Source organism: Paraburkholderia sp. DHOC27, assembly GCF_003429005.1.
Classification (GTDB): Bacteria; Pseudomonadota; Gammaproteobacteria; order Burkholderiales; family Burkholderiaceae; genus Paraburkholderia.
This window is the reverse complement of the sequence record NZ_QVQV01000005.1, coordinates 113-57,783: the sequence shown is the minus strand read 5'-3', so window position 1 is coordinate 57,783 and position 57,671 is coordinate 113. Positions and strand designations below refer to the sequence as shown.

Below are 57,671 nucleotides of genomic sequence, written 5' to 3'. Positions count from 1 at the left end.
GTGCAATGCGACCGAACCATCCGGCAAGGTCGTGCCAGGAGAAGAAAAGTGAAAAAGATCGTTCCGTTTATTGTTGCCGCTGCGCTTGGGGTAGGCGTGACCACTGCTGCCGAGGCGCACGTCTCTGTTGGTATCGGCATCGGCGTGCCGGTCGCGCCTGCGTACCCGGTGTACGCTGCGCCGCCGCCGGTGTATTACGCACCGCCGCCGGTCTACGCGCCGCCGCCGGTCGTGGTGGTGGGCGGTGGCTATGGCTACTACGGTCATCCGTACTATCACCGTGGCTATTATGGCCACGGCTACTACGGCCATGGTGGTTACTATCGCCGCTAAGCCGGGTCATGCAGCGGGCCAGACTTTCCTGGCGCCGCTGCTGCCCTGAATGTGCGTGCTTTAGTGGATTTCAGCGGTATTTTGTTCGCACTGATTTCGCACCAACGGCGCAACGATGGCTTCATTGCCACGTTGCGCCGTTTGCATTTATCGCGTGCCAAAGCGTATGGGAAGCTGGGAGAATGCGTGCTCATTGCCACTGCTTGAGGTCTCACGCCTATGCAAGTGCTTCCCGCTCCAACCTTTGTGGATATCGTCGACGCCGCCGCGCGTCTTGAAGGCGTAGCGCATCGCACGCCGGTACTGACATCGAGCATCGCCAACGAACGCACAGGTGCTTCGATCTTCTTCAAGTGTGAGAATTTTCAACGCATGGGCGCGTTCAAATTTCGCGGCGCCTATAACGCGGTCTCGCACTTCGACTACGTGCAGCGCAATGCTGGCGTGCTGACCTACTCATCCGGCAATCATGCTCAAGCCATTGCGTTGTCGGCGCGGCTTGCGGGCATTCATGCGACGGTTATCATGCCGCACGATGCGCCAGCGGCGAAAATCGCAGGCGCGCAGAGTTGCGGCGCGGAAGTGATCATCTACGACCGCTACAAGGAAGTCCGCGAAGAGATTGGCCTGCGTCTCGCAGAGGAGCGCGGCATGACCTTGATCCCGCCATACGATCACCCGCATGTGATAGCAGGGCAGGGTACGGCCGTCCGCGAACTGATCGAGGAGTCGGGGCCGCTGGATGTGTTGTTCGTGTGTCTGGGCGGTGGCGGGCTGCTCGCAGGCTGCGCGCTGGCGGCAGCGGAATTGAGTCCCGGTTGCAAGGTGATCGGCGTCGAGCCGGAAGCGGGAAACGACGGGCAGCAGTCAATGGCGAGAGGCGAGATAGTGCACATCGAAGTCCCGCACACCATCGCCGATGGCGCGGCCGCGACGCATCTCGGCCTCTACACGTTCCCAATCATGCAACGGCTGGTCGAGACGGTGGTGACCGTGACGGACGCGCAACTCATCGAAACCATGCGCTTTTTCGCGCAGCGCATGAAGATGGTGGTGGAGCCCACGGGTTGCCTCGCAGCGGCGGCGTTGATGAGCGGCGTCGTGCCCGTGGAAGGCAAGCGCGTAGGTGTGATCGTGAGCGGTGGCAATGTCGATCTCTCACGCTACGCGCAATTTCTTGCCTGAGCGCGAGAACGCTGTAGAGCGGACCAGGGAGCATTGTGGTCCGCTCGTTTTTGCAGCGGAGAATGCGATGGCTCGACGCGGCTCGACGTGCTTCGGTGCCGTCTAACGGCACTCAGTGCGTTGCAATTCAGCTCGCCGCATCCACGCTTTGCGCTGCCTCCGCGGGTTGCGCTGGCTTGACGATCAGATCGTGATAGCCGTTGACGATAACGCTGTACGAGAAGTATGCGAACAGCAGCGCCGACAGCACGTGGCACACCCGCAGCAGGCTCGTGCCCGCACGTTTGCGGCCATGACTCGCGAGTCCGCAGACAAACAACGTCCACGCCAGTCCACCGAGAAAGAAGCCGCTCAGGAACACGGGCGCCGTGGTGAGCGTAGTGGCGCCGGCTTTGGCAATCAGCGCACCGCCAACTGCGGCAAACCACAGAATGCCTGACGGCGACGACACTGCCAGCAGCACGCCGCGCAGAAAGCCGCGCCAAGTACTCAATTGCGGTGAACTCGCATCGGCTTCTCCTTCAACCGGCGGCGCGGATGCCGGAAAGAGCGCCTCACGCGCCATCTTCCAGGTCAGGAACAGCAGGATCGCGGCGCCGCCAATCCACACAATCCAGCGCACCGCTTCGAACTGCAACAGGGCCGCCATGCCGGCGAGTGCGAGCGCGGCATAGATCAGGTCGCCGAAACACGAACCGAGGCCCAGCCAGAACCCCGGCTTGAACCCGTGCGATAGCGTGAGCGAGATGATCGCCACGTTGACGAGTCCGATATCCAGGCACAACGAAAGCGACAAAAAGAAGCCGTCCGACAACATCGATAAAGCGTGCATTACCGCAACTGTTCCAATGAGTTTTAATGATTCGAGCGTGGACAGACGCGAACGACGGTGTGCGTCGCCGCGCGCCAACCATTGCGACAAAAGCCCTGCTTTTAAGGGGTAAAACTAGAATCCAAGCTCGGACCACAGCGCATTGACGCGCTGCTTTACCGCCGCATCCATTTCAATGGGGCGTCCCCATTCGCGGTCGGTTTCGCCGGGCCACTTATTGGTGGCGTCGAGGCCCATCTTCGAACCGAGTCCCGCCACGGGCGACGCGAAATCCAGATAGTCGATGGGCGTGCGATCCACCAGCACCGTGTCGCGAACCGGATCGATACGCGTGGTAATGGCCCAGATCACTTCCTTCCAGTCGCGGATATTCACGTCCTCATCCACCACGACGATGAACTTCGTATACATGAATTGTCGCAGGAAGCTCCATACGCCGAACATCACCCGTTTGGCATGGCCCGGATAACTCTTCTTCATCTGCACGATCGCCATGCGGTAGCTGCAGCCTTCTGGCGGGAGATAGAAGTCGGTGATTTCGGTGAACTGCTTCTGTAACAGCGGCACGAACACTTCGTTGAGCGCCACGCCGAGTACGGCGGGTTCGTCAGGTGGTTTGCCGGTGTAGGTGGAGTGATAGATCGCGTCGCGCCGCATGGTGATGCGCTCGACGGTGAACACGGGGAACCACTCCTGCTCGTTGTAGTAGCCGGTATGGTCGCCGTACGGTCCTTCCAGGGCGTGTTCATAACTGGCACTGGCGCCTTTCGACGGCCGCGGCGGTGCGCCCGCCGGAGCGGTTGCCGGTTCACCTTGCTGGGGGTAGATGAAGCCTTCGAGCACGATCTCCGCGCGCGCCGGCACCTGCAGGGTGTCGACGCCCGGCGTGATGCACTTCGCGAGTTCGGTACGCCCACCGCGCAGCAGCCCGGCGAACTGGTATTCGGAGAGCGTATCCGGCACCGGCGTAACCGCACCGAGGATGGTGGCCGGGTCGGCGCCCAGCACTACCGCGACCGGGTAGGGCTTGCCCGGATTCTGCAAGGCGAACTCGCGAAAATCGAGCGCGCCACCCCGATGTGCGAGCCAGCGCATGATCAGTTTGTTGCGGCCAATGAGCTGCTGGCGATAAATGCCTAGATTTTGGCGGCTCTTGTTTGGGCCCCGCGTGACGGTCAGGCCCCACGTAATCAGTGGCATCGCATCGCCCGGCCAGCAGGTCTGGATGGGCAGCTTTGCGAGGTCCACGTCGGCGCCTTCCCAGACGATTTCCTGGCAGGGTGGCGCGCTCACCGTCTTCGGTGCCATGTCCCAGACGGCCTTGGCGAGCGTGAGGAGCTTGCCGGCGTCCCTGAGGCCCTTGGGCGGCTCCGGCTCCTTCAGGGCCGACAACAGGCGGCCGACGTCGCGCAGCGACTCCAGCGCGGCGCTATCGCCGTCCTGTGCGCCCGCGTCGATGCCCATGCCGAGCGCGACCCGGCGCGGTGTGCCGAACAGATTGCCGAGCACCGGGAACGCACGGTCCGGCTGGGCCTCAAACAGCAACGCCGGGCCGCCGGCGCGCAGCACGCGGTCGCACAGCTCGGTCATTTCCAGGACGGGCGAGACCTTTTGCGGGATACGACGCAGCTCGTTGAGCGTTTCGAGGCGACCGACGAAGTCGCGCAGATCTTTGTATTTCATCGAGTCCGGATCAGGGCCGCACAGCGCGGCGATAAGGGAGATACGGGGCACGGCGAGCTGCGTTATGCAAAACGCAATCGCTGCGCCAGATTGATTGTCGATTTTACCTGCGTTGCTTGACGCACGTTACGCAAGTAATTGTGTAACTAGCCCGAGAGGCGCATGCCGAGGGGGTTTGGACTCGCTGAACACTGTTCGTTATTACAAATAGTTATACTTTTGCTCATCTATAGTGTTGACGAACTATTTGAGGCTGCTAGAATCCGGTCACATTGGTTGCAGGGCGTGAACCTTTTTACCATCGCCCCCCGGTCCTTAGACGCCTCGCGTCACCGCTTACCGACTTTTGTCCGACATTTGTCGACTTTTTGCCGACGCAATACCGGCTTTCTACCGATCCCTGCTCGGTGTCTGACGGTCTTTTTTGCAGTCCTCGCCAGCGCAATCTGACGCTGGTTTTTCGCGTGGGAGCCATCGCGAACATGCTTTTTTTGGGCATGACGCGAATTGTTTTCGAGACGGCTCCCCACCGACGGTTTATGCCGTATTCCCGACGCCGCAGCTGCCCTAACCAGAGCACGCGACGTCTTGATTCTGCGAATGTGTCGTGATGCCGGCCTGCCGGCGGAGTTCGCAGATCATGCAAGATGGGAGATCTGAATGAACGCCTGGTTAACGTGGCGTCCCGACGAACGACTCGCGCAAGTTATGCGTGTCGTCCTGCGTCGCGGGACGCGTGTGAGTCATCACCTGTTCAGCATTGTTGGCGGCTTCGCCTTCGTGCTCGCAGTTGCGCTGTGGCTGATGCCGGCCTGGCGCGGTACCCTGGCAGCCAAGCTGATGCCGGTCATTTCGGCCGCTGTGCAGGCTGGCCCGGCCCGCCTGCTGCAGGGCAACCCTCTGCCGTCTTTCGTACCGTCCACCGTGACGCCGCCGTCTGACGATTCGCTGGCCTCGAATACACCGGTCAACACCGAGGGTGCTGACGGCTCCGACAACAGCAGTGCGCTTGCCAGCAATACAGGCAATAGCGGTAGCACGAGCAACACGAGTTTCGATGGTGCCTTCGACGGCACCGGCACCAGTGGCCTCGGCGTCACGGCATTCAATGCCCTCGATCCGCATTCGGTGCAAAGCATCAGCGCGCTCGCGCGTCTGATTCCTGCGCAGCGCGTGGCCCCCGAAGCGCGCGACGACCGCGCACTCGTTTCCACCCGCGAACAGGACCTCGTTGCCAACTATCTGGCGCGACGTTATCGCGTGGCTCAGGAGCCGGTGAGCGAACTGGTCAAAGCCGCGTTCGATACCGGTCGCGAAGTGGGTCTCGACCCGCTGCTGCTGCTCTCCGTGATGGCGATCGAATCGGGCTTCAATCCGTACGCCGAAAGCGGCGTGGGGGCGCAAGGCCTGATGCAGGTGATGTCGAAAGTGCACTCGGACAAGTTCCAGTACTTCGGCGGTCAGAGCGCAGCGCTCGATCCGCTTGCCAACATCAAGGTAGGCGCGCTGGTCCTGAAGGATTGCATCGCACGCGGCGGTTCGCTGCCGGGCGGCCTGCGCCTCTACGTCGGCTCGACGAGCCCGGACGATGGCGGCTACGGCGCGAAGGTCGTTGCGGAACGTGGCCGTCTGCGTGATGTAGCGCGTGGCCGCAAGGTGCCGATCAACGCACCGCAGGCACCGGTCACGACCACGGCGTCGACCAGCACGGCGGCCGCAACAACGGCTGCGCCGGGCAAGCGGGTGCAGGTGACGCTCGACGGCGCGCATCCGCTGACAGCGGAGCCGACCTCGGTGAAGTCGTCGGCACAGGATGACGCCAACACCACCAAGCACGCTTCGGGTCCGGAGATGGGCGCTTGAACTGACTTCGAGCGCTACACGCTGAGCCGTGAAGTCGAAGAGCACAAGCTGCAAAACAAAAAAGCACCCTCGGGTGCTTTTTTTCATTCTGGCGCTGGCATTCCACACATCGCCTTCAGCCCGTTCAGCGGTTGAAGAATCCGCGCAAGCGCGCCACCGCATCTTCGAGCTTCGGATAAGCCGTCGCGTACGACAGCCGGATATACGAGCGCGGCGCGTAATGGCCGAAGTCCATCCCAGGCACCAGCACCACACCGGCGTCATGCAGCATGGCCTTGGTGAGCGCGGCGCTGTCGCCGGCCGCTGCATGGTTGACCTGGCTGCAATCCGCGTACACGTAGAAGGCGCCATCCGGCATCACGGGCACCGAGAAGCCCAGTGATTCGAGCGCCGGCGCAATGAAGTCGCGGCGGCGCTTGAACTCGAGCCGGCGCGCTTCGTAGATGGCGAGCGTATCCGGTTCGAAGCAGGCGAGTGCTGCGTGTTGCGCGAGCGCCGAGGCGCAGATGAACAGATTCTGCGCGAGCTTTTCGAACGCGCCCACGAGCGTCGGCGGCACGACCAGCCAGCCAAGCCGCCAGCCGGTCATGTTGAAGTACTTCGAGAAGCTGTTGACCGTGATGACGTCCTCGCCGTACGAAAGGGCGGAGACGGGGTGCGCGTCGTAACTCAGGCCTTGATAGATTTCGTCGACGATCGTGAAGCCGCCGCGTGCCCGCACGGCTTTGACAATGCGTTCCAGTTCGGCGGGTTCGATGGAGGTGCCGGTGGGATTCGACGGCGAGGCGAGCAGCACGCCACGCGTATGCGGGTTCCACAGGCGCTCTACGTCAGCGGCGGTGAGCTGGAAGCGCTCGGCCGGACCGCTCGGCACCAGCACGGGTTTGCCTTCGGAGGCCGCCACGAAGTGACGGTTGCACGGATAGCTCGGATCCGGCATCAGCACTTCGTCGTCGCGATCCACGAGCGCGGCGCACGCGAGCAGCAACGCCGCCGAGGCGCCGGCCGTGACCACGATGCGCGCCGGATCCACGTCGATGCCGTAGAACCGCGCGTAGTGCCCGGCAATCGCCTCGCGCAGCGCGTGCAGCCCCACCGCGCTGGTGTACTGCGTGACGCCGCGGCGCAACGCGCTCGCGGCTGCTTCGATGACCGGCTCGGGCGCGGTGAAATCGGGCTCGCCGATTCCCATGTGGATGATGTCGCGCCCCGCACGTTCCAGCAATGCGGCCTCTTTGGCCAGCTCCATCACATAGAACGGCTGGATGGCGTCGACCCGCGCAGCAAGCCGTACCAGTGGTTCGGTCACGGTGTTCATACGATCAGTACGGTAAGTGCGGATTCACGTCTCGTGCAGAGCGCCGACAACAGCGCCTCCACTACAGCACAGCAACGGCCTCAGTGCTTGCGGGCCGCCTGCGTTTCGTCGACGCGCAGCTTCGCCGACAGCTTGTCCAGCACGCCGTTGACGTACTTGTAGCCGTCCGCGCCACCGAAGGTCTTGGCCAGTTCCACTGCTTCGTTGATCACCACGCGGTACGGAATGTCGACGTGATTCTTCAACTCATACGCGGCCACCAGCAGCACCGCGCGTTCGACCGGCGAGAGCTGGTCGATGGGGCGGTCGAGGCACGGCGTGAGGTCGGCGGAAAGCGCTTCCGAATCGCGGATCACGCCATGCAGCAGCGCGTCCAGGTGTTCGTGGTCGGCCTTGTCGAAGCCCTGTGCGCCGCGCAACTGCGCGTCGATCTCACCGCCGGGGGAACCCGACAGCAGCCACTGATACAGCCCCTGCGTGGCCAGTTCGCGGGAACGTCGGCGAGCGCTCTTCATGCTTGTTCCTCTTCGTCCTCGTCTTCCTCTTCGTCGTCATCGTCGCCGCCGAGTTGTTCGAGAGCAACCGCCAGGTTCGCCATTTCGACTGCCACGCGTGCAGCATCGCGACCCTTCTCCGTCATGCGTGCGACGGCCTGTTCGTCGGTCTCGGTCGTGAGCACGGCGTTGGCGACCGGAATGCCGAAATCGAGCGCGATACGCGAGATGCCGGCACCGCTTTCGTTAGACACCAGTTCGAAGTGGTACGTCTCGCCGCGAATCACCGCGCCGAGTGCGATCAGCGCGTCGAACTGTGCGCTTTCGGCGAGCTTTTGCAGCGCCAGCGGAATTTCCAGCGCGCCCGGTACGGTGACCAGCAGCACGTCTTCGCCAGTCACGCCGAGGCGTTCGAGTTCTTCGATGCACGAATCCGCGAGGCCGTTGCACACGGGTTCGTTAAAGCGCGCCTGCACGATGCCGATGCGCAGGCCGTCGCCGTCGAGGTTCGGTTGATATTGTCCGATTTCCATAGTGAGTCCGTAGTGTTGTCTGGTTAGGCGCTATTGCGCTTGATTGATCGGATCAGCTAAGTGCTGGCCGGCGCGATGCCGGCGCCGGCGGTGGTCTAAAGGGCCTCGAGTTTAAGGCTTTTGCGCGTCGCAACCCGGCATGGGCACGAAACCGGTCACTTCGAGGCCGTAGCCCGACATGCTGCCCAGCTTGCGCGGGTTCGACAGCACCTGCATCTTGCCGACGCCCAGCTGACGCAGAATCTGCGCGCCGATGCCGTAGGTCTTGAAGTCGACCGGACGACGCTTGAGGGCTTCGGCCCGGTCCTTCGAATCGAATGCCTTGAAGACGTCGATCAGGTGTTCTTTCGAATCGCCGCAATTGAGCAGCACCACCACGCCCAGATCGCGCTCCGCGATTTCTTTCATGGCGGCGTCCAGCGTCCACGAGTGGGTGGACGTGCTGACCTCCAGCAGGTCCAGCACCGACAGCGGTTCGTGCACCCGCACCGGCGTTTCGCGTTCCGGCGTGGGCGTGCCGCGCACCAGCGCGATATGCGGCTGGCCGCTCGGCTGGTCGAGATACATCACCGCGCGGAACGGGCCGTGTGCGGTCTGCATGGTGCGCTCGCAGATGCGCTCGACGATCGACTCGGTACGGCTGCGATAGTGAATCAGATCGGCAATGGTGCCGATCTTCAACTGATGCTCGTCCGCGAACTCGATCAGGTCCGGCAGGCGTGCCATCGTGCCGTCGTCCTTGATGATCTCGCAGATCACCGCGGCCGGCGTGAGCCCGGCGAGCGCCGTGAAATCGCAGCCCGCTTCGGTGTGACCCGCGCGCACCAGCACGCCGCCGGGTTGCGCCATGATCGGGAACACGTGGCCCGGCTGCACGATCTGCTCGGGACGCGCGTCGTGCGCCACTGCGGCAAGGATCGTGCGGGCGCGGTCGGCGGCCGAAATGCCCGTGGTGACGCCTTCCGCGGCCTCAATGCTGACCGTGAAGGCCGTGCCGTACTGCGTGCCGTTACGGTAGGTCATGAGCGGCAGGTTGAGCTGCTTGCAGCGCTCCTGCGTCAGCGTCAGACAGACCAGTCCACGGCCGTAGCGCGCCATGAAATTGATCGCCTCCGGCGTGACGAATTCGGCGGCGATCACGAGGTCGCCCTCGTTTTCGCGGTCTTCTTCGTCGACAAGGATCACCATCCGGCCGGCTTTCAGTTCGGCAATGATCTCAAGAGTGGAGGCGAGCGTCATGGTGGCGAGAATTTCGGGAAAGCGCGTATTTTACGCCACGCGCGCCTCCGCGTCGTTCCGGCGAATGGCATAGGCCGTTTGGCGGCTCGAAGGCGGCCTGAATCTGCAACGGATCTGCCGTCTACCGCCCCTTGTCGATAAGCGCCTGTTTGGGGGCGCGTCGGCAGACCCATCGAATCGACCACCAACCGCCCAGCAAGGCCGCTAATTCACGGGCTGATTGCTACTTGATTCCAGTGCCATCTAATCTATTTATTGGCATTGATCAGGTAAATTCGCCCGAAAAATCTCTACGCATATCTCGTCGATCCGCGCTTTGCCTTGCCGGACGGGCCTTCTGGCGCCATGTTGACCCATTGGCGTGCCATCTAAAACATCAAAAACCATGAACTTTTGTCAATGCATTGGGTTAACCCGGACTGTCGGCGCTCGCGCCAGTTCGCTACGGTCTTTCCAGCAGGCGACGGTTTGAGTTTCGTTTATCGGCAACGCAATGCGCTGGATGCCGCGATCCGCCCGCCGCCCACGTAACGAATCGCAGCGCACAAGAGAAACGCGAAACACGGGCGTTTCTGGAGGAATTCAGGCATGGCACGGATCATCGGCGGCATTGCTGCCTCGCACACTCCCACCATCGGTTTCGCGTTCGACAAGAACAAGCGCGACGATCCGGTGTGGGCACCGATCTTCGAGAATTTCGCACCGCTCGCGGACTGGCTGGCCGAAAAGCAACCCGATGTGCTCGTCACCATCTACAACGACCACGTCACCTCGTTCTTCTTCGACCACTATTCGGCCTTCACGCTGGGCGTCGGTCCGGAATGGCATGTCGCGGACGAGGGCGGCGGCGCGCGCGATCTGCCACCCATCAAGGGACATCCGGCACTGGCCGCACACATCGGCAATTCGCTGATGACCGACGAGTTCGACATGTCCTTCTTCCAGAACAAGGCGCTCGATCACGGATGCTTTTCGCCGCTGTCGATGCTGTGTCCGCACAAGCCGGAATGGCCGGTGAAGCTCGTGCCGTTGCAGATGGGCGTGCTGCAGCTGCCCATGCCGAGTGCGCGCCGCTTCTACAAGCTGGGCCAGGCGCTGCGGCGCGCCATTGAAAGCTATCCCGAGGATCTCAAGGTGGCCATCGTCGCGACCGGCGGCCTGTCGCATCAAGTGCATGGCGAGCGTGCGGGCTTCAACAACACCGCATGGGACCAGCGTTTTCTCGACCTGTTCGAGCGCGACCCGGAGCAACTGGCCAGCATGACCCTCGCGGAATACGCGGAACTGGGTGGCTTCGAAGGCGCCGAGGTCGTGATGTGGCTCACCATGCGCGGCGCGCTGCCCGCAGGCGTGGTCTGCAAGCATCGCAGCTACTACCTGCCGTCGATGGCAGGCATCGCCACCGCCATCTACGAAGGCGTAGACGGTGAATCGTTGCCCTCCGTCGCCGAGCGTCACCGACAACGAATGGCCGAGGCACTCGCGGGCGTCGAGAAGCTGGAAGGCACCTATCCGTTCTCGATCGAAGTCGCGGTGCGCGCCTACCGCATCAACGATTTCCTGCACCGCATGGTCGAGCCCGAGCATCGTGCGGCTTTCCTGCACGATCCGGAAGCGAGCTTCGCGGCCGCGGAACTCAGTGATCAGGAGCGCGAACTGATTCGGCAACGCGACTGGCGCGGCCTGCTGCATTACGGCGTGATCTTTTTCATGCTCGAAAAACTGGGTGCGGTACTCGGCGTATCGAACCTGCACATCTATGCGGCCATGCGTGGCGAAACGCTGGAGGATTTTCAACGCACCCGTAATGCGCCGGGCGCGCTGTATTCGGTCGCGGGAAAAGCGGCGGGCAAGCTGGCGTGGGACAGCACGGAACAGCAAAAAGCTTGATCAGCGGGTCGCCGTTAGAGGTGGGTTCTTCATGGTGCTCAAGACGCGAAACGCGCATTGCCTCATGCACGAACCCAGGCATGTATGGATGCCTCGACCGGTGACCGGAAACGCGAGACAGAGGAGACAGGAGACATTTGATGAGCTATGGACAGACAGGCGGCGTAAGAAGCGGATTTACCGGCGCGGGAATCGGCGGCAGGGTCATCGACATCAAGGCCTTCATCGACGAGCGGGCCATTTCTCCTTACCAGTGGCTACTCGTGGCGCTGTGCTTTCTGATCGTGACGGCCGACGGCATGGACGTCGCCATCATGGGCTTTATCGCGCCGTCCATCATCCACGACTGGGGCATCTCGCGGCCCGCATTCGGTCTCGTGATGAGCGCGGCGCCCATCGGGCTCGTGATCGGCGCATTGACTGCCGGACCGGCATCGGATCGCGTCGGCCGCAAGTGGGTGTTGCTCACGTCCATTTTCCTGTTCGGCGTTTTCACGATCAGCACGGCGTTCACGCAATCTGCGCCGGTCATGGCCTTGCTGCGTTTGCTGACCGGCATCGGCCTGGGCGCGGCCATGCCTAACACCACGACGCTGCTGTCCGAGTACGCGCCGCAGCGCAAGCGCGCCTTGCTCATCACCATCATGTTTTGCGGCTTCAATCTGGGTTCGGCGTTGATTGGCTTCGCGGCGGGCTGGCTGATTCCCGAGCACGGCTGGCGTGCGGTGCTGATCTTCGGCGGTGCGTTGCCGCTGGCGCTGTTGCCGATCCAGCTTTGGCTGCTGCCTGAATCGGCCCGTTTGATGGCAGTGCGCGGCGCGCCTGCCGCGCGGATCGGCAAGGTGCTGGGCCGGGTGTGCGGCGCGCGCTTCAACGGCGACGAGGTGTTTATCTCCAACGAGCCGCCGCTACCCACGCGCAAGCCGATCGGCGTGCTGTTTTCGCAGGGCTACGGTTTCATGACCGGGGCGCTGTGGGTCACGTACTTCATGGGCCTGCTGGTGATCTATCTGCTGACCGGCTGGCTGCCGAGCTTGATGAGGGATGCCGGTCTGACCGTCACTACCGCGGCCAACGTCACGGCCATGTTCCAGATAGGCGGCACGGTGGGCTCGATTCTGGTGGGCTGGATGATGGACAAGGTGCGCCCGGCGCCAGTCATCAGTGCCGCGTACGTGGGCGGTGCGCTGTGTGTGCTCGGACTCGGCTGGATCGGCGCGTTGTCGTCCTCGCTCACCGTGCTGGTGTTCGCCGCGGGCTTCTGCATGAGCGGCGCGCAGACGGGGCTGAACGCGTTCGCGCCGAGCCGTTACCCGACCGTCGCGCGGGCCACCGGCGTGAGCTGGATGCTCGGCATGGGCCGCTTCGGCAGCATCTTCGGTTCCGCGATTGGCGGTGCGTTACTCGGCCTCGGCTGGCAGTTCGGCGCGATTCTCGCGATGCTCGCGATTCCCGCCACGCTGGCGGCCATCGCCATTCTGCTGGCGCAACGCACGAAGGTCAGTGAGGAAGCGACGCCGCATCCGACTGCGGCGCATTAACGAAGCCGGTGCGGTGGCCATGTGTGGCCGCGCCAGCGATTTGATCAGTTTTCTGGAGAAGCGATGATCATCGATATTCACGGGCACTACACCACGGCGCCCAAAGCGCTGGAGGCCTGGCGCAACCGCCAGGTGGCAGGCATCAAGCAGCCGTCGGAGATGCCGAAGGTGTCCGAATTGCAGATCAGCGACGACGAGCTGCGCGAGTCGATCGAAAGCAATCAGTTGCGGCTGATGCGCGAGCGCGGCCTCGACCTGACCATCTTCAGCCCGCGCGCGAGTTTCATGGCGCATCACATCGGCGACCTCGAAGTGTCGAGCACGTGGGCGGCGATCTGCAATGAACTGTGCTACCGCGTGAGCCAGTTGTTTCCCGAGCATTTCATTCCCGCCGCGATGCTGCCGCAAAGTCCCGGCGTGGATGTGGCCACCTGCATCCCCGAACTGGTGAAGTGCGTGGAGCAATACGGCAACGTGGCGATCAATCTGAATCCGGACCCTTCAGGGGGGCACTGGACCAGCCCGCCGTTGTCGGACCGTTACTGGTATCCGATCTACGAGAAGATGGTGGAGTACGACATCCCCGCCATGATCCACGTGAGTACGAGCTGCAATGCGTGTTTCCACACCACCGGCGCGCATTATCTGAACGCGGACACCACCGCCTTCATGCAATGTCTCACGTCGGACCTGTTCCGCGATTTCCCCACGCTGCGCTTCGTGATTCCACATGGCGGCGGCGCGGTGCCGTATCACTGGGGACGCTTCCGCGGACTCGCGCAGGAAATGAAAAAGCCGTTGCTGCAGGATCATCTGCTCAACAACATTTTCTTCGACACCTGTGTCTACCATCAGCCGGGCATCGATCTGCTGACGCGCGTGATTCCCGTCGACAACATTCTGTTTGCCAGCGAAATGATTGGCGCAGTACGCGGCATCGATCCGGAAACGGGCCACTATTTCGACGATACGAAGCGCTATGTCGAGGCCGCGCACATCGACACCGCCGATCGCTACAAGATCTATGAAGGTAACGCGCGCCGTGTTTATCCGCGGCTGGATGCGGCGCTGAAGCTGGCGCGCTAAAAATAAGGGAAACTGATCATGTATGAACTAGGTGTGGTGTATCGCAACGTTCGACGCGCGGACGCCGACGTAGCCACGAAGCTCGGCGAGTTCGGCAGTGCCACGGTGCACGAGGCAATGGGCCGCACGGGTCTGCTGAAGCCGTATATGCGGCCGATTTACGTCGGCGCTCGGGCGAGCGGCACGGCGGTGACGGTGCTGCTGCAACCGGGCGACAACTGGATGATGCACGTGGCCGCCGAGCAGATTCAGCCGGGCGATATCGTCATTGCGGCGGTGACGGCGGATTGCACCGATGGTTACTTCGGCGATCTGCTGGCAACGAGCTTCAAGGCGCGCGGCGCGCGTGGACTTATCATCGACGCTGGCGTGCGCGACGTGCGCGAGTTGACGTCGATGCAGTTCCCGGTCTGGAGCAAGGCGATCTCCGCGAAAGGCACCATCAAGGCGACACTCGGCTCGGTGAACATCCCCGTAGTGTGCGCAGGCGCGCTGGCGAGTCCCGGTGATGTGATCGTGGCGGACGACGACGGCGTGGTGGTCGTGCCGTCCGCCTGGGCGCCGCAGGTGCTGGACAAGGCAATGGCGCGCGAGGCCAACGAAGCGACGAAGCGCGCGAAGCTCGCCAGCGGCGTACTCGGCCTCGACATGTACAGCATGCGCGAACCGTTGCAGCAAGCGGGGTTGCGCTACATCGACTGACAGCACACCGACATGGACATGAAAATGGACACTGCGCAAACCCGAGGTGGGTCGATTACCGGAATCGCTTCAATGGCGACCCGTGCACTGCTCGAAGAATTGAGCGAGGCATACGAGCAGCGGTCGAAACGGCGTGTGATCATCGAGTCGGTGGGCGGCGTCACCGCGGCCCGGCGGGTGGAAGAGGGCGAGGCATTCGATGTGGTCGTGCTGGCCACGGACGCGATCGAGCGGCTCGCTGCCGCGGGGCACGTGGTGCGGGGCAGCCAGGTCGAGCTGGTTCGGTCGGGTGTGGCCATTGCCGTGCCGGGCAACGCGCCGCAGCCGGATATCAGCACGGCAGCGGCGGTTCGCGAGGCCGTACTGGCCGCGCGCACGATCGGCTACTCCACGGGTCCGAGCGGGGCCTATCTGATGCGGCTGTTCGCACATTGGGGCATCGCTGAGATCATCGCGCCGCGCATCATGCAGGCGCGGCCCGGTGTCCCGGTGGGCAGCTTGATCGCACGCGGTGAAGTGGAACTCGGCTTTCAGCAGTTCAGCGAGCTCATGCACGTACCGGGTATTGAGGTCGTCGGTCCGCTGCCGGATGAGATTCAGCTCATCACCGTATTCTCGGCGGCCATTTGCATGGCATCGAAAAAGCGTGCGGCGGCTGAGGCGCTGCTGGATTTTCTGGTGTCGTTCGAGGCGGACGCGGCGAAGCGCAGTCAGGGCATGGAGCCCGCATGACGGATGGCGAAGACGATGCGGGTGCAGGTGCAGGTGGATAACGAACGTAAACAACGAGCGTGAATAAAGCGTGAGCCTGGCGTGAGCAATAGCGAACTTCTCAACCTCGCGCATCTGCGGGCCTTCAAACTGGTCGCCGACACCGGCAGCGCCACGCGTGCTGCCGCCGAACTCTTTCGCGCCCAGTCCGCCGTCACGCGCTCCGTGCAGGAGCTCGAAGCGGCGCTGGGCGAACCGCTCTTCGAGCGCAAACCGTCCGGCATGTTGCCGACTCCAACCGGGCGCGCGGTACTCAAGCGCTGCGACCGGATCTTCGCCGAGCTGGGTGAACTCACGATATGGAGCGTGGCGCAGCAAACGCGTCGCCGCACGCTGGTAGAAGGCGCACTGCCGGCCTACCTGCTGAACACGCGCCGGCTGCAGATATTCGTGGCGCTGGCCCGTCATCGTCACATGCCGACTGCGGCAAGCGCGTTCGGCATCAGTCAACCCGCGGTGAGCAGCGCGATCCGGGTGCTCGAAAGCGGCTCGGGTCTGCGCCTGTTCGATCGCAGCCCACGTGGAATCGTGCTGACGCCGGAAGGCGAGACCTTTCTGCTGCACGTGCGCCGTGCGCTGAACGAGCTACGTCATGTACCGGATGACATCGCGGCGCTGCACGGCAATATTCAGGGCGCGGTGACGGTGGGTGCGCTGCCGCTCGGGCGTACGTTGATCCTGCCCAATGCCATCGCTCGCCTGATCGAATGGCACCCCGGCGTGCGGGTCGCGACGGACGAAAGCGCGTACGAGACGCTGGTGGCGAGCTTGCGCGCGGGCGACGTCGATTTCATTCTTGGGGCCTTGCGTTCCGACGAGCCAGGCAGCGGCTTGCACAACGAACGCTTGATGACTGAAGAAATGGCCGTGCTGGCGCGCCGCGATCATCCGCTCGCACAGTCACGCGGACTGAGCATCGAAGACTTGCGGTACGCCCAATGGATTTTGCCGCGCAGCCAGGCACCTGCACGCCGCCTGTTCGAATCGCAGTTTCGCCGTGTGAACCTCAAGCCGCCGCTGCCCACGGTGGAAACGGCCGACCTCGCGGTGATCCGCGGCCTGCTGCTGCATACCGACATGCTGGCTGCGCTGTCCGCGCAACAACTGCACTACGAGTGCGAGTCGGGGCAACTCGTCATGCTGGATGTGCCGCTCCACAACATGCAACGCAACATCGGCCTGATGGTGCGGGCTGAGGGCGCGCCATCGCCGGCGGCACGTGCGCTGATCGCGGCGATCCGCCTCGCAGTGGAGGACCTGTCGGCCTCGGCGGGGGTTTCGCTGGCGCATGGTGGCGGGCGTCAGTCCGCGTAACCGGTTTTTAAGGCGCGGCAAGGGCTGCGCGGTCGGCCTTGCATGACTCCGGACTCTATGTGACTTGCCGCGTGGCCGGAATACGTCTTTGGTACTAGCTCCTTGGCCGTCGCGGCGCTTTGTCGCCTCGTTCTTCGGGGCGATAGGCAATAGAGTGGGTGCCTCTTATCGTGCGCAATTAACTCGCGCAACCAGCATGCGCAGTCAGCGTGTGCGTGCGGTCTGTCTGTGCGCAGCGGTGCATCGGACAAGAGCCCATCAACTCTGGAAGTGTCATGGAAACAGATATCGTCATCGTCGGTGCCGGTCCTGCCGGACTGTGTCTCGCGCGTTCCTTGTGCAAGTCGGGCCTCGACATTGTGCTCGTTGATCAACAGGCGTTGGGCGAGCTGGAGAATCCGAAGTTCGATGGCAGGGAAATTGCGCTCACGCAAAAATCAGTCGAAATCCTGAAGAATCTGGATGTCTGGGACAGGATCGATCCGGCGTCGAAATCCAGCCTGACGGATGCGAAGATTTTCAACGGTTCGTCGCCCTTTGCGCTTGGCATTGGACACGAGTTGAGCGCGTACACAGAACTCGGCTGGCTCGTGCCGAATCATTTGATCCGCAAGGCGGCTTACGATGCGATTCACGCGTGCCATGAGGACGGCGAAGTCGAGGTTATCGCAGCGGAGCGGGTGATTGGCGTCGAAACAGGCGATGCCGGTGCGAAGGTGCAACTGGAGAGTGGCCAGTCAATATCAGCGCGCCTCGTCATTGCCGCTGATAGCCGCTACTCTCCCACTCGAAGGATGATGGGAATTTCCGCGGACATGCACGACTTCGGAAAGTCGATGCTGGTGTGCGGCATGACGCACGATGTGCCGCATCACCACGCGGCGTGGGAATGGTTCGGCTATGGACAGACGCTTGCGCTGCTGCCCATGAATCCGGAGCCTGCGAGCGGCGCATTCCGGTCATCCGTGGTGGTCACGCTGGCGGGTCGTGAGATAGACCGTCTCATGAGTCTGGACGATCAAGCGTTCAATCATGAGATCGAGCGGCGCTTCGAGCGCAGGCTGGGCCGGATGACGCTCGCCACCACACGTCACGCCTATCCGCTGGTTTCGGTTTATCCCAGACGATTCGTCGGCAAGCGGTTTGCAACGGTTGGGGATGCGGCGGTGGGCATGCATCCCGTGACCGCGCACGGCTTCAATTTCGGTCTGTCAGGTATCGACGCGCTGTCGCGCGCGTTGATAGGCGCCGAGGCAAACGGTCTCGACATCGCAGACGACGCGCTCCTGAAGCGCTACGAAAACCACCACCGGCGTTCGACGCGCCCGCTCTATCTGATCACCGCATTCATCACCCGCGTTTATACGGATGACCGTCTGCCCGCGAAGCTGGCGAGAAATCTCATGCTGCGTTTCGGTGAGCACGTCACGCCGTTCAAGCAGCTTGTCGCGGCGTCGCTGGCGGGTCATTAGCGCACGAATGGACACTGGCGGCGTCAGCAGCAAGAAAAATAACACCGCCCATCGCCCTCAGTTCCCAGCATTGAACGCTCCGGCATAACATATCACGTCGTGATACAATCGCGTTTTCGCAATGCGCGATGGCCTCTGGAGCGTCAATGAAAACCCTCACACGCGGATTGACCAAAGCGGACTTCGAGCAACTCTCCGAATTCCGCTATCAGATGCGGCGTTTCGAGCGCTTTTCCGAGCAGGCCGCGCAGGGCGAGGGCATTACGCCGCTGCAATACCTTTTACTCCTGCATATCAAGGGCTACCCGGAGCGCGACTGGGCGACTATCGGCGAGCTTGCCGAACGGCTGCAGGCGCAGCATCACGGCGTGGTCGCGCTGGTGTCGCGCTGCGAGGCGCTGGATCTCGTGCAGCGCAAGGTCAGTGGCACGGATCGCCGCCAGGTGGAAGTGCATCTGCTGAAAGCCGGCGAGCAGGTGCTGTCGCGCCTCGCGCAAATGCACCGCGCCGAACTGAAGTCGCTCAAAGGCGCGTTCAATGTTCCCCAGATCGATGTCGAGTAATCATGATGCACAACACTCATAAGCGTGACTTTTCGTCGAACGCACGGTTGCCAGGTATCTCCGCACTCGCGGCGGTCATCGGCCTGCTGAGCACGCTCGCCGCTTTCGTACTGCTCAGCCTGATTCATCTTTTCACCAATCTGTTTTTCTTCGGCGCGTTTTCCTTCGCGGATCGCTCTCCCGCGCAAAACACGCTTGGCGCATGGGTGATTCTGATTCCCATCGTGGGTGGCCTGATCGTGGGTTTGATCGCACGCTACGGCTCCGAGAAAATTCGCGGGCACGGCATCCCCGAAGCGATCGAAGCCATTCTGTTCGGCAAGAGCCGCATGTCGCCGAAGGTCGCGATTCTCAAACCGCTTTCGTCTGGCATCGTGATCGGCAGCGGTGGTCCGTTTGGCGCGGAAGGTCCGATCATCATGACGGGCGGCGCGCTCGGTTCGCTGATCGCACAGTGCGTGAAGGTGACGTCTGCGGAGCGCAAGACCTTGCTGGTCGCCGGCGCGGCCGCGGGCATGACGGCCGTGTTCGGCACGCCGGTGGCGGCGGTGTTGCTGGCGGTCGAATTGTTGCTGTTCGAATGGCGCCCGCGCAGTTTCCTGCCGGTGGCATTGGCGTGTGCCGTGGCGGGATTCGCACGGGCGATTTTCTTTGGCACAGGTCCGCTGTTTCCGCTCGAAACCGCACCGGCCGGCGCGCTTTCGCTGGTGTCCTGTGTGATTGCCGGATTGCTGAGCGGTGCGCTCGCCTCCGGGCTTTCGGCGGCGTTGTACAAGACCGAAGATCTGTTCGGCAAGCTGCCCATCCACTGGATGTGGTGGCCCGCACTAGGCGGCCTCGCGGTGGGCATTGGCGGCCTGATCGAGCCGCGCGCGCTCGGTGTGGGGTATGACGTGATTGGTGATCTGCTGCATCAACACATCGCGCTGCAGATCGCGGTCTCCATCCTCGTCGTCAAAGCCGTGATCTGGGTCATCGCGCTTGGGTCCGGCACATCGGGCGGGGTACTTGCGCCGCTGCTGATGCTGGGCGCCGGACTCGGCACGGTGCTCGGACACGTGCTGCCCGGTAATGATGCGGCGCTGTGGCCGCTGGTGTGTATGGCTGCCACACTGGGCGCCACGCTTGGCGCGCCGCTCACGGCCATCGTGTTTGCCTTTGGCCTGACGCACGACGCTAACGCGCTGTTGCCGCTGCTCGCCGCTACGCTGGTCGCGCACGGCTTCGCAACGGTCGTGATGCGACGCTCCATCATGACGGAGAAGATCGCGCGCCGTGGCTACCACATCTATCGCGAGTATGGCGTCGATCCGCTGGAGCGGCATTACGTGGACGAGGTGATGTCGTCCTCCGTCGCGAGCATCGACGCCGACATGCCGGTGCATGAGGCACTGAGCACGCATTTCGGCGCCACGCAGCAGCATCGCGCGTATCCAGTGGTGAACGCTGGCGCGTTGGTTGGCATGGTGGATCGCATGACGCTCGAACGTTTCCGTGACGAACACCCAGAGCAACTCTCCAACGCCCGCATTGCTGATCTTTTCAGCGGCACGGCACCCATCGTGGCGTTACCGGATGAGACCTGCCGGCTCGTTGCCACGCGGCTGGCGGTTCAAGGTCTCGAACGGTTGCCGGTGGTGGCCGACCGCGGGAGTCTGCGCATCGTCGGTGTGGTTTCGCGTAGCGATCTGGTCAAGCCGTCGCTCGCGCACTTCGACGAAGAGCACAAGCAGGAGCGGTTCCGACGCGTCACGTTTAGCCGTAACCGCAAACGCTTCCCGCCGGTGGGCAGGGCTGGGTGAGGCGCTGCGTATCCATCACCCTGCCAGCCCACGTCGTGGCTGCTGCGGCAAACGCACCCGGAAGATGGTGAACTTGCCCTGACGCGGATAGCCGTTCGAGAAGTTATCGAGTTCGTGCAGATGCGAGTCCGCGAAGTACAGGTAGCCGTTCGAGATGGCAAAGCCATCGGCCCATGAAAGCTGTGGATGCGGCGCAACGAAGGTCGTCTGGTCGAGCGTCGGCTTGCCGTCACGCTGCACGATATTGAACGCCACCACTGTGCGATTCTCGAGATCGCCGCCGTACAGCACGCCCGCCGGGCTCATGATCAGGCCGCCGGTCAACGCACCGTCACCGAGCGATTCAACGCGCTGCGACACCTCCTCCGCTGAGAGCGATGTGTCGATCAACGCCGCCGTTGGAATGCGCCAATAGTGATGATCGGTGAGCGCGCGGTAGTAGAGCCAGTTGCGATCCGGCGAAATCGCGATGCCGTCCGTCTGGATCACGACGTTCTCGCCATTAGGCTTACGTGCAATCCGGTCGCCGAACATCAAATGCTGATTGGCGTCCGCTACGGCTGAACGATCACCCGCCAGCAACAGGCGAGATTCCCCGCTCTGCAGATTCGTGACCACCACGCCGCCCCGGTTATCCGCATTGCTCATGTACGCGTAACCGTGCTGGAGATCCACGCGAATATCGTTGATCGAATCTTTCGGCGTCACCACCTTGTCGTAGCTGAACTGACGCAGCACCTGGCGCGTTGCGAGATCGAATTCGACCAGCTTGGGCGGCTGACGGCTCTGATCCACCTTGGCCAGCGACGAGTCCAGGACCCACAGATGATCCTGCTCGTCCACCCATAGCGCCTGCACCGAAATCCATTGATGCGTGCCGTCTTCGTCTGGCTTGTAGTTGTTCCAGTCCGCATCGGGAAACGGTGTCAACGCGCCGCTTTTCGGATCGACTTCCACCATGCTGTAGATGGATCGCTTGACCGGCGACGGCGCCGTCGCAAACACGCGCCCGTGTCGCGAGACGCCGATGCCGACGAGGCGAAAGTCGTCATCGAAAGTAGCCACGGTTTCGAGGCGCGGGGCGTGAGCGACGGCAGCGTGCTGGGTGGCTTCAGCGGCGTCGGCCAACGAGCCGATCTCGAGCGAGCCGAGCAGCAGTGCACCCAAAGACGTCAACACGCGCCGGCGCATGGGCTGCGGGGAATCATCCTTGTGCATCATCAGGCATCCTTTCAAACGTCTTCCCGCGTTGGGCAGGCCTGATGATGCAGCAAACGTTATTCCCGCTAGCTGGGGCTCGCGTACGTGTCACCCACCATCAGATGCACGATCTCATCGCCCTTGGTTTGCTGGACTTGCCGCTCACCCGCCACTTCACCGCGCCGCAAGACAACGATGCGATCGGCAATCGCAAAGATGTCGTGCAGATTGTGCGAGATCAGAATCACGGACACGCCCTGGGCTTTCAGCGTCGTAATCAACTCCATCACCTTGCGCTGTTCGGGCACGCCGAGCGCGGCCGTGGGCTCGTCCATTATCAGCACGCGTGCGTTCCAGTAAATCGCGCGTCCAATCGCAATGGCCTGACGCTGACCGCCCGAGAGCATCTTCACCGGGCCACCCAGCTTGCGCTCCGGAATCACGATGTCGAGACGCTCCAGCACTTCACGCGCGACCTGCGCCATGCGTGGCCGATCGATCACCTGAAAGCCGAGTTGCCGCCGCGTGGGTTCACGTCCGAGAAAAATGTTGCTGCCCACGTCCAGGTTGTCCGCGAGAGCAAGGTCCTGATAGATGGTCTCGATGCCCTGTGCACGCGCGTCCTGCGGATCGCGTAACTGCAACGGCGCACCGTCGAACAGCAGGTCGCCCTGATCGGCGTGATAGACACCCGAGAGAATCTTGATCAGCGTCGACTTGCCCGCGCCGTTGTCGCCCGCCAGCGCCAGCACTTCGCCGGGCAACAACTGCAACGACACACGCTTGAGCGCTTCGACGCCGCCAAAGCGGATCGAGACGTTGCGTACCTCCAGGATCGGCGTGCTCATTGGGCACCTCCGAGACGGTCCTTGTATTGATCGATCAGCACCGACAGGATGATGACGATGCCCACCACGATGAATTGCCAGAACGCGTTGACGTCGATAAACACGAGGCCGAACTGGATCACCGCGATGATCAGCGCGCCGATCAATGTGCCGATGACGTTGCCGGTGCCGCCAAACAGGCTCGCGCCGCCAATCACCACCGCGGCGATCGAATCGAGCAGCATCGGCTCACCGGCATTGGCGGCGCCCGCCGCGAACCGCGCGGTATAGATGATGCCGCCTACTGCGGCGAATGCTGCGGCGATCACATACACCATCAACAGATGGCGTTTGACGTTGATACCGGCGCGCACGGCGGATTGCGGATTGCCGCCAATCGCGTACGTGTATTGACCGAAGCGGGTCTTCGAGAGCAGCAGATGCATGACGATCAGCAGCACGGCGGTCAGGATCACCGGCGCCCAGCCGCTGCCGAGCTTGACGAGGCCGGGGTTATCCACCGAAACCGTCATGCCGCTGCCCGCCGCGAGAAACCCCGCGCCGCGCGCCACGCCGTACATGCCGAGCGTGCCGATGAAGGCAGGCACGCGCAGCCACGCAATCAGCACACCGTTGACGAGCCCAGGGATCAGACACACCGCAATCGTCACCGGGATGGAAGCGAGCAGGATCCACGGCGAGCCGTTGCCGAACAGCGTGAACTGCGCGACGCAGACGGCCGCGAGCCCCATCACGAAGCCCGCGGAGAGATCGATGCCGGCCGTGATGATCACGAAGGTCTGACCGATGGCGAGTAGCAGCGGCGCGGCTGCGGCGAGCCCGATGGATTGCAGGTTGTAGGCGTTGAGCAGAAACGAGCGGTGCGCCGAGACCTGGGCGTACACCTCGAAAAAAACCAGCAGGGCGGCGAGGAACAGCCACGGCCATAGCCGGGTGACCAGAGCGAACCGGTCGAGACGCGAGTTATCCATGAAGTGATCCGCGTTGTCGGAAGCAGACACCGCGTGCGCGGGAACGCACGCGGCGAGGACGATCCATGACTTCAGCCAGCGTTGCCGGCTAGTTCGAATAGATGTACTTCTGCATGTCGGGCTGGTCGATGTTGTTCTTGTCGAGAACCTCGAAGCCCGTGCTCTTGAGCGTCGGCACTTTCTTGCCGTGGATCACGTCGGATGCGAACTTGACGCCGTAGTAGCCGATTTCGTCGGGACGCTGCGCAATCGCGATATCGACGAGACCGCTCTTGATCTCCTTGTCGATGCCTGGAACGGCATCGAACACCACTACCTTGACCGCACCTTGCTTGCCGGCCGCCTTGACGCCCTGCGCCGCGCCGCTGCCGGAGAAGGTGTTGGCGCCGAACACGCCGGCGAGATCCGGATTGCGCGCCAGCACGGCGGCGACGTGAGCGGCGGCCTGGTTGGCGTCATCCTCGTTGTAGAGCGTTTGCAGCACCTTGATATTCGGATGCTTCTTCATCTCGTCCGCGAAGCCTTCGGCGCGTGCATCCGTGCTCGAGATGCCGGGCTTGTTGTTCTCGCAGTAGACCGTGCCCTTGTCGCCGATGGCTTTGGCCAGCGCCCGTGCTGCGACGCGTCCACCTTCGAGGTTGTCCGAGGCGATATAGGAGAGGGGGAAATCGGCGTCGCCCTTGCCCGTCTGATAGTGGCCGTCGCCGATATACGTATCGACGGTGATGACCTTGATGCCGGCGTCCGCGGCTTCCTTCAGCGGTTGAATGAGCTGCTGCTTGTCGACTGGCGAAATCAGCAGTACGTCAGGATGTTTGGCGATAAATGCCTTGAGAATCGGCACCTGCTCGCTGGTGTTCCATTCTTTGGGAACCTGAAACAGCAATTCGACGTTTTCTTCTTTGGCGGCCCGTTCGGCGCCGCGATGCATGGTGAAGTAAAACGGATCGACCACGCCGGGCAGCAACGCCACCACGGGATGACCCGCATCGGCCTGCGCCAGTCCCGAAAGTGAACAGACCATGACCGTTGAGACCACAACCATACAGCGGGACACGAATCGCTTCATTTTGTCTTCCTCCAGGTTATGAGTCCGACTTGTGACGCTCGACTTGTTTTACGCGCTGCGCGGCGTCCAATCGGCTGAGGGGGAGTATAGGCGCGAGTGGTGCCAGTGACTATGGGGTGAAAACGGGAATGGGGGCGCTGATGGAGGAAGTGTGGACGTTCGGGTTAATGCAATGAATAAATCATCCGGCTCTGAATGCCGTCATTTCACCCAATAGTGATGCCGCAGCGGATAACTGCGTAAGCTGCTGACCAGGCAACCCGCTTACGAGTTCGGGTAGAGCGTGTCACGCGGGAAGAACACCCGTGGCTCGAAAGCCGGCATTTCTACCGTGGCGCCTTTCGGCGTCAGCACGACATGGCAGGTTTGATCGAGCTGCTTGCCCTTGCGCGTGATGAACGCGCCAGGACCGCCGTCGCATTCGGGTGTGTGCTCCAGCAGGCGCAATTCCCGGCCGTTCGAGATGGACCGCTTGATGTCGAATCCATCGGCATGGGCCACGGTGGCGCCGAACAGGACCGCCACTCCGACGATGACTTTTGCAATCTGCATGATGATCTCCGGGTTCGACTGTGCGGCGCGCTCACCGGTCGATCACGAGCTAACGCCGACACATAACTACCAGATTAGATTGTTCCGCTGCCAACTTCCATCATCGCCCGATGCCCGGCCAAGGTAAAGACGCGATCGCCGGTGGGGCCGCGCTTTTAATGGTCGGATTATTTCAACGGATTTCGGCCGTTTTCCGAGGTGGACAGCATCCGCTCCACATACCGCGCAATCAGATCGATCTCCAGATTCACCTGCGCGCCTTCGTGCAGATGCTTGAGCGCGGTGACTTCCACCGTATGCGGAATCAGATTGATCGAGAACTCGCAGCCGTCGTCGCGATCTTCGACGGAGTTGACCGTCAGGCTCACACCGTTGACGGTAATCGAACCTTTGTACGCCAGATAGCGGCCAATCTCGCGCGGCGCAAGCACACGCAGTTCATGCGACTCGCCGACTGGCGCGAAACGCGTGACCGTGCCGAGGCCGTCGACGTGCCCCGAAACGATGTGGCCGCCGAGCCGGTCGTGCGCCCGCAGCGCCTTCTCCAGATTCACTTCGCCCGGCTCACCGAGTCCGACCGTGCAATTCAGGCTCTCGCGCGACACATCCACTTCGAACGAATGCACCGTCTTCGCCACCACGGTCATGCACGCGCCCTGGATGGTGATGCTGTCGCCGAGCTGCACGTCGTCGAGATCGAGGCCGCCCGCTTCGACATTCAGACGCACACCCGCGTCCCCATCGTTGCCGAGGGGTTTGACTGATTCAATGCGGCCCACTGCCGCGACGATTCCGGTAAACATCGTGTCGATTCCTTGTCTGTTTCGAATTGCTGTGGGTGCCTTATCGACCAAGCTTAGCCGACAGTGGCCGGCTCGAAGCGCGCCAGAATGCGCACGTCGTCGCCGATCCGGTCGACCGAGTGGAAATTCAGGCGCACGCGTTCATCGAGCGTGGCCGGCGCAGGCAGGTTGAACATGCTCATCGAATCCATGCCGAGCAGACTCGGCGCCAGGTAAATCAGCAGTTCGTCGACGCAGCCTTCGCGCAGCAGTGAGCCGTTCAGCTTGTAGCCGGCCTCCACGTGCAACTCGTTGACGTTGCGCTCGCCGAGCACTTTCAGCACGGCCGGCAGATCGACCTTGCCGGCCGGATTAGCCAACTGCACGAGTTCAGCGCCGCGGTCGCGCAGCGCCGCCGCGCGTTCCGCGTGGCGCGCGTCGAGATTGCCGCAGAAGATCAGCGTCGGCGCGCCCGCCAGAATCTGCGCGGTGGGCGGGACGTCGAGCTGGCTGTCGATCAGCACGCGTTGCGGCTGGCGCGGCGTATCGACGGCACGCACCGTCATGCGCGGATCGTCTTCGCGGACCGTGCCGATGCCCGTCAGAATCGCTGACGCCCGTGCGCGCCAGGCGTGGCCATCGGCGCGCGCCGCTTCGCCGGTGATCCACTGGCTTGCACCCGAGGGCAGACCAGTGCGGCCGTCGAGCGAGGCCGCCACTTTCATGCGCACCCACGGCCGGCCGCGCGTCATACGCGTGACGAAGCCGATGTTCAGTTCGTACGCCTCATTGGCGAGCAGGCCGCAGCGCACTTCGATGCCGGCGTCGCGCAGCATTCTGAGTCCACGCCCCGAGACCTGCGGGTTCGGGTCTTCCATTGCCGCGACCACCCGCCCGACCTGCGCGTCGATCAGCGCGTTCGCGCACGGCGGCGTACGGCCAAAGTGGCTGCAGGGTTCGAGCGTCACGTAGGCCGTGGCGCCACGCAGATCGTGACCGCGCGAGCGGGCATCCTTCAACGCCCGCACTTCCGCATGATCCTGCCCGGCCGGCTGCGTGAAGCCTTCACCAATCACCTCGTCGTTCTTCACCAGCACGCAACCGACGCGTGGGTTCGGATCGGTCGTGTACATGCCGCGCTTCGCGAGAGCGAGCGCGCGTTCCATATGGACAAAATCGGTTTGCGAGAACATCGGCGTCCGTTGAGTGCGAGAGGCGAAATGCGGTTCGGTAGTGCTTGCTCTTCGTAGACGCGGATCAGCTTGCGAGCGACGCGAAGGCGCCGCGTGCGGCTTCGATCGTGGCGTCGATGATGGCGTCGTCATGCGCACTCGACACAAAACCCGCCTCGTACGCCGATGGCGCGAAGTACACGCCCGCGTCGAGCATCTTGTGGAAGAACGCATTGAAGCGCGGCACGTCGCTTTGCGTGACTTCAGCGAAGCTCGCGGGGACCTTGTCGGCGAAGTAGAGACCGAACATGCCGCCGAGCGCATCCGCCGCGAACGGCACTCCGGCTTCACGAGCCACGCCAGTGAGGCCCTCGACGAGACGCGTGGTGCGCGCGGCGAGCGTGTCATAGAAGCCGGGTGCCTGGATCAGTTGCAAGGTCTTCAGGCCGGCCGCGACGGCAATCGGATTGCCCGACAGCGTGCCCGCCTGATATACCCCGCCGAGCGGCGCAAGATGGGCCATGATGTCGCGCCGTCCGCCGAAGGCCGCCGCCGGCATGCCGCCGCCGATCACCTTGCCGAGGCAGGTGAGGTCGGCCGTGATGCCATACAGTTGCTGCGCGCCGCCGAGCGCCACGCGGAAGCCGCACATCACTTCATCGAAAATCAGCACGGCGCCGTATTCCGTGCACAGACGGCGCAGCGCCTGCAGGAATTCTGGCGTGGCGCGCACGAGGTTCATGTTGCCGGCCACCGGTTCGACGATCACCGAGGCGATCTCGTTGCCGAAGGCCTTGAAGGCTTCTTCGAGCGCGGCGACGTTGTTGTATTCGAGAACCGTGGTGTGCTTCGCAATGTCCACCGGCACGCCTGCGGAAGTGGGATTGCCGAAGGTCAGCAGACCCGAACCGGCCTTGACCAGCAGGCTGTCCGCGTGGCCGTGATAGCAGCCCTCGAACTTGACGATGCGGCTGCGATTGGTGAAGCCGCGTGCGAGACGCAGCGCGCTCATGGTGGCTTCCGTGCCGCTCGAAACCATGCGGACCTGTTCGATGGACGGCACCAGTTTGCAGATTTCTTCGGCGATGGCCACTTCGGATTCCGTCGGCGCGCCGAACGAAAAGCCGTTCACGAGCACGCGCTGCACGGCTTCGAGCACTTCGGGATGAACGTGACCGAGAATCATCGGGCCCCACGAGCCGATGTAATCAATGTAGCGCTGACCGTCGGCGTCCCAGAAGTAGGCGCCCTGGGCGCGCTCGATGAAGCGGGGCGTGCCGCCCACCGAACGGAAGGCGCGCACCGGCGAGTTGACACCGCCGGGGATGGTGACTTGAGCGCGTTCGAAGAGCGCTTCGTTTCTGGAATTGCTGGACATGACGTTAGACCTGCCTGATAGGAATGCACAGAGAGCGCTGCACAGGGGCGCGCGCAACGGGCGATACGGGCGACCTCGATGCGATGGGGTCGATGACCGGTGGAAGGCAAGCCGACGGCGGTGAGCTATCGAAACCCTCGCCACGCGCCTGCTGTGTCCGACCTTACACCCGCCTCGCATCTGGCGCGGCGACCCCGCAGCGCCCCCGCAAGGACCCGATTGTTGGCTGAAATTGTACCGGAGTCGCGCGGAATCGGCCGGTGCTGGCGGGCAGCGGGGCGCTACCGGAGCCGCTTGATGGCCGGCTTCGGCACCGGCTGAGGTGCGGCCGGCGAGGCTGTTCGGGCAGCCAGGTTTGATCTCGCCCGCGCGGCGGCATGAGCGGAAACCTTGCTGGACTGGGCGGAGCCGGGCGGCGAGGCGGCCGGGCCAAGTGGGCCGGTTGAGTCGATTGGGGGCGGCTTGCGTTTGCCTGTCAGTTCGGCCCAGCGTTTCTCGAGCGCGCCCTCGGCCACCGGTTTGATGGAGGTGCCCGATGCCTGGGCGTCCCAGGTCTGTACCGAGAAGGGATGCACGCGCAATGCATCACGGGGGATGACGACCGCCTGATGCGCGTCCACGAGCCAGTCGTAGACGAAGTCGATGCATAGCCGATAGCCACGTTTGCTGTGGGCGTCGGGCACCTCGTACGGAGCGCGTGTGACGTAGCCCGAGCCGAAGATGCCGCGCGGTTCCTGCGCGACGCGATGCAGGAAGACGCGGTCGCCGGGCAGGATGCTGCGGGCGACGCCGCAGCCCCAGACGTCCGTCACGGCTTCGCCGGTGGCGACCCGTCTGGCGACGTCAGGCAACTCCGGCCAAGGCCACTTCTTGGGGCTCCAGATCAGCAGGAAGGCAGTCATGTCGAGCGAGCAACGATACGGTGATGGTGCGAAGCGGCAGCTTAACCGATTGGTCGTGGTGGATGGGGTTTGGGTTGGGGTTTGGCTTTGGTTGCAGTTGCAGTTGCAGTTGCAGTTGCAGTTGCAGTTGCGGTTGCAGTTGCGGTTGCAGTTGCGGTTGCAGTTTCGGTTGCAGTTTCGGTTGCGGTTGTGGTCGCGATTGCCTTGCCTTTGGGTTTGCGGTCGTGGCCGCGACTGCGATTACCGATGCCGATGCGGCATGCAGCGGGTAGCGGCCAACGTGTCGCGCCAGGTTGCGTCATGTCGCGCAGCGCTGAACCGTGCCGCGCGGACACACCGGGTTAACCGTCGCGTACAATTGACCTTAGTCACACCTTAGCAGCTTCACTATTTTTGCGGCCCGGCGCATCAGCGAATGGGCTGCCTCTTCCGGATTCCCATGTCTCACGTCACCCCGCGCCGGCCCGATGGCCGGCTGATTCTGTTGCTTGGCGCGCTGGCCGCGTGCGGGCCGATTTCGATTGATATGTACCTGCCGAGTTTGCCGTCCATCGCGCAGGCGTTTCTCGTCTCGACAGGTGCTGCGCAAACGACGCTCACGAGCTTCATGCTGGGCTTCTCGGTGGGCATGCTGCTGTACGGACCGCTGTCCGATTCGTTCGGACGCCGGCCGGTGTTGCTGGGCGGCATCATCATGTATGCGCTGGCAAGCATTGCGTGCGGGCTGTCGTTTTCGATTGGATCGCTGGTGACGTTCCGCTTCGTGCAGGCGTTGGGCGCAGGCGCGGCATCGGTGCTGGCGCGCGCGATTGCCCGCGACGCCCACGAACCGACCGACGCGGCGAGAGTGTTGTCGATGCTGTCGATCGTGACGTCGATTGGTCCGCTGCTGGCGCCATTGATTGGCGGCCAGTTGCTGTTGCTGGGCGGCTGGCGCGTCGTGTTCGTGGCGCTGACGCTGTTCGGAACCGTGTGCGCGGTAACAGCTTATTTGCGGGTGCCGGAGACATGGCCGCGCGAGAAGCGCAAACATGCGGCGGTGCTGAAATCGTTCGCCGCGTACGGCAAATTGCTGCGCGACCCGGTGGCGTGGGGGCACATGTTGTGCGGCGGGATGGCGTTTGCCTCGATGTTTGCGTATATCACGGCGACACCGTTTGTTTATATCGAGTACTTCCACGTCTCGGCGCAGCACTATGGATTTTTGTTTGGGCTGAATATCGTGGGGATCATGTTCGGCAACTTTCTGAACACGCGGTTGATCGGTCGGCTTGGATCGCTTCGGATCATTTCGTTCTCGGCACTGGTGAGTTGTTGCGCGTCGCTGTTCGTTTCGCTGGTGTGTTTGACCGGGTGGGGCGGGTTGTGGTCGATCGTTGCCGGGTTGTTTTTCGTGGTGGGCGTGGTGGGATTGTTGTCGGCGAATTGCACGACGGATTTGATGCATCGGTATCCGCAGAATGCCGGCGCGGCCGCGGCGGTGTTTGGGGCGGTGCAGTTGGCGCTGGGGGCGTTGTCCAGTGTTGCTGTTGGTCTGTGGGAGGGCGTTTCGCCGACGGGTATGGGGGTTACTATTGGCGTTGCCGGGGTGCTTTGTTATCTGGGGCGTTTGTTAGTTGTTAGATGGCATGGGCGGCCGGTGCCGGGGGTATTGGTTTAGGTTTTTGGGGTTTTTTTGCCTGCGGCGCTGTTGGTTTTTGGTCTTTTGTTCGTTGCGCCTTTGGTCTTTGGCCTTTCCTTGTTTTGTTTTTGGTTTATTAGCGTTGCCCCTGTGCGGGGCGGCACCTACTTTTCTTTGCCGGCCGCAAAGAAAAGTAGGCAAAAGAAAGCGGCTCACACCGCCAGCTTGTAGGTGTCCACCTCGCTACGCTTGCGGCGTTGGTCCGAGACAAGACCGTCCCCCACATCACTACCCTCCCGTGACCAGGCAGTCATCCGCTCCACTTCGCGCTTCGCGCTCCGTTGAAGGGCATAACAGCTCTTCGTTATGCGTCATCCGCCATGCGAGCCAGTAGCCTCGCAGCCCAACACCCCAAAGCACAAGCTAAAACTCACAGCCAAACACCCACAGCCAAACACCCACAGCCAAACACCCACAGCCAAACACCCACAGCCAAACACCCACAGCCAAACACCCACAGCCAAACACCCACAGCTAATGCACACAGCTAATGCACACAGCTAAACGAACGCAGCTAAACGAACGCAGCTAGGTGAAGACAGTTGGGGAAGCCCAGGTGGAGGGGAGGGGGTATCGGGCCAGGCGCGGAGCGCGTAGGCCTTAGCGGACCCGGCTGGCGACGCACGGCGTGCGGAGCGGGATGAATGACTGCTGTGCCGCGAGCGAGGGAAATGCGAGGGAAGGTCTTGTCTCGGACCAACGCCGCAAGCGTAGCGAGGTGGACACCTACAAGCTAGCGGTGTGAGCCCGCTTTCTTTTGCCTACTTTTCTTTGCGGCCGGCAAAGAAAAGTAGGTGCCGCCCCGCACAGGGGCAACGCAAATAAACCAAAAAGAAAACAAGGAAAGGCCAACGCCGCGGACCGACCGCACAGCGTGGCAAAAAGAAGCAAGAAAAAACAAAGGACCCCAAACAAAACCAGAACAAACAAAAAACCAAAAGCAAAAATCGAAAAACCAAAAATGAAAAAAGCGCCAGGGTCAAAAAACCCCAGCGCTCGCAGAGCAAAAAACAAAAAACAAAAAACAAAAAACAAACCTTAATCTGCGGCCGAAGAAGCCGCCCCATGACTAAGCCAGTCCAGCACCGCAGTAGCATCATCATCCGCGCTACGCCGCACTTTAGACACCGCCTCAGTCACTTCCTCATTCGGCACAGCCCGCCGAATCGCCACCCCGACGGCGAGAATATCAATCATCACCAGATGCAGAATCCGCGAAATCATCGACAACTGCGACTCGCGAATCTCGATGTGATCCGTCTCCAGCGCCACGGTCGCGCGCTTCGCCAACGGCGTATTGCTCGACGTAATCGCAATCACCTGCGCGCCCGCCTGCATCGCTACTTCCAGCACGCGCAGCAACTCCGGCGCGCGTCCCGACTTCGACACGGCCACAATCACGTCGCCCTTGCCGAGCAACGCAGCCGACGCGGCCTGCATGTACAGGTCGCCATACGCAATCGTCGGAATGCCGAAGCGGAAGAACTTGTAGTGCGCGTCCTGCGCGACGATGTTCGAATTGCCCAGGCCGTAAAACTCGATCCGGCGCGCGCCGTTCAACAGGTCGATCGCCCGTTCCACATGCTCGAAATTCAGATGCTCGCGCAATTGCAGAATCGCCGAGATCGTGTTGTCGAGCACCTTCGCGCCGAAGTCGGTCGCAGTGTCGCCCAGGTGCACCTGGCTGTGGCTCACCGGGATCGTGCCCGTCAGGCCCGTCGCCAGCTTCAGCTTGAAATCGGACAAGCCCTGGCAACCGAGCGAGCGGCAAAAGCGGATCACCGTCGGCTGGCTCACGTCGGCCTTGCGCGCAATGTCGACGATCGGATCGTTGATGATCGAACGCGGATGATTCAGCGCCAGGTCCGCTACGCGTCGCTCAGCCGGCGTCAGCGCATCGCGCATCTGACGGATGCGTTCGAACACGGCCGACGAACTGCCACCGGCACGATTCGACAGCTGTTCAGCCAGAATCGCGGAGACGCCAAGGAACGCCGGATACTCTGCCGTGATCACGTACGTGGGCACGTTCTGCAGATACGCTTCGAAACGGCCCTTCGCTTCGAAGCGCTTGCGGAACGACGAACGCTCGAAGAATTCGCCCAGCCGCGGCACCACACCGCCGCCAATGTAGATGCCGCCCAGCGCACCCAGCGTCACTGCGATATTGCCAGCGAAGGTGCCCAGGATGCCGCAGAACACGTCCACGGATTCCGCGGCCAGCGGCTCACCTTCCAGCGCGCGCTTGACGATCTCGATCGTGTCGAAGTTGGCGGGCACGCGCTTCTTGTCGCGTCCTGCCAGCGCACGGTAGATGACCTCGATACCGGGGCCCGCCGCCACCCGCTCGAACGAAACGTGCGACCACTTCTTGCGCGCATATTGCAGCACGATGTCTTCGCGTTCGTCGGCGGGTGCGAACGTGGCGTGGCCGCCCTCGCTGCCCAGCGCAATCCAGCGGTCGTCTGCGGGAATCAGGCCCGACACGCCCATGCCCGTGCCCGGTCCCAGCAAACCGATCACGCTGTTCGGCCGCCGTGCGCCGCCGCCCACCTGCACGCGTTGCGCGTCGGTGAGACCCGGCAGCGCCATCGCCAGCGCGGTGAAGTCGTTCACCACCAGCAGCGTGTCGAAGCCCAGCGCGCGGCGCGTGGCCTCGATGGAAAAGGTCCAGTCGTGGTTGGTCATGCTCACCTGGTCGCCGTCGACCGGGTTCGCAATCGCAATCGCCGCATGATTCACGCGGCCAATTTTCGTATCTTTCAGGTACTTCTTGATGACCTCGGCGACGCCCGGATACTCGGCGCAGGGGTACACCTGCACCGAGCCGATTTCGCCCGGTCCCGTCTCCAGCGCAAAGCGCGCATTGGTGCCGCCGATGTCGGCGAGCAGCCTGGGTCCGTCGGCATGCTGACCCGCACCTGGAACGGCGTTACTTTTCACACCAGTAGACATCGAGTCTCACTCCCTTGTCGTTTGCCAGCTTCGAGATGGCATTTTTTTGTGGCGCAGCGGCGGCGGCATTCAGCACGTCCAGCTTGCGCGGTCCTGCAATCAACAGAAATAGATGACGCACCTGCTTCAACGCAGGCATCGACCAGCTCACGCGCGGATGCGGCGCAGCGCCCGGATGCACGGCGACAAAGTGGTCGGACGTCGTGAGCGCAAAGTCCCACTCCGGCGAGTCCGCGAAGATCGACGCGGTATGGCCGTCTTCGCCCATGCCGAGGATCGCAACGTCGGGAATCTTTCGGCTGGCATCGGCGTTGAGCGCGGCGACGTGCGCGTCGAGCGTCTGGCTGAAATCCACCAGCGGGAAAAACGCGGCGGCTTTGGCGGCGTTCTGCAACAGCGTTTCGTGCGCAAGACGCGAATTGCTGTCCTTGTCGGTGTCGGCCACCCAGCGGTCGTCGACCAGCGTCACGGCAATGCGCGGCCAGTCGAAGGCTTGCGTGGATAACGTTTGCAGGAACGGCCGCGGGCTCGTGCCGCCCGAGACGGCCAGCGTCGCTTGGGCGGCGCCGGCTGATGCACCGGTCTGCGCGGCCAGCGACGCATGCAATGCGTCGCCCACCGCTTTGGCCAGCGCATCGGATTGGGCTTGCTGATCTTCGAAAGCGTGAAGCTCGATCATTTCTCCTCCGTACTGCATTCTTGTGAGGTCTGCGAGATATGCCGTAACGCGTGACGCTGATGATGCACGGACCGGATGCGGTAGACCGCAACCGGGTGCTGTCACCGTCACCGTTATGGCGCCACCCCGTTCAGCGAATAGGTGAAACCATGCGGTGGCAGACGCGGGGTGGTCGCATGATCACGCCGCGCCGCCGCCCGTCAGTTTTCTTCTTCGAGCCAGCAGGTGCCATGCTGCGCAAGCATCGCGCTGGAAGCCGCCGGTCCCCACGTGCCTGCTGCATAGGGCTTGGGCGGCTTGTTGCTGGCCGCCCATTCGTTCAGGATCGGTTCGACCCAGCGCCATGCCGCTTCCTGCTCGTCGCGCCGCACGAACAGCGCAAGACGGCCGTTGATGACGTCGAGCAGCAGGCGCTGATACGCCTCCATCTGGCCTTCGCGGAAGAACTGGTCGAAGGCGAGGTCGAGGTGCACGCTGGACAGGTTCATGCCTTCGCCCGGTTGCTTGGCGAGGCAGTAGAGCCGGATCATTTCATTGGGTTGCAGCCGGATCACCAGCCGGTTCGCACCCGGGCGCAACGCGGTGGGACCGAGCGCCGAATGCGGCACCGGACGAAAGTTCACGACGATCTCCGCGACCCGGTCGGCGAGCCGCTTGCCGGTACGCAGGAAGAACGGCACGCCGGCCCAGCGCCAGTTTTCGATCTCCACTTTCAGTGCGACGAAGGTCTCCGTCGTGCTGTCTGGCTTCACGCCGGCTTCGGTAGCGTAGGCCGGCACGGCGGAACCGCGGATCACGCCGGAGTGATACTGGCCACGCACCGCGACCTTGCCGATGTCGCGCGGATCGATGGGCTTGAGCGCCCGCAGCACGCGCAGCTTTTCGTCGCGCACCGAATCCGAATCCATCGAATGCGGCGGTTCCATAGCAACGATGGAAAGCAGCTGCAGCAAGTGGTTCTGCACCATGTCGCGCAGCGCGCCGGTGTTGTCGTAGAAGTCGCCGCGCGCTTCGACGCCGAGTTCTTCGGCAATGGTGAGCTGGATGCTTTCTACCCATTCGCGGCGCCACAGCGGTTCGAACAGCGCGTTGCCGAAGCGCAGCGCGAGCAGGTTCTGCACCGGCTCCTTACCGAGGTAGTGGTCGATCCGGTAGATCTGTTCTTCGGCGAAGATTTCGCCCACCGCGTCGTTGATGGCGTTGGACGACTTCAGGTCGTAGCCGAGCGGTTTTTCCAGCACGATGCGCGCGTTGTTGTTCAGGCCAACCGCGGCGAGCGCGCGGCAGATCGGCACGAACAACGAAGGCCCCGTGGCCAGATAGAAGACGCGGATACCGGGCAGCGGATTCACGGCCTCGCGCAGCAGCGCGAAGTCTTCGGGCTTGCCAAGGTCGAGCTTCACATACTCGATACGCTTCAGGAAGCTGTCCCACGCTGCTTCATCGAGACCGTTCTTCGAGACATACGGCTTGACGTGCTCGTTCACCCACTCGATGTAACCCTCGCGATCTTCCGCATGACGCGCCACCCCCACGATCTTGCCGCTTTCCGCCAGCATGCTCGCACGGTGTGCTTCAAACAAAGCCGGCAGGATCTTGCGCATCGACAGATCGCCGGTTCCGCCGAAGAGAACGAAGGTGAAACTTGAATCGGTAAGCATGTGTCTCCGTCGATGTCCGAAGGTCGCTTCCAGGCGACCGTAGTCCGATAAAATTTTTTTTGACACTGAATTGTAGTTTAACTACAATCCAAATCAAGAGGTAGCGCTAATTCGATGAAAAAAGCGTGCGAGGGTAAGCAAGATGCGCGTTTTCCCGAATCGGCAGGCGTCCCCTTCATGTTAATGGACATTACGTTTTTGCACGTGCCAGCGGGTTCGCCGGCGGCAATCGGCAGCGCGCTGTGTCCGGGTTAACGTGTGGGTCACCTCGAGTCTGCCGCGCGCGACGCGGGCAGGCAAAAATCAAAAGAGGAGACAGTCAAGTTGCATTCCGTACCACTCATCTTCTGAGCTTCCTGCGGCCGAACGTCGGCACGCCGGCCCATGCACGCGCATGCGCCCGGCCGAGGCTCGATCGCCCAGTGTTTTGCCTGTTTTGAACCAACCACAGCACCCTGGCGACATCAGGGGCCATTTGTTTTTTGTTCAGGTGTCTGGAGGAGATAAGCAATGAAATTTCGCGCGATCATGGGCGCTTTGTGCGCCGCAGGTCTGATGTGTGGCGTGTCGGCAGTTCAGGCAGCCGAGTCGATCGAAGTGCTGCACTGGTGGACCTCGGGCGGCGAATCGAAGGCTGTCGGCGTCCTGAAGGACGACATGCAGAAGCAGGGGTACACCTGGAAGGACTTCGCGGTTGCGGGCGGTGCAGGTGCAGCCGCCATGACGGCACTGAAGACGCAAGTGATCTCGGGTAACGCGCCGAGCGCAGCACAGATCAAGGGTCCGCTGATCCAGGAATGGGCGGAGCAGGGCGTGCTGGTGCCGATCGACTCCGTCGCCGGCGACTGGAAGAAGAACCTGCCGCCGCAGATCGACAAGATCATGCACGCTGACGGCCACTACGTCGCAGCACCGTTCTCGGTGCACCGCGTGAACTGGCTGTGGATCAACAAGTCGGCGCTCGACAAGGTTGGCGCACAGCCGCCGGCAACGTGGCCGGAATTCTTCGCCCTCGCTGACAAGCTGAAGGCTGCCGGCATCCAGCCGGTCGCTGCCGGCGGTCAACCGTGGCAAGACCTGACGCTGTGGGAAGACGTGGTGCTGTCGCAAGGCGCTGACTTCTACAAGAAGGCAATCGTCGACCTCGACCAGAAGACCCTGACCTCGCAACAGATGGTCGGCGTGTTCGACACGGTTCGCAAGATCGAGTCGTACATGGACAACGGCCGTACCGGCCGCGACTGGAACCTGGCAACGGCCATGGTCATCAACGGCAAGGCCGGTATGCAGTTCATGGGCGACTGGGCGAAGGGCGAGTTCGCGAACGCGAACAAGCAGCCGGGTACGGACTATGTCTGCGCACCGGTGCCGGGTACGGCCAAGGGCTACACGTTCAACGTCGACTCGTTCGTGTTCTTCGCACAGAAGGGCGCGAAGGATGCAACGGCTGGCCAGCTGGCACTTGCCAAGACCATCATGAGCCCGGACTTCCAGGAGCAGTTCAGCCTGTACAAGGGTTCGATTCCGGTTCGCCTTGGTGTGAACATGGACAAGTTCGACGCCTGCGGCAAGCAGTCGTACGCCGACGAACAGACGGCGATCAAGGCTGGCGGTTATGTTCCGTCGCTGGCACACGGTATGGCTCAGCCTGACGCAACGGCTGGTGCAATCACCGACGTCGTGACGAAGTTCATGAACTCGACGCAAGATTCGAAGAGCGCAGTTGAAGCGCTCGCGAAGGCAGCGAAGACGAAGTAAGCAAGGTAGCAGGGCGCCCGGTTGCGACTCCACGCGCAACCGGGCGCTTCAGCCTCAGGCTGCATGTTTCAAGGCTTCAGGCGTATCAAGCATGAAGATGTACCCAGAGTCACAGCCCAGGCCGCTTCCAGGTTGCGCGCGTTGCAGGTGTCACGCGCAGCGATGGACGGCAAAGTTTCAGGAGTCATGTAGTGACTGCTTCTCTTAGCGGAAACGGGAAATCCACGGCCGCCGTGACCCGCCGCACGTCGCCAATGGCGGCGCTCGCCGACCGCTGGATTCCGAAGCTGGTGCTTGCTCCCAGCATCGCGATCAGCATTGTGTTCGTGTACGGCTTCATTGTTATCACCGGCTATCTGTCGCTGTCGAATTCGCGATTGATGCCGCGCTACGAATTCGTGGGTCTGGACCGTTATCGGGAGTTGTTCGATAACGACGTCTGGTGGACCTCGGCTGCGAACCTTGGCTGGTTCGGCATTCCGTTCATCGCCATCTGCGTGGGGCTCGGTCTGTTCCTCGCCATCCTGCTCGACCAGCGTATCCGCAACGAAGGTGCGTTGCGCGCGGTGTTCCTGTATCCGATGGCGCTGTCGTTCATCGTGACCGGCACGGCATGGCAATGGATTCTCAACCCCAATCTCGGCATGCAAAAGGTGCTGCATGACTGGGGCTGGACGAGCTTCCAGTTCGACTGGCTGGACAATCCGGACCGTGCCATCTTCTGTATCGTGATCGCGGCCGTATGGCAGTCCACCGGTTTCGTGATGGCCCTGTTCCTCGCCGGTCTGCGCGGCGTGGATGCGGAAATTTTCAAGGCGGCACAGGTGGACGGCGCGACCTTGCCGACCATCTACCGCAAGATCGTGATTCCGAGCATGCGCCCGGTGTTTTTCTCCGTGCTGCTGATTCTCTGCCACATCACGATCAAGACCTTCGACCTCGTCGTCGCATTGACGGCGGGTGGCCCGGGTACTTCGTCGTCGCTGCCCGCGATGTTCATGTACACGTTTTCGTTTAACCGCGGGCAATTGGGCGTCGGCGCTGCATCGTCGATGATGATGCTCGCAACCGTCGTGGCCGTGCTCGTGCCGCTGATGTATATGGAATCGAGGAGCACGCGTAATGCAGCCTAAGATGACGATCAGCCGTGCCGTCATTTATGCGGCGCTGATTCTGTTTGCGTTGTACTTCCTGTTCCCGCTGTACGTGATGCTGTCCACGTCGTTCAAGGACATTGATCAACTGCGTACCGGCAACCTGCTCACGCCGCCGTCGCACCCCACCTTCGCGCCGTGGATCAAGGCATGGAGCCAGGCGTGTACGGGTGTGCGTTGTGACGGCATGGAGCCGTTCTTCATGAACTCCGTGCGCATGGTGATTCCGGCCGTGCTGCTCTCGTCGATCATCGGCGCGTTCAACGGCTATGTGCTCACGCACTGGCGCTTCCGTGGCGCGGACATCCTCTTCACGATGTTGCTGGTGGGCTGTTTCATCCCCTTCCAGGCCATCCTGTTGCCGATGGCGCGTTTCGAAGGGGCGATGGGCCTGTCGAACACGGTGGCCGGGCTGGTGCTGGTGCACGTGGTGTACGGTATCGCGTTCACGACGATGTTCTTCCGCAACTTCTACGTCAGCATTCCGGCTGAACTGGTGAAGGCGGCGCGCATCGACGGCGCAGGCTTCTTCCTGATCTTCTCGAAGATCCTGCTGCCGGTGTCGTTGCCGATCTTCATGGTTTGCCTGATCTGGCAATTCACGCAGATCTGGAATGACTTCCTGTTCGGTATCGTGTTCTCGGGTGTCGATTCGATGCCGATCACGGTGGCGCTGAACAACCTGGTGAATACGTCGACTGGTGTGAAGGAATACAACGTCGACATGGCAGGGGCCATCATCGCCGCGCTGCCTACGTTGCTCGTCTACATCATCGCCGGCCGTTACTTCGTGCGCGGCCTGACGGCAGGCGCAGTGAAGGGCTAACCCAAAACGATTGCCGCAGCGTGCCGCATACATGGCGGCTGCGGCGCGAACCGGCATCCGGCCTGCGCCGCCTCGCGCGACGCACCTGAAGCTGTATCAGAGACAAGAGGATTCACAGCATGGCAAGCCTTTCCATCCGTGACGTGTACAAGACCTACCCGAACGGGGTGCCGGTCCTGAAGGGTGTCAACATCGACATCGAAGACGGCCAGTTCCTGATTCTGGTGGGCGGCTCGGGCTGCGGTAAGTCGACGCTGCTCAACATGATTGCCGGTCTTGAGACCGTAACGAAGGGTGAGATCCAGATCGACGGCAAGACGGTGAACAACCTGTCGCCGAAAGATCGCGATATCGCAATGGTGTTCCAGTCGTACGCGCTGTATCCGTCCATGACGGTGCGCGACAACATTTCGTTCGGCCTTGGCATCCGCAAGGTGCCGAAGCAGGAGCAGGCGCAGATCGTGGATCGCGTCTCCAGCATGCTGCAGATCCAGCACCTGCTGGATCGCAAGCCGGGACAACTGTCCGGCGGTCAGCGCCAGCGCGTGGCAATGGGCCGTGCGCTCGCACGCGATCCGGTGATGTTCCTGTTCGACGAGCCGCTGTCGAACCTGGACGCGAAGCTGCGGATCGAAATGCGTTCGGAAATCAAGCTGCTGCATCAACGCCTCGGCACGACGATCGTCTACGTGACGCACGATCAGATCGAAGCAATGACGCTGGGCGATCGTATCGCGGTGATGAAGGACGGCGTGGTGCAACAGTTTGGCGCACCGCAGGACATCTATGATTCGCCATCGAACCTGTTCGTGGCGGGCTTCATCGGCGCGCCGCCGATGAACTTCATCCAAGGCAAGCTGGTGGAGCAGGGCGCGGGCGTGGGTGTCGAGATCGATACCGGCATCAAGCGCAGCGTGCTGAATCTGCCGTTCAACTCGGCGAAGGTGAAGGGCCATGTGGGCAAGGACGTGATTCTGGGTCTGCGCCCGGAACGCATCACGGACGCTCGCAGCGCGCACAACGTCGAAGATGCGCAATTGCAGCCGATCGAAGTGAAGGTCGACGTGATCGAGCCGACCGGTCCGGATACGCTGGTGTTCGCACAGGTCAACGGCAAGCGCGTGGTGAGCCGCGTGCACCCGGCATCGAATCCGCAGCCGCTCAACAACATGACGTTGCTGTTCGACGTGTCGAAGGCGGTGCTGTTCGATCCGTCCAACGAAGAACGGATTGCTTGAGGATTTCGTCGCGGTAGGTGAGCGAAGCGAAAGCAGAAGCAAGGAAAAAAGCCCCGTGTGTCGTGAGACGCATGGGGCTTTTTGCTGTGTTCTACGCGGTGTTCTGTCTGTGCGCTGCTAGCGGGCTTTGCCGCGAGGGGTTTTCTTTGCGGCAGCGGTTTTGGTGGTGCTGTTGCTGGCGTTCGCGCTGTTGCTGGCGTTCGCGCTGTTGCTGGCGCCTGCTGTACGAGGTGCGTCCTTGTCCGCTGTGATGCCGTCGCCCGTCATCTGCTCCATCCATGACAAGGCTTCGACGTACGACAGAAACTGCTGCAGATAGCCCGGCGACAATTCGCGCATCAACGACAGCGAGCGATGCACGAGGCTGCTCGAATTCAGCGGGCCGGCATTGCCCGGCACCTGTTCAAACGATTCGCGCAACTGCTTGTGCGTGCGTACCCTGGACCAGACTTCGCGGAAGTAATCGAGCGTGTCGAGTTCGGGATAGGTGCGGGGTTGCGGCGATGGGTTCTCGTTGTCGCTCTGGGCGCTCGCGGTGTGGCTAGTGGCAACGTACTCGTTCAGCGCTGAGAGTGGACTGCGAGTCGGCTCGTTACGTGGCTCGTCTTGCGGCTCGTCGGGTGTGGATTCGGTTTTGGCAAGATCTGCCGCGTACGCCTCGACGAGCACGTTCAGCTTCTCTTCCAGCAGACGCCGCGCGTCACCGCCTAGCGCCACTGCCCGCCGCGCAAGCGCGGCCATGAAATGAAAACGCACCGGGTCGAATGCGTCTCGGCCCTGCTCGCGCCATGTGTCGAGCAAAGGCTGGACTCGCGTGGTGCCGTTCGTGTCCGTTGCCTCGCTCATCACGAGCCGTCACCCGTAGAGGATTTGCCTGCCGCGCTCGACGGTCTCGGCATGGCGGCGATTTCGACACGCCGGTTTTTCGCGCGGCCGGCGTCGTCGGTGTTCGCGCTCACCGGTTGACCGGAGCCAAACGCGGCCGCAAACACCGAAGCGGCGGGCACACCGTCGTCGATCAACGCGCGCGTGACCGTCAGCGCACGTTGCGCGGACAATTCCCAGTTGTCGGCGAAACGATGGTTGCCGTCGCGCACCTGGCGGTCGTCGGTGAAGCCGCTCACCATCAGGATTTCGTCACGTGCCTTCAGATACTCGGACAGCGGTCCGGCGAGACTTTTCAGCAAGTCGCGGCCGGCCGGTTGCAGTTGATCGGAGTTCAGCGCGAACAGCACACTGCCGCTAATGCCAATGCGCCCGTTGACGAGCGTCACGCGACCCGCTGCGAGCGGCGCCGCCAGCGCCTGTTCCAGGGTCTTGCGGCGTTGCGCTTCGATCTGCCGCTGCTTGACCTCGTGGTCGAGGCGGCTCGACAGTTCCAGTTGCACGCCGATCACGCCGACGAGAATCAGCACGAACGCTCCCAGCAGCACCGACATCAGATCGGCGAACACGGGCCAGATGGGCGCCGTCGTCTCGACGCCGCCGTCAATTTCATCGCTCATGCCGCCTCGGCTCCGGTCACTGCGCGCTGGCGGGCGAGTTGTTGCAGGTCTTCGATGATCTGCTTCTGCGACATCACGCTCAGGTCAACGACTTCCCGCGCCTGCGCGACGTAGTAGGCCAACTGTTCGTCGCTGCGGGCCACGGACTTGTCGAGCGCCGCTTCGATACGCGTCAGATGCGCGACCAGTTTGTCGTTGGATGCGCCGAACGAATGGACGGCCGCGCCAAACGCATCGCCGAGGCTCGCAACTTCGACGGCGCTGCCCGTCACCTGAGCGGCGATGGCGCCGAGCTTGCCGGTTTCGCTTTCCACCTTGTCGGTGAAGCGGGTGCTCACGCGATCCAATAGATCGGCGGAGGTGGAGACCAGCGCGTCCACTGCGGTGCGCTGCTCGGTGGACGCATGATTGACCGCGTCGAGCAGGGTTTCCAGTGTCGCCAGCAGACGGCTGCGCTCTTCCAGCATCGCGGTATCGCGGACCATGCTGTCGGAGAGTTTCTGACGCAGTTCGGCGACGACTTCGGCGGCGGCCCTCGGCGCCTCGGACGCGGCTTGCACGAGCCGTCCAATCTCCGCGATGGTTTCGCTGGCGTACGCCTGGGTTTGCGCCGAGACGTTGCTCGCGGTCTGCTCCAGCGTGTCGCAGATAGCCTGCTGCTGGGCTGCGGTGCGGGCGCCAGTCTGTTCCCATTGCTGGTTCAAGTTTGCGGCCATCGTGGCGAGCGTCTCGCGCCAGGCGGCGAGTCGTTGTTCATCACGTGATGCCCATTCGGTTTGCAGCGTGGCGTGCGACTGGCTCACCGCATCGAGCAGCGACGCGGAGTGCTGAGCGAAGGTGGCGGACGCTTCCGTCAAGGCCTGCTGGTTGCGCGCCACCAGTTTCTCGTTGACGCTTTCGTGCTGCGCGAGCGCCTGTTGCCAGGCTGCGGACATTTCGCCCGTGGTGGTGGCTAGACGCGTGGAGATTCCGTCCACCAGACCGGCGGAGCGTTGCTCGAAAGTAGCGGCGGCTTGTTGCCACGTCGCGGACATATCACCCGTGGTGGCGGCAAGACGCGCGGAGACGTCGTCCGCCAGGCCGGCCGAGCGTTGCTCGAAAGCGGCGGCGGCCTGTTGCCAGGTCGCGGACATATCTCCCGTGGTGACGGCAAGACGCGTGGAGACGCTGTCCACCAGACCGGCCGAGCGCTGCTCAAAGGCGGCGGTGAACTGCTCCAGCGAAGTGCGCAGATCGCCCACCAGCTTTTCGTTGGAGCGCTCCTGACCGGCCAGCGCTTCGGTCCAGAGACCCGCCACCGTCGCCGTGGTGGCGGTGAGACCGCCTGACACGCCATCCAGTTGACGCTGCACAGCGTGCGTGACGCTCTCGTGCATCGCACTGGTTTCGCGGGCGAGGCCGGCGAGCGTGGCCTCCATCACCGGTTGCAGTGCCGCGCCGGCGGTGCGGGCGCTTTCGGCCACGCTGGCCTTCAACGATCGTTCCACGGACGCGGCCAGTCTCATATAAGCCGCTTCGGTCTTGCTGTGAAACGCGTCCTGACTCGCCACCTGATGCTCGCTCAAGCGCAGGTTTTGCTGTTCGATAGCGGCCATCATCGTGTGCAGGCGGTCCACCAGCGTCGGCATCATGTCGGCCTGACGTTGCAGCGCGCGCAGGCTTTCTTCACGCTGATGCGCCTGCGAATAGCGGCGCAGCGTCGTGGCGATCTTCGTATCGAGTACCTGTGCGGCTGCAAGGCGCTCGCGCCGGCACAGCGCGGAGAGCAGGCCCAGCATCGCCGACGTGGCCACGCCCGCGATCGACGTGCCGAACGCAAAACCCAGCCCCTTCACCGGCGCGGCGAGCGAGTCGCGGATCGCCTGCAGATCCGTTGCGCTTTCCAGCGCCATCCCTGTGCCGTGCAGGGTTGCCACCATACCGAGCAGCGTACCCAGCATGCCCAGCAACACCAGCAGGCCGACCAGATACGGCGTCAGTGCGGGTCCGGGCAGCGCCACGCGCTCACCCTCGACGCGCAGACGCACCGGATTGCGCAAACCCGGTTGCAGGGATTCGAGCCATGTCGTGAAGCTGGACGGTACGGCGGACAGGCCGGCCAGCGCGCGAGTCAGCGTCGCGGTTGCCTCGCCATAGCGCTGCAATTCGAGCGCGCCTGCCAGGTAGCAGACGCCAATCAGAAGCGTGACGCTCAGCGCCAGCGGATTCGAGCCCACGTATCCGGCGCCGATCCAGCACACGGCGGCAAGGCCCGCCAAAAACACAACGATATGAAGAATTTTGCTGGACATGGTGTCCTACTTAGCTGGCGCGAAGGGCCGCGAGCAAGCCCTCGGCCGGTTGAAAACGAACATCCAGTTCGGCGAGCAGCACACTGCGTGCGTCGTGGCGAAACACGTCGAGCCATGCGCCGCCAGGTGTAGCCGTGACCGTCTCCCCCTGAGCTTCGGCGTTGGCCCGTGCCGCCTGATCGGCCCGGTGCAGACGCTCGAAGTGCCCACCCAGCAACTCGGGCACGGCGGCGAGCAAGGTACGCTCACGTGGACCCAACGCGCGCTCCATCGCGGCATCCACGACCGCGAGCCGCGCCGAGGCCGGTGTCCTCGCTGCAAGCAGGGTGCGCAGATGGCCGCGCAGATTACCGACGCCAGTCTCCATGCTCTGCTGCAAGGACAGATAGCGCTGGCGAAACACCGCATAGTCAGACGTCGTTTCCACCAACGCGGTTTCGCGTTGCGCCTGTGCGAACCGGCGTTGCCTGGCGGGTGCGAACGTGGGGTCGCTGGTGATCATGCTCGCCAATGACGAACGCACGCGCACGCACTCTTTGTCTTCTGCGCTACCCGAGGCCCGCACGCTGGCATTCACGGCCGGCGTCGAACCGGCGAGCGCGGCGGACAGCGCAATCGCATCGGTCCAGCCGAGCCACTGGCTGAGCCGGTCGGAGAGCGACTGGCTGGATTCGGGGACGTCGAGATCCGTCAGGCGAGCCAGCAGGCGGATGAGCGCCGGGCCGCTGAGCGCCGTGCGCTGGGGGACTTGCACCATACAACCAGAGTCGAAAAAGACAGCAGTTTACACGCTGTGACGAGTGAGGCCGCCGGTTTGCCTGTGACGGGCTTGCAACGGACGTCGGAGTTGCAGGGGGAAACTTTCTGAAGCGGGCATCAAGCCGGCATCAAGCGTGCATCAAGCAGGCGCCTGTTCTACGGCGGTTCGATGCACGCGCAACGTTCGCTCAGTGCGGAAGGCGTACGTCGAATTTGTACGTCAGCAACCTCGCAAGCAGGATGAAGGCGGTTGCAATCAGCACGCTGTAGATCGTGTCCACGTTGCAGTAATCCAGCAGCAGATACAGCCAGCATCCGACAAACGCGCAGGTCGCATAGGGCCGCGAATCGCGCAATATGAGCGGCACTTCGTTGCACAGCACGTCGCGGATCACGCCGCCAAATACACCGGCCAGCACGCCGATCATCACCGCCGTGAACCACGGCATCTGCGCGTCGAGCGCCATCGAGGTGCCGGAGATGCTGAACAGTCCCAGCCCGACTGCATCCGCCACCAGCAGCACGCGTTCGGAGAGCAGGCGCGAGGTCATCTTGAGCAGCATCGGCGCAAACAGCGCCATCACGAAGATGGCGATCACGTAGAACTGATGCTGAACCCAGTAAAACGGCCGGCGTTCGAGCAGCACGTCGCGCACGGTTCCGCCGCCAAAGGCGGTGGCCATCGCGACGAGGAAGGTGCCGACGGCATCGAGCCGGCGCGTACGCGCTTCGATAAAACCGGAAATGGCATAGGCGAAGATGGCCAGCGCTTCCATGATGGTGAGCGCGAGCGTGAGTCTCGGATGGATCAAAAGAGCACCGTCAGGTTTTCGGATGAGCGGGTTGCGCGCCGGGCTGCAACAGCACCAGCACGGCACCGGCGCCGCCGTCGTGCGAACGTGCCTGGCAAAACGCAATGACCTCGGATTTCTGCACGAGCCACGCGCGCACCTTGCCTTTGAGCACAGGTTCCTTGCCGATCGAGCCGAGCCCTTTGCCATGGATCACGCGCAGACAGCGCAGGCCGCGCTTGCTCGACTCGCGAATGAACTCCGCGAGCGCTTCACGCGCTTCTTCGCGGCGCATGCCGTGCAGGTCCAGTTGCGCCTGCACGATCCACGCGCCTCGCCGCAGCTTGCGCACCACCTCCTGGCTGATGCCGGGGCGGCAGTAGGACAGCGTCTCGTCGGTCTCGAGCAGTACCTCGGGATCGAACTCGTCGGAAATGGCTTCGTGCAGCACCGCTTCTTCATCGAGCCAGGTTTGGGTCGGCACTGGCGACGGTGGCGTGCGCGCCGGCGGGACGCGCGGCGGCACGACGAGCGGCGCGACCGCGCCGATCTCACGCCGGAATAGATCGGCGTCCGCTGACGCTTCGCGTTGCGCCTGCGCTGCTGCTACGCGCTCCCGCTCGCGGCGTTCGGTGTCGGTTTTCAACGCGGCCCGCAATGCGCCGAGACCGGCGAGTCCGGCGGTGCGATCAACCGCTACCGGAGCAGGAGCGGCCGGCGTGGGCGTCGGCTTCACGGCTGCCGCGCGTGGACGTTTAGGTTCGCTAGGATGGGGCAGATTCTTCGCCATAACGGGGATGCACGTCAGAGACAGGCGTTTGGACAGGCGTTCGAAATAGGGCTTGGCCCGCGTGACCAGTGTTCCGGTCGGGCGGGTCGGGGTTCTCAAACTTGCGCAGCTACGCAACGCCAAAAGCAAAAAGGGCCGTCAGCTTGTCAGCCTCGGCCCTTTCTACATGACGCTACGCGCGCTAAGCGCCAAGGTCGAGGCCCGTGCGCCATTTTACCGTCCCTGCTTCACAGACCCCGCATAAAACGCCGCTCGGGATCTGCCACGCAGCCGCGCGTGGACCCGGAAGTCCGGTGCGCCGTTTGCCGCGCGGTTCGCCGATTAACGCTCGGCTTCGGCGCTCATCACGTGCTCGCCCACCATTTCGTCAATGGTTTCGAGGTAGCGTTGTGCGTCCAGTGCAGCCATACAGCCGGTACCGGCGCTGGTGATGGCCTGGCGGTACACGTGATCCTGCACGTCGCCTGCTGCGAACACGCCCGGCACGCTCGTGCCCGTTGCGTTGCCCGACAGACCACCATTCGTGATGATGTAACCGTTCTTCATCTCCAGCTGACCTTCGAAGATGTCCGTATTCGGCTTGTGGCCGATCGCGACGAACAGGCCCTGCAACTCGAGATTCGACGTCTCGCCGGTCTTGGTGTTCTTGATGCGCAAGCCGGTGACGCCGGACTGGTCGCCCGTCACTTCGTCGAGCACGTGGTTCCACTTGATGTCGACCACGCCTTCCTTCTGCTTGGCCAGCAGACGGTCGATCAGGATCGGCTCGGCGCGGAACTTGTCGCGGCGATGGATCACCGTCACCTTCTTCGCGATGCCGGCGAGGTAGAGAGCTTCCTCCACCGCGGTGTTGCCGCCGCCGATCACGGCCACGTGCTGCTGCTTGTAGAAGAAGCCGTCGCAGGTGGCGCAGGCCGACACGCCCTTGCCCATGAACGCTTCTTCCGACGGCAGGCCGAGGTATTGCGCCGACGCACCGGTCGAGATGATCAGCGAATCGCAGGTGTACTCGCCCGAGTCGCCGATCAGACGAATCGGCTTTTCATTGAGCTTCGCCGTATGGATGTGGTCGAAGATGATCTCGGTGTTGAAACGTTCCGCGTGTTCGAGGAAACGCCCCATCAGTTCCGGGCCTTGCACGCCGTTCGGGTCCGCCGGCCAGTTTTCCACGTCCGTAGTGGTCATCAACTGGCCGCCCTGGGCGAGACCTGTGACCAGCACCGGGTTCAGATTGGCGCGGGCGGCGTAGACGGCGGCCGTGTAGCCTGCGGGGCCGGAACCGAGGATCAGGACTTTGGCGTGCTTGGTGGTGGCGGGCATGATGGAGATCCGTAAAAAGCGCCCGGCTCGCCTTGGCGAGGCCGCGCGACAACAACTTGACTTGAGCTGATACCGTACTTGGGCATGAGTCCGACATTATAAAGGGCGGGGAGACGGCCTGCTCCATGAAGCTTAATGATCGGCGCGATAGCCTGTTGTCGCGTTCTGCGCACAAAATTACGCCGGACGGGCGGCGGTTACTGTCATTTACAGCCTTGCGTACGACACTGCGTTTACAATAGCCCGGATCGAACGACCCGGCGGCCGCGAGGAGATATCAGCGCGGTTCGGGGGCGCCAAGGGTCACCGAGCGCCTCTGAGGGGCGCTGAGCAGGCCGGTCGTTCAGCCGCTGTTGGCGGCTGCTCACCAGGCTGATCGTTCAGGCCGCCAGTTTGGTGGCGCATTCATTGGGTGCTCGTTTAGCCGTACACGCAACAGGATCAATGGCAAAAGCTCCTTATTCCGCGAGCGCGCAGGCATTGCCGCACCGCATGTCGCGCCTTTTCACCGAAATCCGCTGGATCCTGCAGGTCGCGCTCGGCGTCTTCCTGCTGATGGCGCTCGTCAGCTACAGCCGGCACGATCCGAGCTGGACCCACGCCGCGCAGGTGGATCACATCGCCAACTGGGCCGGGCGCGTGGGCGCCTGGACTTCCGACATCATGCTGCTGCTGTTTGGCCTGTCCGCCTACTGGTGGGTCGTGCTGCTCGGCCGGCGCATCTCCGCCAACTACCGGCGCATCACGCTCGACGAGACCGTCGACGAAGACAAGCCGCGCGACGCGAGCTGGCTCGCGGAAGCGTTCGCCTTCATCCTCGTGCTGCTATCGAGCGACGGCATCGAAGCCCTGCGCATGTGGTCGCTGAAAGTCCAATTGCCGCGTGCGCCGGGTGGCGTGATCGGCGAAGGCGTGGCGCGCGGCGTGTCGCACGCGCTCGGCTTCACGGGCGGCACGCTGGCGCTGCTGATCGCGCTGGCCATCGGGCTGTCGCTGTATTTCCGTTTTTCGTGGCTCTCCGTGGCGGAACGGGTCGGTGAATCGATCATTTCGGCGGTCACGTTTGCGCGTCTGCGCCGTGAAGCCGGGCGCGACCGCAAGCTCGGCGAGGCCGCCGCCGTCAAGCGCGAAGGCAAGGTGGAGCAGGGCCGCGTGCGCATCGAAGAACACGAACCGGTGATGATCGTGCCGCCGGTGGTGACGCCGGCCAAGTCGGAACGGGTCGAGAAAGAGCGCCAGGTGCCGCTTTTCACCGATCTGCCGGGCGATTCCACGCTGCCGCCCATTTCGCTGCTCGATCCGGCGCCCGCCGCGCAGGAAACGATTTCTCCCGATACGCTCGAATTCACGTCCCGGCTGATCGAGAAAAAGCTCAAGGATTTCGGGGTCGAAGTCAGCGTGGTGGCGGCCTATCCGGGTCCGGTCGTGACGCGCTACGAGATCGAGCCGGCCACCGGCGTGAAGGGCAGCCAGATCGTCAATCTGGCGAAGGACCTGGCGCGCTCGCTGTCGCTGGTGTCTATCCGCGTGGTCGAGACGATTCCGGGCAAGAATTTCATGGCACTGGAGTTGCCAAACCAGCGCCGGCAGACCGTGAGTTTGTCGGAAATTCTCGGCTCGGCGGTCTACGCCGACGCCGCCTCGCCGCTGACGATGGGCCTCGGCAAGGACATCGGCGGCAAGCCGGTCTGCGCGGATCTGGCCAAGATGCCTCACCTGCTGGTGGCCGGTACTACCGGTTCGGGCAAATCGGTGGGGATCAACGCGATGATCCTCTCGCTGCTCTACAAGGCGAGCGCCGAGCAGGTCCGCATGATCCTGATCGATCCGAAGATGCTCGAAATGAGCGTCTACGAAGGCATTCCGCATTTGCTGTGTCCGGTCGTCACGGACATGCGCCAGGCCGGTCATGCGCTCAATTGGGCGGTCGCCGAAATGGAGCGCCGCTACAAGCTGATGAGCAAGGTCGGCGTGCGCAATCTGGCGGGATACAACAACAAGATCGACGAGGCCGCCAAGCGCGAAGAGAAGCTGCCGAATCCGTTCAGCCTCACGCCGGACGATCCGGAGCCGCTCACGCGCCTGCCCAACATCGTGGTCGTGATCGACGAACTGGCCGACCTGATGATGGTGGTCGGCAAGAAGGTCGAAGAGCTGATAGCGCGGATCGCGCAAAAGGCTCGCGCGGCCGGCATTCACCTCATTTTGGCCACGCAGCGTCCGTCCGTGGATGTGATCACCGGGCTGATCAAGGCCAACGTGCCCACGCGGATGGCCTTCCAGGTTTCGTCGAAAATCGACTCGCGTACGATTCTCGACCAGCAGGGCGCCGAATCGCTGCTCGGGATGGGCGACATGCTGTATCTGCCGCCCGGTAGTGGCTTGCCGGTGCGCGTGCATGGCGCGTTTGTCTCCGATGAGGAAGTGCACCGCGTCGTCGAAAAACTCAGGGAGCAGGGCGAGCCGAACTATATCGAGGGCATCCTCGAAGGCGGCGTGACGGGCGACGGCGACGAAGGTTCTGCGGGCGCCGAAGGAACCGGCGCGGGTGGCGGCGAGTCGGACCCACTGTACGACCAGGCTGTCGAAGTGGTGATCAAGAACCGCCGTGCCTCGATCTCGCTGGTGCAGCGCCATCTGCGGATCGGCTATAACCGCGCGGCCCGTCTGCTCGAGCAAATGGAGCAATCGGGGCTGGTCTCGGCGATGTCGTCGAACGGCAATCGCGAGATTCTCACGCCCGCGCGCGAAGCAGATTGATTGGCTGCGCGTGTGCTGCTCGTGGCGTGCTCGCGCGTTGCCCGTGCCGGGTGCGTGGCCGCATTCCCGGCTGTGCAAGCGGCGTGTTCGCCGCCGCTTGTCATCCGCCTGTTACGCGCCTGTGACCCGCTTGTCACCCGCTTGTCACTTGCTTGTGACGCTTAGCCCCTTACCCCATTCCAGGTCCGATTCAATCCACGGAGAATGAATATGCAGCAATACGCCGGGCATTCTGCCCATCCTGGCCGCCTCGGCCAACTGGTTCGCTCGCTGGCACGCGGACTCGGCAGCGTCGCCATTGGTGCGTCCTTGCTGGTCGCGCAACAGGCGTTCGCGAGCGGCACTGAGCAGTTGAAGGCGTTTGTCGCCCAGGTGCATTCGGCGCGTGGCGATTTCGTGCAGCAGGAAGTGCGCGCGCCTAGCAAGGCGCAAAGTGCAAGCGACGCCGCTCAGGTCATGCCGAAGAATGCCACTTCGAGCGGCACGTTCGTGTTCGCCCGACCGGGCAAGTTCATCTGGTCGTACGAGAAGCCATACCAACAGATCTTGCAGGCTGATGGCGACAAGCTGTATGTCTATGACAAAGACCTGAACCAGGTCACCGAGCGTGCACTTGGCGGTGCGCTGGGCGCGAGCCCTGCGGCCATCCTGTTCGGCAGCAATGATCTGGACAAGAACTTCACGCTGCACGATGCCGGTGTGAAAGGCGGCATCGACTGGCTCGAACTGATCCCCAAGGCCAAGGACACGCAATTTCAGCGCGTGGGCATTGGCTTCAAGGACGGCAATCTGCAAGCGATGGAACTGCACGACGTGTTCGGCAACGTGACCTTGCTGACCTTCTCGAACATCCAGAAAAATCCGTCCCTCCCGGCAGATGCGTTCAAGTTCACGGTGCCGAAGGGTGCAGATGTGATCAACGGCTGAGCGGCTTTCGACACGGCCTGGCGCGCCGCGTCGAGCTTGTATTGCGAGGTTTGAGCGGCACCCAAAAGAGCGGCACCCCACGCGTTGGATAGTTTTCCAACGGTTTGGGGTGCCGTTTCATTTGCGCTGTTGCTTTTGGCGAGAAACTTGTGACGTGAGTCTCGTGGCGTGAGTCTCACCAACCCCGCAGCGAAGCTTGCGTGGCGCGAACCCGGTGACGTGAATCTCGCAGCGAGAGCCGGGCTTGCGCTGCAATTGCCACCTAAGCCTGCTTTAGGCCAACGAATGGGTCGGCCATTTAATCAGGATAGCAAATTAAAAGTCTCGCGCTTCGACACATATTTAACCTCTACACATCGGCTAACGCCGAAGCAGAACCGCGCCATCACCCTGCATCCCGCGCTTCTAAGCGCCGCTCAAGCGACCAGATATTCGAGCTGCCGCTTAACCAGCGGTTCGATTTGACGCGCCTCCTTGGCGAGATTGATCTGCTTGGCCGAACGGGCAACTTCCAGCACGTTCGGCTCGATGTCATAGCCGCCGCGCGTGGTGAGCCACGTGAGAACATCCGACAGATGCCAGACCGACGGATTGCCTTCGTGAACTGGGATCGGAAAATCAGCGGCATGACTGAGCATCAGCTTGCGCATGTTCTGGCGTGACACGCCGGCCACGTCGGCGACGTCGGTCAGCCCCACGAAGTCGGGCGCAGCTTCGACGAGGCGTGCGGTAGGCACTGCTTGCTTCACGTTTTCGAGCGCGCTGAGCAGCGCCTGCAGTGCGCTGGTGCCTTCGCGGGCGAAGACTAGCGCGATGCGGCCCGGTTGGCCGACACCGATGGTTGCGTCGTCGCAGCCCGCTTCGGCGAGGCGTTCCACGATCTCGTCGAGATCGCAGTCGTCTGCGGCGAGCTGGTATTTGAGGGTGAAGTCGTATTCCATGCGTTACTCCTACTGGTCAATCTTGGCGTGCACCGTTTGCAGTGCGCGCTTTTGCCGATGAGTCGTGCAATTCTCAACTACCCGTTTGAGCAGCCGGGCGTGGTTGCCAGGATTTTTAGGCGTGCTCCAGACACTGGTGATGCAGAATTCTCCGCACCGACACTCGCTGTCGTTGTATGGGCAATACATCTTTCCCCACGCGTGCCCTTTGCCACCACTTTTGACGCGCCAGCCGCATGATTCGGCATAGGCCAGTGCATCTTCTACTTCCTTCTTTGAGTGAGTTCCACGAGTCATCAATGCCCTCATGTTAAGTGAGTTATGGTTGGTTGTCAATCGACAACTAACTGTGAAAACATGTTTCCGAGGTAGGTCAGTCGGTCATTTCGACGATTGGGATAAAACGAGATGATCTATCTTGAAAACGCTGGTGCTGCTTGATAACTACTTCAAGCATAAGGCCGGTTCGCAATAAAGCGTGCCTCGGCCAAAAGCACTAGGCCGAATCCACATCTCGTCGGGAAGGGGGCGATGGCGGGCTCGGCAGAGGTTCGAGAAAAGTGAGCCACGCCTCGGGGGTCATGCAAACGGCCCGCATTGCGCGGGCCGATCAAGCTGCGTCAGGCGTACGCGGCTTTGCGCGTCGTAACCAGCGCGAGATAACAGAGCGCGCCGATGGCGAGTGCCGGCAGCGTCGCGCCAAGGTTCGGCAACCATTCGTTGATGACCTGATACGCGACGATCCCGATCGCCCAGGCGATGAAAGCGCTGAGATGCCAGCCGCCCGAGAAACCGTAGCGGCCTTGCAGGTCGGCGAGCGCGGCGGCCTCGATACGGCGTTTGCGTACGATGAAGTGATCGACGAGCACCACGCCGAACAGCGGCGCGAACACGGAACCGATCAGCAGCAGGAAGTTCTGGTACTTCGCCATCGGCACGAGCAGTGCGATGGCGGTGCACAGCGCGCCGAACGCCGCCGACAGCAACGGTACGGTGGCGCGCGTCCAGAACGTGCCGGTCGAGACGGCGGCCGAGTGGATATCGGCGAAGGCGTTGTCCACCTCGTCGATCAGGATCAGCAGCAGCGCAAAGCCGCCACCTGCCTGGGCCAGCGCGCCGGTCAGCAGGGCGTCGCCGCCGCCTGCGGCGAGGCCGTAGATCGCGCCAAGCGCGTAGAACCAGATATTCGCGATGCCGTAGCCGAGCAGCGTGCCGCGGAACGACTCACCGGCACGGCGGCCAAAACGCGTGTAATCGGCAATCAGCGGCAGCCACGACAGCGGCATGGCCACCACGAGGTCAATCGCGCCGCCGAACGACATCTCACCCGTACCGGGGCGACGCATCAAGGCGGCCAGATCGTGCTTGGCCAGCAGGTTCCACGACAGCCACGCCGCGCCGGCCAGCAGCAGCCAGATGCCCCACGTGCGCAGGAAGCGCCGCACGAACGAGAGCGGGCCGCTGATGGCCAGCAGGGTGGCGAGCAGGCCGAAAATGATCGTCCAGACGAGCGGCATGGAGAGGCCGAAGGCCTGTTTGGCGAGCGCGTCGGCGGAGTCGCGCATCACGATGACTTCGAACGAGCCCCAGCCGACCAGTTGCACGGCATTCAGCACAGCCGGCACGGACGCGCCACGCACGCCGAGCGTCGGGCGCAGCGAGGACATGGCGGCGAGCCCGGTGTCCGTGCCGATCACACCCGCCAGCGCCAGCAGCACGACGCCGATCACACTGCCAATGCCGATCGCGGCGAGCGCGTGCGGCAGCGACAGCCCCGGCACCAGCAGCGCGCCCGCCTGCGCGACCAGCAGGCCGATGCCGAGCGAGAACCACAGGGCGAAGGCGTCACCGGTGCGGAACGCGCGCCGGGCGTCCGGCACCGGGGTGAGGGGGGCATAGGTGGAACCGGCGTCGCCGGCGAGTGGATCTTGTGCCATCTGGTTATCGTCCCTGTCTGTGTCGCTGATGTCGTGACTAATGTTGTCGCTGTTCGTTGCTCTGTCAGTCTGCCGCACGCTGGCGTGGCTGGGCGTGGAACGGCCCGGTCACTGTCATAATGCTGGACCGTGCCGCAGACTGCGCGCCGGCTGGCTGGCGTCCCCGGGCACGTGTCGTGCGCGCAGGCATCAACCCGCCGAGCTATGCCCGGAAAGCCGAGATTATCCACAAAACATCATGTTTGAAGAAACCCGTGCCAACGTCCCGCTTGCCGAACGCCTGCGGCCCCGCAATATTGACGAGGTGATCGGCCAGAAGCATCTGCTTGGGCCGAACAAGCCTTTGCGGGTCGCGTTCGAGTCGGGCGAAGCCCATTCGATGATCCTCTGGGGGCCGCCCGGTGTCGGCAAGACGACGCTTGCGCGGCTCATGGCCAATGCGTTTCACGCGGAATTCATCGCGCTTTCGGCCGTGCTTTCTGGTGTCAAGGATATCCGCGAAGCGGTCGAGACGGCGCAGGTGCACCGCGCGCACGGTCATCAGACGCTGGTGTTCGTCGACGAAGTGCATCGCTTCAACAAGAGTCAGCAGGACGCATTCCTGCCGCACGTCGAATCCGGTCTGTTCGTGTTCGTGGGCGCGACGACCGAGAACCCCTCGTTCGAGGTGAATAGCGCATTGCTGTCGCGGGCGGCGGTTTACGTGCTGAAAAGTCTCGATGTCGATGAGCAACGCGAGCTGCTGGAGCGCGCCCAGCAGGAACTGGGCGGCCTCACGTTTACGGACGAAGCGCGTGACGCGCTGATCGGCTCGGCCGACGGCGATGGCCGCAAGCTGCTCAACAATCTGGAGATCGTTGCGCGAGCGGCGGCCCAGCAGAAGACCACCGAGATCGACGGTACGCTGCTTGGCAGTGCGCTCGCCGAGAATCTGCGCCGCTTCGACAAGGGCGGTGACGCGTTCTATGATCAGATCAGCGCGCTGCATAAATCGGTGCGCGGCAGCAATCCGGACGGCGCGCTGTACTGGTTCTGCCGCATGCTCGACGGCGGCGCCGACGCGCGCTATCTGGCCCGTCGCATCGTCCGCATGGCGTGGGAGGACATTGGTCTTGCCGATCCACGTGCGGCCCGCATCGCGCTCGACGCCGCCGAAACCTACGAGCGGCTCGGCACGCCCGAGGGGGAGCTGGCCTTGGCGCAGGCCATCATCTATCTGGCGGTGGCGCCCAAGTCGAATGCGGGCTACATGGCGTACAACGAAGCCCGGCGCTTCGTGAGCAAGGATCAGTCGCGCGGCGTGCCCGTGCATCTGCGCAACGCGCCCACCAAGCTGATGAAGGAACTGGGCTACGGTCACGAATACCGTTATGCGCACGACGAGCCCGATGCCTACGCGGCTGGCGAAACCTATCTGCCGGACGGCATGCGCGAGCCGCATTGGTACGAGCCCACGCCGCGTGGGCTCGAAGGCAAGATCAGCGAGAAACTGGCGCGTCTGGCCGAACTCGACGCGCAATGGCGCAGCGAGAACAAGCCGAAGAAGAGCTGAGCCACCGCCAATCATTCGATGCACCGGCCGCCCACGCCGGTGCGCTAAAATCCCTGATTCATACAACGATTCCCTGCCCCATCCCATGCTCGACATCCAGCTGCTGCGCAAAGACCTCGACGGCGTCGCCAAGCGACTCGCCGACCGCGGCTATACCCTCGACGTGGCGGCCTTCACCGCGCTCGAAGCCGAACGCCGCGCCGTTCAGACCCGTACCGAAGAACTCCAGGCGCGCCGCAACAGCCTGTCGAAGCAGATCGGCGCAATGAAGGGCCGGGGCGAGGACACGTCCGCGGTGATGGCCGAGGTGGGCGGCATTGGCGACGAGATGAAGGCGTCCGCCGTGCAGCTCGAAGACATCCAGAAGCGCCTGTCCGACCTGATGCTCGGCATGCCGAACCTGCCGCACGAAAGCGTGCCGGTGGGCAAGGACGAGGCCGGCAACGTCGAAACGCGCCGCTGGGGCACGCCGCGTCAGGTCGATTTCGAAGTGAAGGATCACGTGGATGTGGGCACGCCGCTCGGCCTCGACTTCGAGACCGGCGCGAAGCTGTCCGGCGCACGCTTCACGATGCTGCGCGGACAGATTGCGCGGCTGCACCGTGCGCTCGCGCAGTTCATGATCGACACGCACACGCAGCAGCACGGCTA

At 62.8% G+C, this 57,671-nt stretch carries 49 protein-coding genes and 1 pseudogene; 22 read left to right on the top strand and 28 right to left on the bottom strand.

What is annotated here, in order from left to right; all coding sequences use genetic code 11:
* Positions 1-48 precede the first annotated feature (48 nt).
* Positions 49-333, top strand: a complete 285-nt coding sequence (locus D0B32_RS18100) for a hypothetical protein (RefSeq protein WP_117335518.1) — start codon at positions 49-51, stop codon at positions 331-333.
* 219 nt (positions 334-552) lie between these two features.
* Positions 553-1,518, top strand: coding sequence for a threo-3-hydroxy-L-aspartate ammonia-lyase (locus D0B32_RS18095; RefSeq protein ID WP_117335516.1), 966 nt, complete (start codon positions 553-555; stop codon positions 1,516-1,518).
* Positions 1,519-1,645: 127 nt separating this feature from the next.
* Here D0B32_RS18095 and D0B32_RS18090 read toward each other — a convergent pair whose 3' ends face one another.
* Positions 1,646-2,350 (bottom strand): LysE family translocator, encoded by a 705-nt coding sequence (locus tag D0B32_RS18090; protein ID WP_117335514.1) that lies wholly within the window; start codon positions 2,348-2,350, stop codon positions 1,646-1,648.
* A gap of 114 nt (positions 2,351-2,464) precedes the next feature.
* On the bottom strand, positions 2,465-4,033 hold the full coding sequence (locus tag D0B32_RS18085; protein ID WP_117335512.1) for a UbiD family decarboxylase: 1,569 nt from the start codon (positions 4,031-4,033) through the stop codon (positions 2,465-2,467).
* Positions 4,034-4,693: 660 nt separating this feature from the next.
* Here D0B32_RS18085 and D0B32_RS18080 point away from each other — a divergent pair.
* A complete protein-coding gene (locus D0B32_RS18080) occupies positions 4,694-5,896 on the top strand; it encodes a lytic transglycosylase domain-containing protein (RefSeq protein WP_117335510.1) in 1,203 nt (400 codons plus the stop codon).
* A gap of 124 nt (positions 5,897-6,020) precedes the next feature.
* Here D0B32_RS18080 and D0B32_RS18075 read toward each other — a convergent pair whose 3' ends face one another.
* The 4 genes from D0B32_RS18075 to ribBA all read right to left on the bottom strand — a co-directional run bounded on the left by D0B32_RS18075 (position 6,021) and on the right by ribBA (position 9,480).
* Positions 6,021-7,214: a pyridoxal phosphate-dependent aminotransferase gene (locus D0B32_RS18075; protein WP_117335508.1), complete on the bottom strand. Its 1,194-nt coding sequence runs from the start codon at positions 7,212-7,214 to the stop codon at positions 6,021-6,023.
* Positions 7,215-7,294: 80 nt separating this feature from the next.
* Positions 7,295-7,729 (bottom strand): transcription antitermination factor NusB, encoded by a 435-nt coding sequence (nusB, locus tag D0B32_RS18070; RefSeq protein ID WP_117335506.1) that lies wholly within the window; start codon positions 7,727-7,729, stop codon positions 7,295-7,297.
* Entirely contained in the window at positions 7,726-8,241 is a 516-nt protein-coding gene (gene ribH / locus D0B32_RS18065) for a 6,7-dimethyl-8-ribityllumazine synthase (RefSeq protein WP_117335504.1), read from the bottom strand. The genes nusB and ribH overlap by 4 nt, the downstream gene beginning before the upstream one ends.
* Positions 8,242-8,352: 111 nt before the next feature.
* Positions 8,353-9,480 (bottom strand): bifunctional 3,4-dihydroxy-2-butanone-4-phosphate synthase/GTP cyclohydrolase II, encoded by a 1,128-nt coding sequence (ribBA, locus tag D0B32_RS18060; protein WP_117335502.1) that lies wholly within the window; start codon positions 9,478-9,480, stop codon positions 8,353-8,355.
* Between the two features lie 588 nt (positions 9,481-10,068).
* Here ribBA and D0B32_RS18055 point away from each other — a divergent pair.
* The 9 genes from D0B32_RS18055 to D0B32_RS18015 all read left to right on the top strand — a co-directional run bounded on the left by D0B32_RS18055 (position 10,069) and on the right by D0B32_RS18015 (position 20,621).
* A complete protein-coding gene (locus D0B32_RS18055; protein ID WP_117335500.1) occupies positions 10,069-11,370 on the top strand; it encodes a gallate dioxygenase in 1,302 nt (433 codons plus the stop codon).
* 140 nt (positions 11,371-11,510) lie between these two features.
* Entirely contained in the window at positions 11,511-12,911 is a 1,401-nt protein-coding gene (locus D0B32_RS18050) for an aromatic acid/H+ symport family MFS transporter (RefSeq protein WP_117335498.1), read from the top strand.
* Between the two features lie 63 nt (positions 12,912-12,974).
* Positions 12,975-13,997 (top strand): amidohydrolase family protein, encoded by a 1,023-nt coding sequence (locus tag D0B32_RS18045; protein ID WP_117335496.1) that lies wholly within the window; start codon positions 12,975-12,977, stop codon positions 13,995-13,997.
* Between the two features lie 18 nt (positions 13,998-14,015).
* A complete protein-coding gene (gene ligK / locus D0B32_RS18040; RefSeq protein ID WP_117335494.1) occupies positions 14,016-14,699 on the top strand; it encodes a 4-carboxy-4-hydroxy-2-oxoadipate aldolase/oxaloacetate decarboxylase in 684 nt (227 codons plus the stop codon).
* 24 nt (positions 14,700-14,723) lie between these two features.
* Positions 14,724-15,431 carry a substrate-binding domain-containing protein gene (locus D0B32_RS18035; RefSeq protein WP_117335492.1) on the top strand — a complete coding sequence of 236 codons (708 nt, stop codon included), beginning with the start codon at positions 14,724-14,726 and terminating at the stop codon, positions 15,429-15,431.
* 81 nt (positions 15,432-15,512) lie between these two features.
* Complete coding sequence (locus D0B32_RS18030; RefSeq protein WP_117335490.1) at positions 15,513-16,784, top strand: LysR family transcriptional regulator; 1,272 nt, start codon at positions 15,513-15,515, stop codon at positions 16,782-16,784.
* Positions 16,785-17,059: 275 nt separating this feature from the next.
* Entirely contained in the window at positions 17,060-18,256 is a 1,197-nt protein-coding gene (ubiM, locus tag D0B32_RS18025; RefSeq protein WP_117335488.1) for a 5-demethoxyubiquinol-8 5-hydroxylase UbiM, read from the top strand.
* A 146-nt stretch (positions 18,257-18,402) separates the two neighbouring features.
* Positions 18,403-18,819 (top strand): MarR family winged helix-turn-helix transcriptional regulator, encoded by a 417-nt coding sequence (locus D0B32_RS18020; protein WP_117335486.1) that lies wholly within the window; start codon positions 18,403-18,405, stop codon positions 18,817-18,819.
* A 2-nt stretch (positions 18,820-18,821) separates the two neighbouring features.
* Positions 18,822-20,621: a chloride channel protein gene (locus tag D0B32_RS18015; RefSeq protein WP_117335484.1), complete on the top strand. Its 1,800-nt coding sequence runs from the start codon at positions 18,822-18,824 to the stop codon at positions 20,619-20,621.
* Between the two features lie 15 nt (positions 20,622-20,636).
* On the opposite strand, the gene D0B32_RS18010 is transcribed toward D0B32_RS18015, so the two are convergent.
* From D0B32_RS18010 to D0B32_RS17970, 9 genes are all read right to left on the bottom strand, one after another.
* Positions 20,637-21,842 carry an L-dopachrome tautomerase-related protein gene (locus tag D0B32_RS18010; RefSeq protein ID WP_117335482.1) on the bottom strand — a complete coding sequence of 402 codons (1,206 nt, stop codon included), beginning with the start codon at positions 21,840-21,842 and terminating at the stop codon, positions 20,637-20,639.
* Positions 21,843-21,907: 65 nt separating this feature from the next.
* The gene (locus D0B32_RS18005; RefSeq protein ID WP_117335480.1) at positions 21,908-22,669 is read right to left on the bottom strand and encodes an ATP-binding cassette domain-containing protein; all 762 of its coding nucleotides are present in this window, start codon (positions 22,667-22,669) and stop codon (positions 21,908-21,910) included.
* The gene (locus D0B32_RS18000; RefSeq protein ID WP_117335478.1) at positions 22,666-23,640 is read right to left on the bottom strand and encodes an ABC transporter permease subunit; all 975 of its coding nucleotides are present in this window, start codon (positions 23,638-23,640) and stop codon (positions 22,666-22,668) included. Before D0B32_RS18000 ends, D0B32_RS18005 begins: the two co-directional genes overlap by 4 nt.
* Before the next feature lie 88 nt (positions 23,641-23,728).
* Complete coding sequence (locus tag D0B32_RS17995) at positions 23,729-24,664, bottom strand: ABC transporter substrate-binding protein (protein ID WP_220444944.1); 936 nt, start codon at positions 24,662-24,664, stop codon at positions 23,729-23,731.
* A gap of 309 nt (positions 24,665-24,973) precedes the next feature.
* Positions 24,974-25,261 (bottom strand): hypothetical protein, encoded by a 288-nt coding sequence (locus D0B32_RS17990; RefSeq protein WP_117335474.1) that lies wholly within the window; start codon positions 25,259-25,261, stop codon positions 24,974-24,976.
* A gap of 167 nt (positions 25,262-25,428) precedes the next feature.
* Entirely contained in the window at positions 25,429-26,064 is a 636-nt protein-coding gene (locus D0B32_RS17985) for a riboflavin synthase (protein ID WP_117335472.1), read from the bottom strand.
* 53 nt (positions 26,065-26,117) lie between these two features.
* A complete protein-coding gene (gene ribD, locus D0B32_RS17980) occupies positions 26,118-27,236 on the bottom strand; it encodes a bifunctional diaminohydroxyphosphoribosylaminopyrimidine deaminase/5-amino-6-(5-phosphoribosylamino)uracil reductase RibD (protein WP_117335470.1) in 1,119 nt (372 codons plus the stop codon).
* A 64-nt stretch (positions 27,237-27,300) separates the two neighbouring features.
* Entirely contained in the window at positions 27,301-28,593 is a 1,293-nt protein-coding gene (hemL, locus tag D0B32_RS17975; RefSeq protein ID WP_117335468.1) for a glutamate-1-semialdehyde 2,1-aminomutase, read from the bottom strand.
* 281 nt (positions 28,594-28,874) lie between these two features.
* Positions 28,875-29,495 (bottom strand): hypothetical protein, encoded by a 621-nt coding sequence (locus tag D0B32_RS17970; protein WP_117335466.1) that lies wholly within the window; start codon positions 29,493-29,495, stop codon positions 28,875-28,877.
* Positions 29,496-29,934: 439 nt separating this feature from the next.
* Between D0B32_RS17970 and D0B32_RS17960 the strand changes: the two genes are divergently transcribed.
* Positions 29,935-31,155 (top strand): Bcr/CflA family multidrug efflux MFS transporter, encoded by a 1,221-nt coding sequence (locus D0B32_RS17960; RefSeq protein WP_117335734.1) that lies wholly within the window; start codon positions 29,935-29,937, stop codon positions 31,153-31,155.
* Between the two features lie 778 nt (positions 31,156-31,933).
* Positions 31,934-32,218 (top strand): hypothetical protein, encoded by a 285-nt coding sequence (locus tag D0B32_RS17955; protein ID WP_117335462.1) that lies wholly within the window; start codon positions 31,934-31,936, stop codon positions 32,216-32,218.
* Here the strand turns inward: D0B32_RS17955 and D0B32_RS17950 are convergent.
* From D0B32_RS17950 to zwf, 3 genes are all read right to left on the bottom strand, one after another.
* A complete protein-coding gene (locus D0B32_RS17950; protein WP_117335460.1) occupies positions 32,215-34,131 on the bottom strand; it encodes a bifunctional transcriptional regulator/glucokinase in 1,917 nt (638 codons plus the stop codon). The two genes, D0B32_RS17955 and D0B32_RS17950, sit on opposite strands and share 4 nt — an antisense overlap.
* Complete coding sequence (gene pgl / locus D0B32_RS17945; protein WP_117335732.1) at positions 34,109-34,810, bottom strand: 6-phosphogluconolactonase; 702 nt, start codon at positions 34,808-34,810, stop codon at positions 34,109-34,111. Before pgl ends, D0B32_RS17950 begins: the two co-directional genes overlap by 23 nt.
* Before the next feature lie 200 nt (positions 34,811-35,010).
* Entirely contained in the window at positions 35,011-36,471 is a 1,461-nt protein-coding gene (zwf, locus tag D0B32_RS17940) for a glucose-6-phosphate dehydrogenase (RefSeq protein WP_117335458.1), read from the bottom strand.
* Positions 36,472-36,981: 510 nt separating this feature from the next.
* On the opposite strand from zwf, the gene D0B32_RS17935 reads away from it, so the two are divergent.
* The 4 genes from D0B32_RS17935 to D0B32_RS17920 all read left to right on the top strand — a co-directional run bounded on the left by D0B32_RS17935 (position 36,982) and on the right by D0B32_RS17920 (position 41,447).
* Positions 36,982-38,229 (top strand): ABC transporter substrate-binding protein, encoded by a 1,248-nt coding sequence (locus D0B32_RS17935; protein ID WP_117335456.1) that lies wholly within the window; start codon positions 36,982-36,984, stop codon positions 38,227-38,229.
* Between the two features lie 191 nt (positions 38,230-38,420).
* The gene (locus D0B32_RS17930; RefSeq protein ID WP_117335454.1) at positions 38,421-39,362 is read left to right on the top strand and encodes a carbohydrate ABC transporter permease; all 942 of its coding nucleotides are present in this window, start codon (positions 38,421-38,423) and stop codon (positions 39,360-39,362) included.
* A complete protein-coding gene (locus tag D0B32_RS17925; protein ID WP_181969843.1) occupies positions 39,352-40,209 on the top strand; it encodes a carbohydrate ABC transporter permease in 858 nt (285 codons plus the stop codon). Before D0B32_RS17930 ends, D0B32_RS17925 begins: the two co-directional genes overlap by 11 nt.
* Positions 40,210-40,328: 119 nt before the next feature.
* Positions 40,329-41,447, top strand: a complete 1,119-nt coding sequence (locus D0B32_RS17920; RefSeq protein WP_117335450.1) for an ABC transporter ATP-binding protein — start codon at positions 40,329-40,331, stop codon at positions 41,445-41,447.
* A 117-nt stretch (positions 41,448-41,564) separates the two neighbouring features.
* On the opposite strand, the gene D0B32_RS17915 is transcribed toward D0B32_RS17920, so the two are convergent.
* The 7 genes from D0B32_RS17915 to trxB form a co-directional block, all read right to left on the bottom strand.
* A complete protein-coding gene (locus tag D0B32_RS17915; RefSeq protein WP_117335448.1) occupies positions 41,565-42,293 on the bottom strand; it encodes a DUF2894 domain-containing protein in 729 nt (242 codons plus the stop codon).
* A complete protein-coding gene (locus tag D0B32_RS17910) occupies positions 42,293-42,952 on the bottom strand; it encodes an OmpA family protein (protein ID WP_117335446.1) in 660 nt (219 codons plus the stop codon). Before D0B32_RS17910 ends, D0B32_RS17915 begins: the two co-directional genes overlap by 1 nt.
* Positions 42,949-45,243 carry a DUF802 domain-containing protein gene (locus tag D0B32_RS17905; protein WP_117335444.1) on the bottom strand — a complete coding sequence of 765 codons (2,295 nt, stop codon included), beginning with the start codon at positions 45,241-45,243 and terminating at the stop codon, positions 42,949-42,951. The genes D0B32_RS17910 and D0B32_RS17905 overlap by 4 nt, the downstream gene beginning before the upstream one ends.
* 10 nt (positions 45,244-45,253) lie before the next feature.
* Positions 45,254-46,000 (bottom strand): DUF3348 domain-containing protein, encoded by a 747-nt coding sequence (locus D0B32_RS17900; RefSeq protein WP_117335442.1) that lies wholly within the window; start codon positions 45,998-46,000, stop codon positions 45,254-45,256.
* 190 nt (positions 46,001-46,190) lie between these two features.
* The gene (locus tag D0B32_RS17895; RefSeq protein ID WP_117335730.1) at positions 46,191-46,811 is read right to left on the bottom strand and encodes a trimeric intracellular cation channel family protein; all 621 of its coding nucleotides are present in this window, start codon (positions 46,809-46,811) and stop codon (positions 46,191-46,193) included.
* Between the two features lie 13 nt (positions 46,812-46,824).
* Complete coding sequence (locus D0B32_RS17890; RefSeq protein WP_117335440.1) at positions 46,825-47,583, bottom strand: Smr/MutS family protein; 759 nt, start codon at positions 47,581-47,583, stop codon at positions 46,825-46,827.
* Between the two features lie 321 nt (positions 47,584-47,904).
* Positions 47,905-48,903 (bottom strand): thioredoxin-disulfide reductase, encoded by a 999-nt coding sequence (gene trxB, locus D0B32_RS17885; RefSeq protein WP_117335438.1) that lies wholly within the window; start codon positions 48,901-48,903, stop codon positions 47,905-47,907.
* A gap of 444 nt (positions 48,904-49,347) precedes the next feature.
* Here trxB and D0B32_RS17880 point away from each other — a divergent pair, with 444 nt between their 5' ends.
* The gene (locus tag D0B32_RS17880) at positions 49,348-51,663 is read left to right on the top strand and encodes a DNA translocase FtsK (RefSeq protein ID WP_117335436.1); all 2,316 of its coding nucleotides are present in this window, start codon (positions 49,348-49,350) and stop codon (positions 51,661-51,663) included.
* A 210-nt stretch (positions 51,664-51,873) separates the two neighbouring features.
* Complete coding sequence (gene lolA / locus D0B32_RS17875; RefSeq protein ID WP_259295045.1) at positions 51,874-52,590, top strand: outer membrane lipoprotein chaperone LolA; 717 nt, start codon at positions 51,874-51,876, stop codon at positions 52,588-52,590.
* Between the two features lie 416 nt (positions 52,591-53,006).
* On the opposite strand, the gene D0B32_RS17870 is transcribed toward lolA, so the two are convergent.
* The 3 genes from D0B32_RS17870 to cytX all read right to left on the bottom strand — a co-directional run bounded on the left by D0B32_RS17870 (position 53,007) and on the right by cytX (position 55,468).
* Positions 53,007-53,531: an AlpA family transcriptional regulator gene (locus D0B32_RS17870; protein WP_117335432.1), complete on the bottom strand. Its 525-nt coding sequence runs from the start codon at positions 53,529-53,531 to the stop codon at positions 53,007-53,009.
* Between the two features lie 9 nt (positions 53,532-53,540).
* Positions 53,541-53,828 (bottom strand): hypothetical protein, encoded by a 288-nt coding sequence (locus D0B32_RS17865; protein ID WP_117335430.1) that lies wholly within the window; start codon positions 53,826-53,828, stop codon positions 53,541-53,543.
* Between the two features lie 323 nt (positions 53,829-54,151).
* Positions 54,152-55,468, bottom strand: coding sequence for a putative hydroxymethylpyrimidine transporter CytX (cytX, locus tag D0B32_RS17860; RefSeq protein WP_117335428.1), 1,317 nt, complete (start codon positions 55,466-55,468; stop codon positions 54,152-54,154).
* A 238-nt stretch (positions 55,469-55,706) separates the two neighbouring features.
* Here cytX and D0B32_RS17855 point away from each other — a divergent pair, with 238 nt between their 5' ends.
* Positions 55,707-57,020: a replication-associated recombination protein A gene (locus D0B32_RS17855; RefSeq protein WP_117335426.1), complete on the top strand. Its 1,314-nt coding sequence runs from the start codon at positions 55,707-55,709 to the stop codon at positions 57,018-57,020.
* Between the two features lie 85 nt (positions 57,021-57,105).
* A pseudogene (locus D0B32_RS17850) lies at positions 57,106-57,671 on the top strand (serine--tRNA ligase); the annotation flags it as partial.

Excerpts from the sequence above, each read along its gene's own strand:
- trxB (WP_117335438.1), bottom strand. The coding sequence starts at position 48,903 with ATGCCCGCCACCACCAAGCACGCCAAAGTCCTGATCCTCGGTTCCGGC.
- D0B32_RS17855 (WP_117335426.1), top strand. The coding sequence starts at position 55,707 with ATGTTTGAAGAAACCCGTGCCAACGTCCCGCTTGCCGAACGCCTGCGG.
- ribD (WP_117335470.1), bottom strand. The coding sequence starts at position 27,236 with ATGTTCTCGCAAACCGATTTTGTCCATATGGAACGCGCGCTCGCTCTC.
- ligK (WP_117335494.1), top strand. The coding sequence starts at position 14,016 with ATGTATGAACTAGGTGTGGTGTATCGCAACGTTCGACGCGCGGACGCC.
- D0B32_RS18090 (WP_117335514.1), bottom strand. The coding sequence starts at position 2,350 with ATGCACGCTTTATCGATGTTGTCGGACGGCTTCTTTTTGTCGCTTTCG.
- D0B32_RS18045 (WP_117335496.1), top strand. The coding sequence starts at position 12,975 with ATGATCATCGATATTCACGGGCACTACACCACGGCGCCCAAAGCGCTG.
- D0B32_RS18020 (WP_117335486.1), top strand. The coding sequence starts at position 18,403 with ATGAAAACCCTCACACGCGGATTGACCAAAGCGGACTTCGAGCAACTC.
- D0B32_RS18010 (WP_117335482.1), bottom strand. The coding sequence starts at position 21,842 with ATGATGCACAAGGATGATTCCCCGCAGCCCATGCGCCGGCGCGTGTTG.
- D0B32_RS18005 (WP_117335480.1), bottom strand. The coding sequence starts at position 22,669 with ATGAGCACGCCGATCCTGGAGGTACGCAACGTCTCGATCCGCTTTGGC.
- D0B32_RS17915 (WP_117335448.1), bottom strand. The coding sequence starts at position 42,293 with ATGAGCGAGGCAACGGACACGAACGGCACCACGCGAGTCCAGCCTTTG.
- D0B32_RS18080 (WP_117335510.1), top strand. The coding sequence starts at position 4,694 with ATGAACGCCTGGTTAACGTGGCGTCCCGACGAACGACTCGCGCAAGTT.
- D0B32_RS17935 (WP_117335456.1), top strand. The coding sequence starts at position 36,982 with ATGAAATTTCGCGCGATCATGGGCGCTTTGTGCGCCGCAGGTCTGATG.
- D0B32_RS18015 (WP_117335484.1), top strand. The coding sequence starts at position 18,822 with ATGATGCACAACACTCATAAGCGTGACTTTTCGTCGAACGCACGGTTG.
- D0B32_RS17865 (WP_117335430.1), bottom strand. The coding sequence starts at position 53,828 with ATGACTCGTGGAACTCACTCAAAGAAGGAAGTAGAAGATGCACTGGCC.
- D0B32_RS17995 (WP_220444944.1), bottom strand. The coding sequence starts at position 24,664 with ATGGTCTGTTCACTTTCGGGACTGGCGCAGGCCGATGCGGGTCATCCC.
- D0B32_RS17960 (WP_117335734.1), top strand. The coding sequence starts at position 29,935 with ATGTCTCACGTCACCCCGCGCCGGCCCGATGGCCGGCTGATTCTGTTG.
- D0B32_RS18055 (WP_117335500.1), top strand. The coding sequence starts at position 10,069 with ATGGCACGGATCATCGGCGGCATTGCTGCCTCGCACACTCCCACCATC.
- D0B32_RS18085 (WP_117335512.1), bottom strand. The coding sequence starts at position 4,033 with ATGAAATACAAAGATCTGCGCGACTTCGTCGGTCGCCTCGAAACGCTC.
- lolA (WP_259295045.1), top strand. The coding sequence starts at position 51,874 with ATGCAGCAATACGCCGGGCATTCTGCCCATCCTGGCCGCCTCGGCCAA.
- D0B32_RS17910 (WP_117335446.1), bottom strand. The coding sequence starts at position 42,952 with ATGAGCGATGAAATTGACGGCGGCGTCGAGACGACGGCGCCCATCTGG.
- D0B32_RS17870 (WP_117335432.1), bottom strand. The coding sequence starts at position 53,531 with ATGGAATACGACTTCACCCTCAAATACCAGCTCGCCGCAGACGACTGC.
- D0B32_RS17890 (WP_117335440.1), bottom strand. The coding sequence starts at position 47,583 with ATGGCGAAGAATCTGCCCCATCCTAGCGAACCTAAACGTCCACGCGCG.
- D0B32_RS17925 (WP_181969843.1), top strand. The coding sequence starts at position 39,352 with ATGCAGCCTAAGATGACGATCAGCCGTGCCGTCATTTATGCGGCGCTG.
- D0B32_RS17985 (WP_117335472.1), bottom strand. The coding sequence starts at position 26,064 with ATGTTTACCGGAATCGTCGCGGCAGTGGGCCGCATTGAATCAGTCAAA.
- pgl (WP_117335732.1), bottom strand. The coding sequence starts at position 34,810 with ATGATCGAGCTTCACGCTTTCGAAGATCAGCAAGCCCAATCCGATGCG.
- ribH (WP_117335504.1), bottom strand. The coding sequence starts at position 8,241 with ATGGAAATCGGACAATATCAACCGAACCTCGACGGCGACGGCCTGCGC.
- D0B32_RS18075 (WP_117335508.1), bottom strand. The coding sequence starts at position 7,214 with ATGAACACCGTGACCGAACCACTGGTACGGCTTGCTGCGCGGGTCGAC.
- ribBA (WP_117335502.1), bottom strand. The coding sequence starts at position 9,480 with ATGACGCTCGCCTCCACTCTTGAGATCATTGCCGAACTGAAAGCCGGC.
- ubiM (WP_117335488.1), top strand. The coding sequence starts at position 17,060 with ATGGAAACAGATATCGTCATCGTCGGTGCCGGTCCTGCCGGACTGTGT.
- D0B32_RS18050 (WP_117335498.1), top strand. The coding sequence starts at position 11,511 with ATGAGCTATGGACAGACAGGCGGCGTAAGAAGCGGATTTACCGGCGCG.
- D0B32_RS17950 (WP_117335460.1), bottom strand. The coding sequence starts at position 34,131 with ATGTCTACTGGTGTGAAAAGTAACGCCGTTCCAGGTGCGGGTCAGCAT.
- D0B32_RS18035 (WP_117335492.1), top strand. The coding sequence starts at position 14,724 with ATGGACACTGCGCAAACCCGAGGTGGGTCGATTACCGGAATCGCTTCA.
- D0B32_RS17990 (WP_117335474.1), bottom strand. The coding sequence starts at position 25,261 with ATGCAGATTGCAAAAGTCATCGTCGGAGTGGCGGTCCTGTTCGGCGCC.
- zwf (WP_117335458.1), bottom strand. The coding sequence starts at position 36,471 with ATGCTTACCGATTCAAGTTTCACCTTCGTTCTCTTCGGCGGAACCGGC.
- D0B32_RS17970 (WP_117335466.1), bottom strand. The coding sequence starts at position 29,495 with ATGACTGCCTTCCTGCTGATCTGGAGCCCCAAGAAGTGGCCTTGGCCG.
- D0B32_RS17900 (WP_117335442.1), bottom strand. The coding sequence starts at position 46,000 with ATGGTGCAAGTCCCCCAGCGCACGGCGCTCAGCGGCCCGGCGCTCATC.
- nusB (WP_117335506.1), bottom strand. The coding sequence starts at position 7,729 with ATGAAGAGCGCTCGCCGACGTTCCCGCGAACTGGCCACGCAGGGGCTG.
- D0B32_RS17880 (WP_117335436.1), top strand. The coding sequence starts at position 49,348 with ATGGCAAAAGCTCCTTATTCCGCGAGCGCGCAGGCATTGCCGCACCGC.
- cytX (WP_117335428.1), bottom strand. The coding sequence starts at position 55,468 with ATGGCACAAGATCCACTCGCCGGCGACGCCGGTTCCACCTATGCCCCC.
- hemL (WP_117335468.1), bottom strand. The coding sequence starts at position 28,593 with ATGTCCAGCAATTCCAGAAACGAAGCGCTCTTCGAACGCGCTCAAGTC.
- D0B32_RS18000 (WP_117335478.1), bottom strand. The coding sequence starts at position 23,640 with ATGGATAACTCGCGTCTCGACCGGTTCGCTCTGGTCACCCGGCTATGG.
- D0B32_RS18095 (WP_117335516.1), top strand. The coding sequence starts at position 553 with ATGCAAGTGCTTCCCGCTCCAACCTTTGTGGATATCGTCGACGCCGCC.
- D0B32_RS17905 (WP_117335444.1), bottom strand. The coding sequence starts at position 45,243 with ATGTCCAGCAAAATTCTTCATATCGTTGTGTTTTTGGCGGGCCTTGCC.
- D0B32_RS17920 (WP_117335450.1), top strand. The coding sequence starts at position 40,329 with ATGGCAAGCCTTTCCATCCGTGACGTGTACAAGACCTACCCGAACGGG.